At 52.4% G+C, this 55404-nt stretch carries 62 protein-coding genes (2 of these 62 only partly in view); 34 read left to right on the top strand and 28 right to left on the bottom strand.

Annotated features, from left to right (window positions below; all coding sequences use genetic code 11):
• On the top strand, positions 1-120 hold the end of the coding sequence (gene gorA / locus J1836_RS08705) for a glutathione-disulfide reductase (RefSeq protein WP_207250739.1). The gene continues 1245 nt to the left of window position 1, outside the view; only the last 120 of its 1365 coding nucleotides appear in the window; its start codon lies beyond the left edge, outside the window; it ends in the stop codon at positions 118-120.
• Between the two features lie 46 nt (positions 121-166).
• Here gorA and J1836_RS08710 read toward each other — a convergent pair whose 3' ends face one another.
• Positions 167-2038 carry a M48 family metallopeptidase gene (locus tag J1836_RS08710; RefSeq protein WP_207250740.1) on the bottom strand — a complete coding sequence of 624 codons (1872 nt, stop codon included), beginning with the start codon at positions 2036-2038 and terminating at the stop codon, positions 167-169.
• Between the two features lie 126 nt (positions 2039-2164).
• On the opposite strand from J1836_RS08710, the gene J1836_RS08715 reads away from it, so the two are divergent.
• Positions 2165-2974, top strand: coding sequence for a transglycosylase SLT domain-containing protein (locus tag J1836_RS08715; RefSeq protein ID WP_207250741.1), 810 nt, complete (start codon positions 2165-2167; stop codon positions 2972-2974).
• A 1-nt stretch (position 2975) separates the two neighbouring features.
• Complete coding sequence (locus tag J1836_RS08720; RefSeq protein ID WP_207250742.1) at positions 2976-4262, top strand: MgtC/SapB family protein; 1287 nt, start codon at positions 2976-2978, stop codon at positions 4260-4262.
• Positions 4263-4264: 2 nt separating this feature from the next.
• On the opposite strand, the gene J1836_RS08725 is transcribed toward J1836_RS08720, so the two are convergent.
• Positions 4265-5467 (bottom strand): exo-beta-N-acetylmuramidase NamZ family protein, encoded by a 1203-nt coding sequence (locus J1836_RS08725; protein WP_207250743.1) that lies wholly within the window; start codon positions 5465-5467, stop codon positions 4265-4267.
• A complete protein-coding gene (locus J1836_RS08730) occupies positions 5451-5984 on the bottom strand; it encodes a DOMON-like domain-containing protein (protein WP_207250744.1) in 534 nt (177 codons plus the stop codon). The genes J1836_RS08725 and J1836_RS08730 overlap by 17 nt, the downstream gene beginning before the upstream one ends.
• Before the next feature lie 82 nt (positions 5985-6066).
• On the opposite strand from J1836_RS08730, the gene J1836_RS08735 reads away from it, so the two are divergent.
• On the top strand, positions 6067-6432 hold the full coding sequence (locus J1836_RS08735) for a hypothetical protein (protein WP_207250745.1): 366 nt from the start codon (positions 6067-6069) through the stop codon (positions 6430-6432).
• A gap of 109 nt (positions 6433-6541) precedes the next feature.
• Positions 6542-6694, top strand: coding sequence for a hypothetical protein (locus tag J1836_RS08740; protein ID WP_207250746.1), 153 nt, complete (start codon positions 6542-6544; stop codon positions 6692-6694).
• On the opposite strand, the gene J1836_RS08745 is transcribed toward J1836_RS08740, so the two are convergent.
• The gene (locus tag J1836_RS08745) at positions 6691-6861 is read right to left on the bottom strand and encodes a hypothetical protein (protein ID WP_207250747.1); all 171 of its coding nucleotides are present in this window, start codon (positions 6859-6861) and stop codon (positions 6691-6693) included. The genes J1836_RS08740 and J1836_RS08745 overlap by 4 nt on opposite strands.
• 440 nt (positions 6862-7301) lie before the next feature.
• Positions 7302-7685, bottom strand: coding sequence for a hypothetical protein (locus tag J1836_RS08750; RefSeq protein ID WP_207250748.1), 384 nt, complete (start codon positions 7683-7685; stop codon positions 7302-7304).
• A gap of 86 nt (positions 7686-7771) precedes the next feature.
• Between J1836_RS08750 and J1836_RS08755 the strand changes: the two genes are divergently transcribed.
• The 12 genes from J1836_RS08755 to J1836_RS08810 all read left to right on the top strand — a co-directional run bounded on the left by J1836_RS08755 (position 7772) and on the right by J1836_RS08810 (position 16889).
• Positions 7772-8050 (top strand): hypothetical protein, encoded by a 279-nt coding sequence (locus tag J1836_RS08755; protein WP_207250749.1) that lies wholly within the window; start codon positions 7772-7774, stop codon positions 8048-8050.
• Between the two features lies 1 nt (position 8051).
• Positions 8052-8366: a hypothetical protein gene (locus J1836_RS08760; protein ID WP_207250750.1), complete on the top strand. Its 315-nt coding sequence runs from the start codon at positions 8052-8054 to the stop codon at positions 8364-8366.
• Positions 8366-9112: a L,D-transpeptidase family protein gene (locus tag J1836_RS08765; protein WP_207250751.1), complete on the top strand. Its 747-nt coding sequence runs from the start codon at positions 8366-8368 to the stop codon at positions 9110-9112. The genes J1836_RS08760 and J1836_RS08765 overlap by 1 nt, the downstream gene beginning before the upstream one ends.
• A 14-nt stretch (positions 9113-9126) precedes the next feature.
• On the top strand, positions 9127-10002 hold the full coding sequence (locus J1836_RS08770) for a DMT family transporter (protein ID WP_207250752.1): 876 nt from the start codon (positions 9127-9129) through the stop codon (positions 10000-10002).
• Between the two features lie 167 nt (positions 10003-10169).
• Complete coding sequence (locus tag J1836_RS08775) at positions 10170-11510, top strand: Na(+)-translocating NADH-quinone reductase subunit A (RefSeq protein ID WP_207250753.1); 1341 nt, start codon at positions 10170-10172, stop codon at positions 11508-11510.
• Positions 11511-11512: 2 nt separating this feature from the next.
• Positions 11513-12727, top strand: coding sequence for an NADH:ubiquinone reductase (Na(+)-transporting) subunit B (locus tag J1836_RS08780; protein ID WP_207250754.1), 1215 nt, complete (start codon positions 11513-11515; stop codon positions 12725-12727).
• Entirely contained in the window at positions 12724-13536 is an 813-nt protein-coding gene (locus J1836_RS08785) for a Na(+)-translocating NADH-quinone reductase subunit C (RefSeq protein ID WP_207250755.1), read from the top strand. Before J1836_RS08780 ends, J1836_RS08785 begins: the two co-directional genes overlap by 4 nt.
• On the top strand, positions 13533-14201 hold the full coding sequence (locus J1836_RS08790) for an NADH:ubiquinone reductase (Na(+)-transporting) subunit D (RefSeq protein ID WP_207250756.1): 669 nt from the start codon (positions 13533-13535) through the stop codon (positions 14199-14201). The genes J1836_RS08785 and J1836_RS08790 overlap by 4 nt, the downstream gene beginning before the upstream one ends.
• Before the next feature lies 1 nt (position 14202).
• Positions 14203-14799 carry an NADH:ubiquinone reductase (Na(+)-transporting) subunit E gene (gene nqrE / locus J1836_RS08795; protein WP_207250757.1) on the top strand — a complete coding sequence of 199 codons (597 nt, stop codon included), beginning with the start codon at positions 14203-14205 and terminating at the stop codon, positions 14797-14799.
• Positions 14800-14809: 10 nt separating this feature from the next.
• Positions 14810-16030 (top strand): NADH:ubiquinone reductase (Na(+)-transporting) subunit F, encoded by a 1221-nt coding sequence (gene nqrF / locus J1836_RS08800; RefSeq protein WP_207250758.1) that lies wholly within the window; start codon positions 14810-14812, stop codon positions 16028-16030.
• A 185-nt stretch (positions 16031-16215) separates the two neighbouring features.
• Positions 16216-16452: a (Na+)-NQR maturation NqrM gene (gene nqrM / locus J1836_RS08805; protein ID WP_242632781.1), complete on the top strand. Its 237-nt coding sequence runs from the start codon at positions 16216-16218 to the stop codon at positions 16450-16452.
• Between the two features lie 20 nt (positions 16453-16472).
• Positions 16473-16889, top strand: a complete 417-nt coding sequence (locus tag J1836_RS08810; protein WP_207250759.1) for a CBS domain-containing protein — start codon at positions 16473-16475, stop codon at positions 16887-16889.
• Positions 16890-16893: 4 nt separating this feature from the next.
• Here J1836_RS08810 and J1836_RS08815 read toward each other — a convergent pair whose 3' ends face one another.
• Entirely contained in the window at positions 16894-17457 is a 564-nt protein-coding gene (locus J1836_RS08815; RefSeq protein ID WP_207250760.1) for a rhomboid family intramembrane serine protease, read from the bottom strand.
• On the bottom strand, positions 17454-18026 hold the full coding sequence (locus J1836_RS08820) for a DUF1415 domain-containing protein (protein WP_207250761.1): 573 nt from the start codon (positions 18024-18026) through the stop codon (positions 17454-17456). The genes J1836_RS08815 and J1836_RS08820 overlap by 4 nt, the downstream gene beginning before the upstream one ends.
• Positions 18027-18166: 140 nt before the next feature.
• Here J1836_RS08820 and J1836_RS08825 point away from each other — a divergent pair, with 140 nt between their 5' ends.
• Positions 18167-19318 (top strand): RNA-guided endonuclease InsQ/TnpB family protein, encoded by a 1152-nt coding sequence (locus tag J1836_RS08825; protein ID WP_207250762.1) that lies wholly within the window; start codon positions 18167-18169, stop codon positions 19316-19318.
• Positions 19319-19406: 88 nt separating this feature from the next.
• Here the strand turns inward: J1836_RS08825 and J1836_RS08830 are convergent, their stop codons facing one another.
• The 3 genes from J1836_RS08830 to J1836_RS08840 all read right to left on the bottom strand — a co-directional run bounded on the left by J1836_RS08830 (position 19407) and on the right by J1836_RS08840 (position 21121).
• Entirely contained in the window at positions 19407-20240 is an 834-nt protein-coding gene (locus J1836_RS08830) for a metallophosphoesterase family protein (protein WP_242632782.1), read from the bottom strand.
• A gap of 67 nt (positions 20241-20307) precedes the next feature.
• The gene (locus J1836_RS08835) at positions 20308-20739 is read right to left on the bottom strand and encodes an FKBP-type peptidyl-prolyl cis-trans isomerase (protein WP_207250763.1); all 432 of its coding nucleotides are present in this window, start codon (positions 20737-20739) and stop codon (positions 20308-20310) included.
• Between the two features lie 46 nt (positions 20740-20785).
• Positions 20786-21121, bottom strand: coding sequence for a hypothetical protein (locus J1836_RS08840; protein ID WP_207250764.1), 336 nt, complete (start codon positions 21119-21121; stop codon positions 20786-20788).
• A 118-nt stretch (positions 21122-21239) separates the two neighbouring features.
• Between J1836_RS08840 and purD the strand changes: the two genes are divergently transcribed.
• The 4 genes from purD to folE all read left to right on the top strand — a co-directional run bounded on the left by purD (position 21240) and on the right by folE (position 24940).
• Positions 21240-22526 carry a phosphoribosylamine--glycine ligase gene (purD, locus tag J1836_RS08845; protein WP_207250765.1) on the top strand — a complete coding sequence of 429 codons (1287 nt, stop codon included), beginning with the start codon at positions 21240-21242 and terminating at the stop codon, positions 22524-22526.
• 135 nt (positions 22527-22661) lie between these two features.
• Positions 22662-23111 carry a hypothetical protein gene (locus J1836_RS08850; RefSeq protein ID WP_207250766.1) on the top strand — a complete coding sequence of 150 codons (450 nt, stop codon included), beginning with the start codon at positions 22662-22664 and terminating at the stop codon, positions 23109-23111.
• Between the two features lie 16 nt (positions 23112-23127).
• On the top strand, positions 23128-24300 hold the full coding sequence (locus J1836_RS08855) for an OmpA family protein (protein ID WP_207250767.1): 1173 nt from the start codon (positions 23128-23130) through the stop codon (positions 24298-24300).
• A gap of 91 nt (positions 24301-24391) precedes the next feature.
• Positions 24392-24940 (top strand): GTP cyclohydrolase I FolE, encoded by a 549-nt coding sequence (folE, locus tag J1836_RS08860; RefSeq protein WP_207250768.1) that lies wholly within the window; start codon positions 24392-24394, stop codon positions 24938-24940.
• A 4-nt stretch (positions 24941-24944) separates the two neighbouring features.
• Here folE and J1836_RS08865 read toward each other — a convergent pair whose 3' ends face one another.
• Both J1836_RS08865 and typA read right to left on the bottom strand, forming a co-directional pair.
• A complete protein-coding gene (locus J1836_RS08865; RefSeq protein WP_207250769.1) occupies positions 24945-25109 on the bottom strand; it encodes a hypothetical protein in 165 nt (54 codons plus the stop codon).
• A 64-nt stretch (positions 25110-25173) separates the two neighbouring features.
• Positions 25174-27024 carry a translational GTPase TypA gene (gene typA, locus J1836_RS08870; protein WP_207251507.1) on the bottom strand — a complete coding sequence of 617 codons (1851 nt, stop codon included), beginning with the start codon at positions 27022-27024 and terminating at the stop codon, positions 25174-25176.
• 180 nt (positions 27025-27204) lie between these two features.
• Between typA and J1836_RS08875 the strand changes: the two genes are divergently transcribed.
• The gene (locus tag J1836_RS08875) at positions 27205-28038 is read left to right on the top strand and encodes a GntR family transcriptional regulator (RefSeq protein ID WP_207250770.1); all 834 of its coding nucleotides are present in this window, start codon (positions 27205-27207) and stop codon (positions 28036-28038) included.
• On the opposite strand, the gene J1836_RS08880 is transcribed toward J1836_RS08875, so the two are convergent.
• The gene (locus J1836_RS08880) at positions 28001-28942 is read right to left on the bottom strand and encodes a ribokinase (RefSeq protein ID WP_207250771.1); all 942 of its coding nucleotides are present in this window, start codon (positions 28940-28942) and stop codon (positions 28001-28003) included. The genes J1836_RS08875 and J1836_RS08880 overlap by 38 nt on opposite strands.
• A gap of 186 nt (positions 28943-29128) precedes the next feature.
• Between J1836_RS08880 and J1836_RS08885 the strand changes: the two genes are divergently transcribed.
• The 7 genes from J1836_RS08885 (at position 29129) to J1836_RS08915 (ending at position 35592) form a co-directional block, all read left to right on the top strand.
• A complete protein-coding gene (locus J1836_RS08885; protein WP_207250772.1) occupies positions 29129-30361 on the top strand; it encodes a hypothetical protein in 1233 nt (410 codons plus the stop codon).
• A 3-nt stretch (positions 30362-30364) separates the two neighbouring features.
• Positions 30365-31774, top strand: a complete 1410-nt coding sequence (locus J1836_RS08890) for an OmpA family protein (protein ID WP_207250773.1) — start codon at positions 30365-30367, stop codon at positions 31772-31774.
• 30 nt (positions 31775-31804) lie between these two features.
• Positions 31805-32386 (top strand): hypothetical protein, encoded by a 582-nt coding sequence (locus J1836_RS08895; RefSeq protein ID WP_207250774.1) that lies wholly within the window; start codon positions 31805-31807, stop codon positions 32384-32386.
• A gap of 15 nt (positions 32387-32401) precedes the next feature.
• On the top strand, positions 32402-32992 hold the full coding sequence (locus J1836_RS08900; RefSeq protein WP_207250775.1) for a LemA family protein: 591 nt from the start codon (positions 32402-32404) through the stop codon (positions 32990-32992).
• A gap of 2 nt (positions 32993-32994) precedes the next feature.
• Positions 32995-34386 (top strand): M48 family metalloprotease, encoded by a 1392-nt coding sequence (locus J1836_RS08905; RefSeq protein ID WP_207250776.1) that lies wholly within the window; start codon positions 32995-32997, stop codon positions 34384-34386.
• 99 nt (positions 34387-34485) lie between these two features.
• Complete coding sequence (locus tag J1836_RS08910) at positions 34486-34878, top strand: group II truncated hemoglobin (RefSeq protein ID WP_207250777.1); 393 nt, start codon at positions 34486-34488, stop codon at positions 34876-34878.
• A gap of 90 nt (positions 34879-34968) precedes the next feature.
• Entirely contained in the window at positions 34969-35592 is a 624-nt protein-coding gene (locus tag J1836_RS08915) for an outer membrane beta-barrel protein (protein ID WP_207250778.1), read from the top strand.
• A 77-nt stretch (positions 35593-35669) separates the two neighbouring features.
• On the opposite strand, the gene J1836_RS08920 is transcribed toward J1836_RS08915, so the two are convergent.
• Entirely contained in the window at positions 35670-37025 is a 1356-nt protein-coding gene (locus tag J1836_RS08920) for a hypothetical protein (protein ID WP_207250779.1), read from the bottom strand.
• A 90-nt stretch (positions 37026-37115) separates the two neighbouring features.
• Complete coding sequence (locus J1836_RS08925) at positions 37116-37859, bottom strand: lysophospholipid acyltransferase family protein (protein WP_207250780.1); 744 nt, start codon at positions 37857-37859, stop codon at positions 37116-37118.
• 164 nt (positions 37860-38023) lie between these two features.
• Here J1836_RS08925 and J1836_RS08930 point away from each other — a divergent pair, with 164 nt between their 5' ends.
• The gene (locus J1836_RS08930) at positions 38024-39175 is read left to right on the top strand and encodes an RNA-guided endonuclease InsQ/TnpB family protein (RefSeq protein WP_207250781.1); all 1152 of its coding nucleotides are present in this window, start codon (positions 38024-38026) and stop codon (positions 39173-39175) included.
• A 43-nt stretch (positions 39176-39218) separates the two neighbouring features.
• On the opposite strand, the gene gmhB is transcribed toward J1836_RS08930, so the two are convergent.
• From gmhB to J1836_RS08970, 8 genes are all read right to left on the bottom strand, one after another.
• Positions 39219-39755 carry a D-glycero-beta-D-manno-heptose 1,7-bisphosphate 7-phosphatase gene (gmhB, locus tag J1836_RS08935; RefSeq protein ID WP_207250782.1) on the bottom strand — a complete coding sequence of 179 codons (537 nt, stop codon included), beginning with the start codon at positions 39753-39755 and terminating at the stop codon, positions 39219-39221.
• Positions 39752-40351, bottom strand: coding sequence for an RdgB/HAM1 family non-canonical purine NTP pyrophosphatase (gene rdgB, locus J1836_RS08940; RefSeq protein WP_207250783.1), 600 nt, complete (start codon positions 40349-40351; stop codon positions 39752-39754). The genes gmhB and rdgB overlap by 4 nt, the downstream gene beginning before the upstream one ends.
• Positions 40348-41064 (bottom strand): ribonuclease PH, encoded by a 717-nt coding sequence (gene rph, locus J1836_RS08945; protein ID WP_207250784.1) that lies wholly within the window; start codon positions 41062-41064, stop codon positions 40348-40350. The genes rdgB and rph overlap by 4 nt, the downstream gene beginning before the upstream one ends.
• A 70-nt stretch (positions 41065-41134) precedes the next feature.
• The gene (locus J1836_RS08950) at positions 41135-43447 is read right to left on the bottom strand and encodes a response regulator (RefSeq protein ID WP_307792581.1); all 2313 of its coding nucleotides are present in this window, start codon (positions 43445-43447) and stop codon (positions 41135-41137) included.
• Between the two features lie 153 nt (positions 43448-43600).
• The gene (locus J1836_RS08955) at positions 43601-43894 is read right to left on the bottom strand and encodes a hypothetical protein (RefSeq protein ID WP_207250786.1); all 294 of its coding nucleotides are present in this window, start codon (positions 43892-43894) and stop codon (positions 43601-43603) included.
• Between the two features lie 99 nt (positions 43895-43993).
• Positions 43994-44335, bottom strand: a complete 342-nt coding sequence (locus tag J1836_RS08960; RefSeq protein ID WP_207250787.1) for a hypothetical protein — start codon at positions 44333-44335, stop codon at positions 43994-43996.
• Positions 44332-45078, bottom strand: a complete 747-nt coding sequence (locus J1836_RS08965; protein WP_207250788.1) for a response regulator transcription factor — start codon at positions 45076-45078, stop codon at positions 44332-44334. Before J1836_RS08965 ends, J1836_RS08960 begins: the two co-directional genes overlap by 4 nt.
• Positions 45079-45125: 47 nt before the next feature.
• Positions 45126-45809 (bottom strand): DUF3108 domain-containing protein, encoded by a 684-nt coding sequence (locus J1836_RS08970; RefSeq protein WP_207250789.1) that lies wholly within the window; start codon positions 45807-45809, stop codon positions 45126-45128.
• A gap of 145 nt (positions 45810-45954) precedes the next feature.
• On the opposite strand from J1836_RS08970, the gene trxA reads away from it, so the two are divergent.
• Together trxA and rho are read left to right on the top strand one after the other, a co-directional pair.
• On the top strand, positions 45955-46281 hold the full coding sequence (gene trxA, locus J1836_RS08975; protein WP_207250790.1) for a thioredoxin TrxA: 327 nt from the start codon (positions 45955-45957) through the stop codon (positions 46279-46281).
• A 291-nt stretch (positions 46282-46572) separates the two neighbouring features.
• On the top strand, positions 46573-47832 hold the full coding sequence (rho, locus tag J1836_RS08980; RefSeq protein WP_207250791.1) for a transcription termination factor Rho: 1260 nt from the start codon (positions 46573-46575) through the stop codon (positions 47830-47832).
• A 36-nt stretch (positions 47833-47868) separates the two neighbouring features.
• On the opposite strand, the gene hflX is transcribed toward rho, so the two are convergent.
• From hflX to J1836_RS09005, 5 genes are all read right to left on the bottom strand, one after another.
• Positions 47869-49149 carry a ribosome rescue GTPase HflX gene (hflX, locus tag J1836_RS08985; protein WP_207250792.1) on the bottom strand — a complete coding sequence of 427 codons (1281 nt, stop codon included), beginning with the start codon at positions 49147-49149 and terminating at the stop codon, positions 47869-47871.
• 32 nt (positions 49150-49181) lie between these two features.
• On the bottom strand, positions 49182-49412 hold the full coding sequence (hfq, locus tag J1836_RS08990) for an RNA chaperone Hfq (protein WP_028490436.1): 231 nt from the start codon (positions 49410-49412) through the stop codon (positions 49182-49184).
• 157 nt (positions 49413-49569) lie between these two features.
• The gene (miaA, locus tag J1836_RS08995) at positions 49570-50499 is read right to left on the bottom strand and encodes a tRNA (adenosine(37)-N6)-dimethylallyltransferase MiaA (protein WP_207250793.1); all 930 of its coding nucleotides are present in this window, start codon (positions 50497-50499) and stop codon (positions 49570-49572) included.
• A complete protein-coding gene (mutL, locus tag J1836_RS09000) occupies positions 50499-52373 on the bottom strand; it encodes a DNA mismatch repair endonuclease MutL (protein WP_207250794.1) in 1875 nt (624 codons plus the stop codon). Before mutL ends, miaA begins: the two co-directional genes overlap by 1 nt.
• Positions 52374-52381: 8 nt before the next feature.
• On the bottom strand, positions 52382-54274 hold the full coding sequence (locus tag J1836_RS09005) for a S1C family serine protease (RefSeq protein ID WP_207250795.1): 1893 nt from the start codon (positions 54272-54274) through the stop codon (positions 52382-52384).
• A gap of 193 nt (positions 54275-54467) precedes the next feature.
• Here J1836_RS09005 and ileS point away from each other — a divergent pair, with 193 nt between their 5' ends.
• A protein-coding gene (gene ileS, locus J1836_RS09010; protein ID WP_207251508.1) for an isoleucine--tRNA ligase crosses the window boundary here: on the top strand, positions 54468-55404 show its beginning. Its footprint extends 1883 nt past the window's final position; 937 of the gene's 2820 nt are visible here — the first part of the coding sequence; the start codon lies at positions 54468-54470; its stop codon lies beyond the right edge, outside the window.

Below are 55404 nucleotides of genomic sequence, written 5' to 3' on the forward strand. Positions count from 1 at the left end.
GTGGATGAGATGATGCAAGGTTTCGCGGTTGCTATCCGCATGGGTGCAACCAAGCAGGACTTTGACGACACCATCGCGATTCACCCTGTCAGCGCCGAAGAAATGGTGACGATGAAGTAATCCCCGCAGGGGCAGACCCCATGTCTGCCCTTTTTTACGCTCTGTGCTAATACAACTGCTTGCCCAGTGCCATGACCTTTTTGACGAGCTTTTTGTGGCTGACGCTGTTGACCACGAAAACCGTGTGTTGTGTTTGCAAGGCATTCAGCAAGTCTTGCTGCAAACGGGTGTCGTTCATGACAAAGCCTTTGATTTTGACTGCGATGACAAACACGGGGTCTTGCGCGAAATTGCGTAGGCGTTTTTGTGCGACCCACACTTCGCTGACCTTGACGTGGTGGTGTAGCCCGCCGAGGAGTTCACGTTCAAACTCGTAGCCTGCTTCTTCCACCGCTGCGGGGGCGATCAGAATATCCACGTCATCCAGCACCGCCCGCTCTTGTTCGGCTTCCTGCATTAAATCGCTGGCGGATTCTAGGCGGATCAGCCAATTCTGCGCTTGCTGAGTTTGCTGTTCGCGGGTGTAATAACGCCACGCCGCATCGGCGGCATACACGCGCAACGCCGGATTTTTCATGGCTTTTTCGAGGTAACGAATCCCCGTCATATTATTTTGTTCCAGCAATAAACGCCCGATGGCGAGGTCGGCGTCGCTGTCATCGGGGTTATTCGCGGCGTACTGCATGTACAACGCCAGCGCATCTTCTTCCGGCAAGTAACGTTCGGTCAAGTTGGCAAGCTGCCATTGTTCGTCAGCACTCAGCGTGTGGTAGTCGCGGTTATTCATGTCAGCAACGCTGTGCTGCGCGGCTTGGGCGCGTTGGTAGAAAGCTTCCCATTGCGCGGCATTTTCATTGATCCATTGCTGGTTGAAATGCTGAATCACGCGTTTGGCTTCGCTGCCTAGCCACAGAATCGCCTTGCTATCGTCGGTTTCTGGCTGCATTCCGGTGGCTTTGAGCGCTTTTAAGCGTTCCATCAAGGACGGATGCGTATCGGCGGGGTCCGTTTTCTGGGTGAGGACGGTGCGCAAATGGTGTTTGAAGGTGTCATCTTGCGCCGGTGGCTGGCGGTAGAATTGCTGCAATTGTGTGTAGGTGGTTTGTTCGGGTTGCGCTTGCGTGTGTGCTTTGCGGAAAAACGGTTTCCAGAAATGGGTGCTGGTGAATTCACCGTACACGTACACAGCAACCAAGGCGGAGGCGGTGGTGTCACGCGAGGTGAGTTTGCTGGCAAGGGCATCGGCTTCGTATTCGTTACTACGCGCTAATACGTAGGAATAGCCTGCAAAATAGGGGTTGTACCAATCCAGAAAGCGTCGGATTAGCCCCGTTCCCCACGCGTTGGATTGGTGAAATGCGGTGCTGATTTGCGCCCAACTGCGCCGGACGCGGTAAATCCAACCTGCAAATTTGCTGTGATTGCCGGATAGGTGTGCGAGTTCGTGCGCCAATACGGCACGCGTTTGCGCGGGGGACAATGCCAGCAACAGTTCTAGCCCAAGGATTAGCGTATTCTGGTACGGGCCAAGAATACCCAGCCGTGGGGTTTGCGCAATCGCGGCATTCAGGGCGGGCGTGAGTAAAAGGGTGTGGATGGGGGGCGTAGCGAGTTGCGTGTGTAAGGCATCGACTTCTGCCCATACCTGTGGAAACTCCTGTCGGGTTAATTCGTAGCCAGTCGGTGCATCAATACGCACTAACAGGGAACGCACTAAGACCCAGATCACGCCGCCGAGTACGATAAACAGCTTGCTTTTGAACAGCAATAACAACACCGCTGAGCTGCTGAACGCTAACCAGAGTGTGCCGCCTGCGAGGGCAATGACTAACGCGAGCAGCCCGAAAATAACACTGTAACCCAACAACGCCAGCCATTGCAGGTGACGTTTGTAGGTGGTGGGGTGTTGTGCCATTTCTTGTTCGGCACGCTGCACCAGTTCTTCAAACTGTTGACGGTATTCGGTCGAGGTTTTCATGCGCTGACGGCTCAATTTTATGGGGGTTATTGGTGAAGAGAGCGTAACAAATTTTACGGGAATGCTGCCGTTTTTCGGATTGTAGGCACTATACTCAGCGCATTATTGACGATAAAACGGATAGTTATGCGGTTAATACGCCTTGCTCTTGTGTGTTTTTGCTGCGGTCTTGGCGGTGTGGTGCAGGCGAATGAGCCTGCGTGGCGCAAGATTGTTTACCAAGTGCCTGCCGAAACGTCTGCTGCCGCGCAGATGGCGAGTAAACAGTACGACTTGTTCGCTTTTTTTGTGAGTAATGCGTTGCAGGGCAAAGGTAAAAAGGATTTTGAGACGGTTGCTAAGCGCGTTAAGAATAAGATTCAGTGGAAGGATAATAATGGCACGAATGCTTACAACGAGGCATTTTTGCGTTCCTTGCCGTTTGTGAAAGCGGTGGATTTGCAGGGGATGCCGGATAGCATTTTGTTGATTCCGTATCTGGAATCGCAGTGGCATCCGAAGCGTGGCGACAAAGCAGGGGATTACGGTTACTGGCAACTCACGCCAGAAGTGTTGAAGGAAATTCAAACACTGGATTACGTGCCGACGGCGCTGAAAACCACGGGGATCAATAAGCTCCGTGCCGATGCGACTCTGAGTACGCAAGCGGCACAGGTGCATTTACACCGGTATCATTTCTATTTTGCCAATGTGGCGGGATTTACGGAAAGCGATGCGTGGTTATTGACGTTTACGGCGTTTAATTGGGGGGCGGGGAATGTGAAACGGATGCTGGCGGCTATGCAGAGCGAGGGCATTGAGGCGAATTTCGCCAATTTCTACCACCGTTTGTACGCTGCACACCAAGCCAAGCCGGATGACATTTCCTTACGGGCAGGGGTCGAATACGTGCCGAGCTTGTGGAATATTGCGCAGTTGCTTAAGGATTCGCACTAGCATGACGGCTGACCCACTCATTTTCTATCACCTTGCGATTGCGTTGGGGATTGGTTTGTTGATCGGGGTGGAGCGTGGTTGGCAACATCGCGCTGCCCCTGATGGTCAGCGGGTCGCTGGGGTGCGTACTTATGGCTTGTTAGGTTTGTTGGGAGGGTGTAGCGCCCTGTTGGCGGAGCAATTGGGCGCGATGGTGGTCGGGTTGATGTTCATCGGGGTGGCGGGGGCGTTGACCGCTATTTACAGTGCCAACCTGCGTGAAAGTCATGGTGAGGATGTGAGTATCACCAGCTTGGTGGCCGGTTTACTGGTATTCGTGTTTGGCCTGATGGCAACCGGCGGTATGCAGGAGGCAGCAGTGGCAGCAGGCGTGGTGACGATGGCATTGCTGACCTACAAACCGCAATTGCATCGCTGGGTTCATGCGTTGGAAGAAAGCGAAGTACGGGCAGGCACGCAGTTGCTGCTGATTTCGGCGGTAATCTTGCCCATTTTGCCGCATCAGGGGTATGGACCTTGGCAGGCGTTGAATCCTTACGAATTGTGGTGGATGGTGGTGCTGATTGCGACCATTTCCTTCGTGGGCTATTTTGCGCTCAAGCTGGGCGGAGCACGCAAAGGTGCATTGTTGACGGGGTTATTGGGCGGGTTGGTGTCTTCGACGGCGTTGACCCTGAACTTTTCACGCCTCGCTCACCAAAAACAGGCATTAGCGCCCTTGCTGGCAACCGGTATTCTGTTGGCATGTGGCACGATGTTGCCCCGAATATTGTTGGTGGCAAGCGTGCTTAACCCGTCAATGTTTGCCTCGTTGTGGTTGCCGCTGACCCTGATGGCAGTGCTGACGTATGTGCCTGCGTTGGTGTACTGGTTTGTTATGCGCCACCAGCAAGGCGCTGATCCGCAGGTTATGCTGCAAAATCCGCTGGAATTACGCACGGCTATCCTGTTCGGGGGCTTATTGGCGGTCATTATGTTGTTGGGCAAAGCGTTTCAGGATTGGGTGGGCGCTGCTGGTGTGCTGTTATTAGCAGCCGCTTCCGGGGTGGCGGATGTGGATGCGATTACCCTGTCGCTGGCACGTATGAGCCTGAACGGTAATGGCTTGGCACTTCCCACTGCTGTGTTTGGCATTGTGCTGGCGACAGCGGTCAATTCACTGGTGAAAGCAGGCATAGTGCTGAGTATCGGTGGCTGGGAAATCGGCTGGCGGGTGGGAATGCCACTGCTGCTGGCGGCAGTGATGGGCATTAGCGTCGCGTGGTATCAGTGGTTAGCGACGGGTTGACGTTAGTACAACAAAAACGGCTGGCGGCTGATTTCCCACGCGTGTTCATCTGGCAAAGCGAGCGCATCCAAATCCGCAGGAGTCGCTTGCGCATTATCCACCCATTCGCGTAATAGCGGTGAACCGTTGATCACGTCAATCGCCAGCTTGCCGAATTCGTATTCGTAGGGAAAATCACGCCACAATGGGTAGTCGGGGTAGAGTTGGCGAATCGCTTTGAACGCCAAGGCTTGCACACGCCACGGGCGGAACGCGGCATGGTGGTAATGCGGTGCTTCGACGTGGATTTGCACACCGGCACACAGCTTGCCCATGTGTTTGTGGAAGGTGGGTTCAAACCAGCATTCGCGTAGAACGCAGCCTTGCAACCAGTGCGGGGCAAGCGTTTGCATGGTGTTGATGACGGCACGTGCATCTATATCCGGTGCGCCGAATAGTTCTAACGGGCGGGTGGTGCCACGGCCTTCGGAGAGGGTTGCGCCTTCCAACATCACCGTTCCGGCGTAGCAGCGTGCCATCGACAGATTAGGGGCGTTGGGGCTGGGGTTGATCCATTCACGTTTACCAAGCGGCCAGCCATAACCGGGGGCGAGATCCGGTTGCCAGCCTTCCATGCCGATGACGCGGTATTCCATGTCGAGTTTGAGGGTGCGGGTGAACCATAAGCCGAGTTCGCCCATCGTTAAGCCGTGGCGCATGGGCATTGCGCCTGCACCGACGAAACTTTCCCAACCTGCGCGTAAGGTTAAGCCTTCGATGGGGCGACCGGCAGGATTAGGGCGATCCAGCACCCAGATGGCTTTGCCGTGTTGCGCGGCGGCTTCTAGCACGTAGCGCAGCGTGGTGATGAAGGTGTAAATGCGGCAACCCAAATCTTGCAAATCCACCAGCAACACGTCGAAGGTATCAAGCATTGCCGCTGTGGGGCGACGTACTTCACCGTACAGGCTGAAAATGGGAATGCCGTGTTGCGGGTCGATGACATCGGGTGATTCCATCATATTGTCTTGTTTGTCGCCTTTGATGCCATGCTGGGGGCCAAACGCGGCGCTTAATGTTATGTCTGGCAAGGCAACGATGGCATCCAGCGCATGGGTGAGATCGGCAGTGACCGAAGCAGGATGCGCCAGTAATGCCACACGCTTGCCGCGCAAGGGGGCGCGAAGGCTGGCATCATGGAGAAAGCGATCAAGACCAAATTGCATGTGTAAATCCGTCACGATGATGAAAATCCGGGCGTTTGGTCGGATGTGCCAATGCCCAATACGTTTTCTCGCCCGCCGCTGTTTCGAGTACCGCCGTTAAGCCCAGTTGCAACGGTTGATGCGCTGGATTCGCCGGAAAATCCGCTACGGCAAGGTGAATATCGACCAATAGTTGCCCAGTCGTACCAGTCGTTACCATACGCGGTGCGTGGCTGGTTTGCCAGTCCACCCGCTGCCGATAGTCGCTAAACGCATACGCCGCCCATTGATGCGATGGCGAAAAATTAAACTCATGATACGCCGCGCTATTTAATACACCAATAAAGGCTTCAAAGCAAGTGTGTTCCCATAAGCCATCGACAGCGGCAGGTATTTGCGGCGCGGGGATACGTAGTTGCTGTAAATCCCCGCGCAAGGTGTAGCAGAGATGCCAGCCAGCGTTTACCCGCGTCATAGCAACATGCAGCGACTCGACCGCAGGGCAGGGTGTGGTGGGGTGGGGGATAAGTGTCAGCATATGGTGTGTCTCAAGGTAAGTTATCGCTATACTATGATTCTATAAGCACAAGCACACACTACAGTTTAACAAGGACAGCAGCATGAATATGACAAAAGTCGCCGATTTTTGGCGTGCGATGTTTTATTTCACCTCCACCGTGACGATGGGAATTATCTTATATCTGCTGGTCGTGGTGTGGCAGCCGTTGTGGACAGGTGGGTTTACGGATTTTGGCAATATCAGCAAAGCCATCAGCCATTTGGATGAAACCGCTAAACCTGCCGCACAAATGGCCCCCCAGATGCTGGAACAGATCACCCAAATGAACCAGTCGGTGCGTAACATGGATCAAAACATCAACCAAATGCGGATGGTAATGGCGTATCAGATGGGCGCGATGAATGCGCAGATGGATCAGATGAATACGCGCATGTCACCGATGGGGATGATGCCGTTTAATTGGTGATGTCGATAAATGGATAAGAAATCCAGACAAGCGGAATATCTGCGGCATCTGGTTTGAAACCGCTACGCCGTCGTTTTTGGTCGATATTTTGCGTAAACGTGCGTTCCATTTGCCTGACCTTGAAGCCGTGCGTATGGATTACAAAGCCTTGGGCGATTTTGATGTGGAACGGCTGCACTTGGAAACACTGTTGTTCCAAACAGGCTACCTAACCATCTTCTCTGGATTCGGCTGGTATTACAGTGTGATGCCGGAAGGTTAGAGCATCATATCGCTGCAATAATCCACGGCTTTGCCCATTTCTGTTTTCAGCCATGTGCCTTGGTTTGCGGTGATTTTTTCATACGATACGGCTAGGGTGCTGTCTGTTTTGTACTCGCAGCCTGCTTGTGCCAGTATTTTGTTTGACTTTTTATCGGTTAATTTCATGGCGGCACTGTAGTTGATGCCATAGCCGTTCGGGTAGACCAGCCAGCGGTTTTTACATCCAGATCAACACCGTTATTCTGAACCTATACAAACCTACTCATGATAGATTTATTGTCAGATTTCTGCTTCATCGAGGCTGCCCAGAGGAACGGCTTGGTTATTGCCATTAAAACTCCCACAGTGGGGGGCTTTACGCTGATGAGGCGACCGCTTGCTCCCCCAGGTCTCACGACCTCTCCACAGACTTTACATCCGGCGTAACTCGCCGTAGGTGATTGTGCTAAAGCAACCGGACTTACCTCTCAAAGCAGGTTCGAGAAAACCGTCAATCTCCCCACTAATGTAGTAGATAGTGCGCTATTTCTCCACATTGATAACGACCAAGTTACCCATTTTGATGATATTTGGATAATTAGGTGCAACTTTTATGCTAACTGTTACTAACCCTCTGTTGGTGCAGCTTGGGTTGTGTATGCCTGTGTTGTTGCTGGTTGGTATTTGGCTAATTCCTTAATAATATTGGCTTCAATGATTTTGGCAGGATCTTCAATGTCTGCGGTGGTGAGGGCGTTTTTGCCACGTCTGATGGAAATACTGGCAGAAACGGCAGCACCGATTGCGCCAAAGGCTACCAACGATGCGACGTTTTGAGTGCTTGTTTCCAGCACGAAATCAGAATTGTCGCTCTGGTTAATGTGCAGCGTTTTGCCTCGTAAGGTTTGTATTTCAGTGTCGCTGACCGCCATTTTTGCGGGAATCGGTGTACAGCCAGTGCCGATGAGTGCCGTTGCGATGACAATGGCAGTAATGTTGGTTTTCATCATGAGTGGTGAACTTATCGGCGATTCCTGCCGTCTTATCTCCCAGAAAATTGCCAATGAAAAACATAATTACGCACCAAGGACAAACAATGAAAAAATTACTACTGACCACGCTTTGCATCGTAGGTTTGCATACAGGCACGGCACAGGCACTATCCATTGCTGGCCTCCCCTTGCCCGACCTACATAATGTTGAAATATCTGGCAACGCCACTTTTGCAGATAAGCCTGTCGCTAATATTCAGGTGGAAGTATTAGCTTATAATTGTTCCGCGCCACTGGAGGTTATCGCCCAAGCAAAAACCGATCAGCACGGGTATTACCGTATATCCTGCCGCAAACCACCCGCTACCGCCAGATTGCCGTGAGTTGGCTAACCCCGACGCTGGCAAGCGGTGTACGGATGACGCGCAGTGCATCAGCAAACATTGCCTCAATGAGCATATTGATGGCACGAGTGATACAAATTTCTGCTCCAGAAATACCGACGACGATATGCACACCTACTTCGACGTAAACGCTACCAATGGCTACTACAACTACGAAAAAAGCTACTACACCATCAGTGCGAGATTGGCTGCCGCTAAGAAGGCTGGCGAGGCTAATCCGCCTATTGAGCGTGAGCAGCCAAGCGGTTGGTGGTTTCAACAAGTCAGCCCAACCCTTGACGGCACGAACAAATAATGAAAAAGTCCCTGATTCTACTCATCTTTCTTGCTGCTACCGGCGGGATATTTCTCACCCTATTTCCCGACAAGGTGGCAACCGTCATGGATTACGTGAAGCTACAAATCACCAGTAAATACAGCGTGGCGCAACGGCTGGAACAATTCGGCACTGCCGCCAGCCAACGCCTTGCCCCGCACTTCCAGCAAGCAGGCGTGGCGTTCCCACCGACCTCCATCACCTTGCTGGCATTCAAGGACAGCAAACGGCTGGAACTCTACGCCCGTGACCCGCAAGGCGCGTGGCAACAGGTACAAACCTACCCGATTCAAGCCGCCAGCGGGGTATTGGGGCCGAAACTACGCGAGGGTGATAAACAAGTGCCGGAGGGTATTTACGCCATCGAATCACTCAACCCCAACAGCCTGTTCCACGTATCGCTGCGCCTCAATTACCCCAACGCTGTTGACCGCGAGCGGGGGCTAGCTGACGGGCGCGACAAGCTGGGGTCGGACATTATGATTCACGGCAAAGCCAAATCCATCGGCTGTCTGGCAATGGGCGATGTGGCGGCAGAAGAATTGTTTGCGCTGGCGGCGTGGGTCGGCAAGGAAAGCGTGCGCGTGGTGATTGCCCCGACCGATTTCCGGCAAACGGCAGCAGCAAGCGTGCCAGCCGCGAATTTGCCCGCGTGGACAGAGGGTCTTTACCAAAACCTGCGTACAGAACTCGCGCAATACCTGTTAGAAAAGCACCTTGAATAATCTTGGATCAACACATGACCTCTCGTCAACGTTTCGACCTAATTCTACTGGCTGCACTGTGGGGCGGCTCGTTTATGTTTATGCGCTACGCCACGCCGGAATTTGGGGCGTTTGCTTTAGTGTGGCTGCGTGTGGCGATTGCGGCGGGGTGTTTGCTGCCGCTGTTGCTGTGGCGCGGGCAGGTGCATATTTTGTGGGAAAATGCGGGGGCGATGCTGTTGCTGGGTGTATTCAGCACGGCGTTGCCGTTTGTGTTGATTGCGTGGGCAATGTTGTCGCTGACATCGGGGCTGGCGTCGATTTTGAATGCTACCACGCCAATTTTTACCGCGATCATGGCGGCGTGGTGGTTGCGTGATCGCTTGGATAGGTCGCGGATGTTGGGGTTGGCGATTGGCTTTGCGGGCGTGTTGCTGTTGGCGGCGGATAAGGCGGAGTTTCACGTCGGCGGGTCAGGTTGGGCGTTGGTGGCGATGTTACTGGCTACGTTATCGTATGGGTTTGGGGCAAATCTGACACGGCGGCATTTGAGCCATGTGCCGCCATTGGCGAATGCGGCGGGTTCGCAGTTGGTGTCAGCGGTGGTGTTATTGCCGTTAGCGGTGTGGTGGTGGCCGGAAACCGTACCGAGTACGGGCGCGTGGTTGGCGGTGCTGGCGTTGGGCATTGGTTGTACGGCGTTGGCGTTTATGCTGTTTTTTCGCTTAATTGCGCAAGTGGGGGCGGCGCGTGCGATCACGGTCACATTTTTGATTCCGGTGTTTGGTATTGTGTGGGGTGGTTTGTTTTTGCACGAAAGCGTTACGCTGTCGATGTTGCTTGGTGGCAGCGTGGTGGTGTTAGGTACGGCATTGGCAACGGGTGTGCTCAAAGTGTTTAAACCGCGTTAGGACGGTGGGGAATTAAGATGCTGACAATGTGGCTTGAAATTTAGCGGATAGTGGCATTATTTAGCCTGTGCACTTGCAACATTGTCGACACTTGTTGATAATTCGCAACCTTCAGCACTGACCAAAGGCGGTTGGTGTACTTCCCCTCAAGAGCGTTGTTGCAAGACATGAAAATCAGTAAAGGTCTGGATTTGCCCATTATTGGCAAGCCGGAACAAGCGGTTTATGCACATCCAGCCCCTCAGACCGTTGCCGTATTGGGGCGTGACTTCCACGACTTGCGCCCCGCATTGCAAGTTCAGGAAGGGGATCGGGTAAAACGTGGACAAGTTCTGTTCACTGACCGCAAGCATCCGGGCGTTAATTTCACCTCACCGGGCGGCGGTGTCGTCAAGTCGATTAATCGGGGGGCGAAGCGCGTCTTAAACGCGGTCATCATCCAGTTAGACGACCGAGAAGAAGACGTTGCGTTCACCGCGTATTCCCCCGCCGACTTGGCGACACTGGATGCCGAGACGATTCGCCAGCAATTGCTGGATTCGGGGCAGTGGATTGCCTTCCGCACCCGCCCCTACAGCAAAGCCCCTTCCGCAGATAGTACGCCAGCCTCTATTTTCGTCACCGCTATTGATACCTATGCGATGTCAGCCGACCCGCTGGTAATCCTCCATGCCGAAAGCGCTGCGTTCCAACAGGGTTTGCAATTGCTGACGAAACTTGCGCCTAAGGTGTTTGTGAATCATGCGGAAGGCGCGGCGATTCCTCGCGTTGAAGCCAGCAATATCACTTACACCGGCTGGTCGGGACCACATCCGGCAGGTTTGCCCGGTACGCACATCCATTTCCTTGACCCGGTAAGCGAACACAAAACCGTGTGGCATATTGGCTATCAAGACGTGATTGCGATTGGCAAGTTGTTTACCACCGGCAAATTGTACGTGGATCGGGTGATTTCCCTCGCAGGCCCGACGGTGTTAAAGCCGCGCCTGATTCGTACCCGTTTGGGCGCAAGTACTGACGATATGCTCGAAGGGCAACTCGATTGCCAGCAATGCCGCGTGATTGCGGGTTCATTGCTGGCGGGTTTCCGTGCCGCTGGTTGGAGTGCGTATCTGGGACGTTACACCGTGCAAGTCGCGGTCGTGCCGGAAGGACAGCCGCGTGTATTTATGCACTGGCTCAACCCGCTGCTCAAACAGTTTTCTACCTTGAACGTCTTCTTCAGCCGTGGGGTGCGTCAGCAGCAATTTGCCATGAGCACGACGCAACACGGTAGCCATCGCGCCATGGTGCCGTTGGGCAATTACGAAGAAGTCATGCCGCTGGATATTTTGCCGACACAATTGCTGCGCTCCTTACTGGTACGCGACACGGTGATGGCGCAACAGCTTGGCGCCTTGGAACTGGATGAAGACGATCTGGCGCTGTGTACCTTTGTGTGCCACAGCAAATACGAATACGGCCCCGCGTTACGCGACTGCCTGCGAATGCTGGAAAAGGGGGAGTAACCATGTCAGACAAACTACGTCGCTTATTGGATAAGGTCGAACCCAAGTTCGCTCGTGGCGGCAAATACCATCGGTACTACGGGCTGTTCGAGATGATCGATACCCTGTTGTATAGCCCACCCAACCGTACCATTGGCGCACCGCATGTGCGTGACGCACTCGATTTGAAGCGGGTGATGGGCTATGTGTGGCTGGCAACCTTTCCGGTTATGTTCATGGCGTGTTTCAACACGGGCTACCAAGCGAACCTTGCGATGCAGTCCATGGGGTTGGAACATGCTATCGGTTGGCGTGGCACGATCATGGATATGGTCGGCTACGACCCCAAGAGCTTTTTCGATAACTTTTTGCACGGCTTGCTGTATTTCTTACCCGTCTATATGACCACGTTCATTGTGGGTGGGATAGCGGAAGTCGCATTTGCGCTGGTGCGTGGGCATGAGGTTAACGAAGGCTTTTTCGTTACTTCCATCCTGTATTCACTGGTATTGCCACCCGATATTCCGTTGTGGATGGTCGGCATGGGAATCTTGTTCGGGGTGATTCTCGGCAAGGAAGTGTTTGGCGGTACGGGTAAAAACTTCATCAATCCGGCGTTGGCTGGACGGGCGTTTCTGTTTTTTGCGTATCCTGCGTTCATGTCTGGCGATGCAGTCTGGGTAGCGGTGGATGGCTATTCCGGTGCAACCACCTTATCCGCCGCCGCCATCGGTGGAATGCAGGCGGTCACGGTGAGCTGGTGGGATGCGTTTATTGGGCTTGAACCCGGTTCATTGGGAGAAACCTCGACGCTGGCAATCCTCATCGGTGGCGCGTTCTTGCTGTTCACCAAGATTGCGAGTTGGCGCATTGTGTCGGGGGTCATGTTCGGCATGATCATGATGACGATTTTGCTGAATACCATCGGCAGCGATACCAACCCGATGTTTGCGATGCCGTGGTGGTGGCACTTGGTCACGGGCGGGTTTGCGTTCGGGATGATGTTCATGGCGACTGATCCGGTGACGGCAGCACACACCAATGCGGGGCGTTGGTGGTACGGCGTATTGATTGGGGTCATGGTGATTCTGATTCGCGTGGTGAATCCGGCGTTCCCTGAAGGCATGATGCTCGCGATTTTGTTTGCGAATATGTTTGCGCCGTTGATGGATTACACCGTGATGAAAGCCAATATCAAACGTCGCCTGAAGCGTCAAACGGTGGGGGTGAAATCATGAGTCTGGTACGTCAATTCTTAGACATGCCTAACGACAGCAAGCAAAAGACGTTTATTGTCGCTTTGCTGCTGTGTTTGGTGTGTTCCGTCGCGGTATCTGCTGCCGCCGTGGCGTTAAAGCCAGTGCAAGATACCAATAAGTTGCTGGATAAAAAGCGCAATATTTTGCAAATCGCAGGCTTGGAGCAACCGGGTAAATCGGTGGAAGAAGCCTTCCAGCAAGTTGAAGCCAAAGTGGTGGATTTGCAAACGGGCGACTACGTGGACGGTGTGAATGCCGATACGTTTGATGCGCGTGCTGCCTCGGTTGACCCCAAGCAAAACGTGGTGCTGACCAAAGAGCAAGACATTGCCTCGATCAAACGCCGTGCTAAATACGCTACGGTGTATCTGGTGAAAGATGCGCAAGGCAAGGTCGAAAAGCTGATTTTGCCGATTCATGGCTACGGCTTGTGGTCAACGTTGTACGGTTTCCTTGCTCTCAAAGGTGATGCGAATACCGTGGTAGGCATGGGTTTCTATGAACACGCGGAAACCCCCGGTTTGGGCGGCGAAGTCGATAACCCTGCATGGAAAGACTTGTGGAAAGACAAGCAAGTATTCAACGCCAATGGCGAAGTTGCCTTGCGCGTCATGAAAGGTGCAGCGCCTGCGGGTGACCCGAAAGCGGTGCATGAAATTGATGCGCTGTCCGGTGCGACCTTGACCAGCCGTGGCGTGGATAATCTGGTGCATTTCTGGATGGGTGAAAATGGTTTTGCCCCTTACCTGCAAAAATTCCGAACTAATCCTCAGGGAGGTGGCGTATGAGTCTTAGCCCCGAAGCCCGCAAAGTGTTAACTGAGCCGCTGATTGGGAATAACCCGATTACGCTGCAAATTCTGGGTATCTGTTCCGCGTTGGCAGTGACCAGTTCCATGAAAACCGCGCTGCTGATGGCAGTCGGTTTGACCACGGTAACGGCGTTTTCCAATGCTTTTATCAGTGCGGTGCGTAATCACACGCCCGGTAGCATTCGTATTATTGTGCAAATGACCATCATCGCTTCTTTGGTTATCGTGGTCGATCAGTTGATGAAAGCCTATGCGTTCAGTACTGCAAAACAGCTCTCGGTGTTTGTCGGCTTGATCATTACCAACTGCATCGTGATGGGGCGAGCAGAAGCCTACGCCATGCAAAATCCGCCGGGGATCAGTTTCCTCGATGGGATAGGCAATGGCTTGGGTTACAGCATTATCTTGGTGGGTGTGGCATTTGTGCGTGAATTGTTTGGCGCAGGTTCGTTGTTCGGTTACGAATTGCTGACGCTGACCAAGCATGGCGGTTGGTACACGCCGAACAGTTTGCTGTTATTGCCGCCGAGTGCGTTCTTCCTGATTGGGCTGCTGATTTGGATTATCCGCACCAAGTACCCCGCGCAGCAGGAAGTCCACGACTTCAAGATTCATGAGAAACACGGCTTGGGGAATCGCTGATATGGAAGCCTTATTAAGTCTTTTCGTTAAGTCTGTTTTCATTGAAAACATGGCGCTGACGTTCTTTTTGGGGATGTGTACGTTTATCGCCATTTCCAAAAAGATCGAAACGGCAGTGGGTTTGGGGATTGCAGTGGTGATCGTGCAAGCGATTACCATGCCTGCCAATAACCTGATTCTGAATGTATTTCTCAAAGAAAACGTGTTGCTGGAAGGCGTGGATTTGCGCTTTCTGGGCTTGATCAGCTATATCGCGATCATTGCAGCGATTGTGCAAGTGCTGGAAATGGCGATGGATAAATTCGTACCATCACTGTATCAGGCGTTGGGGATTTACTTGCCACTGATTACGGTCAACTGCGCGATTTTGGGCGGTACGCTGTTCATGGTCGAGCGGGATTACACCTTCACCGAAAGCGTTGTGTACGGTTTCGGCAGCGGCTTTAGCTGGATGCTGGCGATTGTGGTGCTAGCGGGCGTGCGCGAACGCCTCAAATACAGCGATGTTCCCGCCGGTTTGCAAGGCTTGGGGATTATTTTTATTACCGTCGGGTTGATGTCGTTGGGCTTTATGTCCTTCTCCGGCATCCAGTTGTAGGAGTGAGGCAATGACAACCGTTTTATTGGGGGTAGCCTTTTTTACCCTAATGATCATCGGCTTGGTGTATGGCATTTTGTTTGCACGTTCCAAACTGGTGGCGACTGGTGACATTCGCATTCTGGTGAATGGCGAGAAAGAACTGATTGTGAAACCCGGCACGAAATTGCTGGGCGCATTGGCGGAAAAAGGGCTGTTTGTGTCCTCTGCCTGTGGTGGCGGCGGTACGTGTGCACAATGCCGTGTGAAGGTGCTGGAAGGTGGCGGGACGTTACTGCCGACTGAAGAAGGTCACATTAACCGTCGCCAAGCAGCGGAAGGCGAGCGTTTGGCGTGTCAGGTGGCGGTTAAGCAAGACATGCGCATCGAAGTGCCGGATGAAGTCTTCGGCGTGAAAAAGTGGCAATGTACGGTGCGTTCCAACGACAATAAGGCGACTTTCATCAAAGAATTGGTGGTGGAATTGCCGAAGGGCGAGAAGATCAACTTCCGCGCCGGTGGTTATATTCAGATCGAATGCCCGCCGTATGATTTGAAATATGCCAGCTTTGATATTCCCCCTAAATTCCGTGGCGACTGGGACAAGTACAAGCTGTGGGACATTGAATCGCATGTGGATGAACCGGTATTGCGTGCCTATTCAATGGCAAGTTACCCCGAAGAAGATGACATTGTGATGCTCAATGTGCGTATTGCAACCCCACCACCGGGTAAGAATGACATCCCAGCGGGCAAAATGTCGTCGTACATTTTTAACCTGAAACCGGGCGATAAAGTGGTCGTTTCCGGGCCATTCGGCGAGTTCTTTGCGCGTGATACCGATAACGAGATGGTGTTTATCGGCGGTGGTGCAGGCATGGCACCGATGCGTTCGCATATCTATGACCAGTTACGCCGTTTGAAAAGTAAGCGTAAAATGTCATTCTGGTACGGAGCACGGAGTCTGCGCGAAGCGTTCTATGTCGATGAATTTGATACCTTAGCAGCGGAAAATCCGAATTTTACCTGGCACATGGGTTTATCCGAACCGCAGTCCGAAGATAATTGGACGGGGTATGTCGGGTTTATTCACGATGTCCTGTATAAGCATTATTTGAAGGATCATGTTGCACCGGAAGAGTGTGAATATTATTTGTGTGGTCCACCGATGATGAATGCCGCCGTGGTGCGGACATTGTTGGATATTGGGGTGGAGCGCGAGAATATCTTGCTGGATGATTTTGGCGGTTAAGCACTAAATGAGTGCAAATTATTGATTCTCTTGTAAAGAGCGGGGTGGACATCCACCCCGAACCGCTAGGAGGAAATGGGTCAAAGATTTGACCCAGCGCAATAGTAGCGCAAAATTAATGGGGATGAAACGTTTTTGCAGTGCAGCATGATAACTAAGTCCTTTACTAAGATTAACGGTGAAAAATGATGAAAATATTTCTTTTAACGTTTTTGATTTTTTTGCTAGCGGTGCTGGGCTTGGCTTTGGGTTGGATATTCAATAGCCGGGTCTTAAAAGGCAGTTGTGGTGGTTTATCGGGTATTCCCGGTATAGAAAAAAGTGACTGTTCCTGTTCTAATCCCTGTGAGAAGCGTAAACAGAAAATGGCACAAGAACAACGCGAAGCCGTTTTGAAGCGGCAGGATATTTTGAAATCTTGAATAAGCTGGAGGAGTCCATCATGGCGGAAGTTTCATTGTCGGTGCGTCATTACATGTCAAGCCGCCTCGCCACCCTGTATGAAAATCAGGATATTCGCGAAGCCGTCAAGATTTTTACCGAGCGCAATCTTTTTGGCGGTGCGGTGATGGACAATCGAGGGAGTCTGGTGGGGATTCTATCCGTCACCGACTGCATTGATGCGGCATTGCGTTCGGGTTATCACTCTGGCTGGCGCGGTACGGTGGGGGAAAAGATGTCGCGGGACATTCGCACGGTGGATGCTGAAGATAGCATTCTCGATGTGGCAAAAATGTTCATGGATGACCATTACCGCCGTTATCCAGTGGTTGATGATAACCGCGTCGTGGGTGTTATTACGCGGTTGGATGTGCTGAAAGCCTTACGCACCGTGAGTGCATCAGGATTTGCAGTGTAAGTACTTAGGCGGCTGGTGTCTTGCGCACTAACAGCCAAGCGACCACGCCGCCTGCTATTCCACCGAAAAGATGCCCATCCCATGATACACCTGATTGCCATGGCAAGATGCCAGTGAGTAAGGTTGTGCCGTAAGTAAATGTCACGAAGACGCTGACGAGTAGCGGCACAACGCGCCGTTCCAATGTGCCGGACACGATCAAAAACACCGCTAGCCCAAACACCAAGCCGCTTGCGCCAATGTGCAGCGAATGCCCCCGCCCAAACACCCACAGCAATACCCCGCCGAACACTGCTACCAGCGCCACCGCCGCGCGTGAATCGGTACGCGAACCTGCCAGCAAGGTCAGCAAGATTGCCAACGGCACGCTGTTATTCAGCAAATGCGTGAAGTTGGAATGCAGAAACGGCATGGTTACAATGCCGATCAACCCACCGAAGTCTCGCGGAATCAGCCCCAAGCGTTCCAGCGGCAGGATGCGATCCAATAGAAATACGCCCCAAATGGTGGCGAGAAACAGGAGAACCAACGGTAATTCTTCGCGGATACGGTGGATGTGGCTTTTCATTCGGATTCTTTTTTGGTTTGCAAACAGGTTTCCAACACCTGACGATGATGTGCTGTACCGAGTGCGTTCATGGTCTCAATATTGCGCTCAGGAATCGCATCGACATCAGGATAACTGTCAATGGCTTGCGCTAAGCTGTCTTCGCGGATGAGGTGTAGCATTGGCCATGGCGAACGGTTAGTGAAGTTTTCCGCGTCATTCGGGCGTGTGCCCTCGAATTGGTAGTCGGGGTGGAAGCTCGCGACTTGGAATTCACCGTCAAAGCCGCCGTCTTCCAGCAGCGCATCGACCATATCGAGGAAGTCGTTGTATTCCATGAAATCCTCCAGCGTGCCGGGGTGAATTAGCAGGGTGGTTTCGACTTCGCTCACAGGGGTGGCGCGGAGTTGTTCGAGTTCATGCTGCAAATCTTCCAGCAAGAATTCGGGGCGTGCGGAATCGGTGACGACGAAATGAATTTGCCCGCCTTTGAACGGTTTGTGTGCAAATGGGCACAGGTTGTGCTTGAGGACGACGTTTTCTAACCAGCAGCGGGTCTGGGCGATGTAGGTAGCGTTGGTGTGTTTCATCCATCTTGCGCGAGATACCCCGTCCTTTAGGTCGGGGAGGGATAGCGCGTCGGCGGTAGCCGACCCTCTTCTCGCTCCTCTTTAGTTAAGCTATCTTGGTTAAACACGCATAACTCACAGCATCAACTATACTGAGAGCCATGCAAACGAAACGCGCCTACAAGTTCAGGTTTTACCCCGACCAGCAACAAGAAAAATTGCTGGCACAAACCTTTGGTTGTGTGCGCTACGCGTACAACAGCATTTTGCGTTACCGCACGGATGCTTATGATCAGACTCAAGAAAAAATTGGTTACATGGGCGCAAACGCTCGATTGACTGCCATCAAAAAACTGCCTGAGTCCCTGTTTCTAAACGATGTTTCTAGTGTCCCACTGCAACAATGCTTGCGAAACCAGCAAACGGCGTTCAAGAATTTCTTTGAAGGTCGGGCGAAATACCCTGTTTTCAAATCCAAAAAACACCGCCAGTCGGCTGAATTCACTTACCGCGCGTTCACTTTTAAAAACGGTGAACTGAAACTGGCAAAGTGTGACCAGCCATTGGCGATTAAATGGAGTCAGACGCTTCCGTCCGATCCCACCACCATTACCGTTTCCAAAGATCAGGCAGGGCGCTATTTTGTGTCTTGCTTGTGTGAATTCGACTCCACGTTGTTGCCCGTTACCGATAACAAGGTGGGCATAGACGTAGGTATTAAGGATTTGTTCGTCACCAGCGACGGTTTTAAATCCGGCAATCCCCGCCACACCGCAGAATACGCGACCAAACTTACGAAGTATCAACGCCGTCTTGCCAAGAAGAAACTCGGCAGCAAGAACCGGCTGAAAGCCAAACGCAAGGTTGCCCGTATTCACGCGAAAATCGCCGATTGCCGTTCGGACAACTTGCACAAGCTGTCCCGCAAACTGATTAACGAGAACCAAGTGGTTTGCGCCGAAAACCTCGCCGTGAAGAACATGATTAAGAATCCAACATTAGCCAAGCACATTGCCGATGCAAGCTGGGGTGAGTTTACCCGCCAGCTTGCGTACAAAGCCAACTGGGCGGGCAGAACGTATGTCGAAATCGGCAGATTTTTCCCCTCCAGTAAACGCTGTTCCTGTTGTGGGTTCGTCAAAGACCAACTACCGCTGGACGTGCGGTCGTGGGAATGCCCTGAATGCAAGGTAATCCATGATCGCGATGTGAATGCAGCGCGTAACATTTTAGCCGCAGGACTGGCGGTGTTAGCCTTTGGAGAGAATGTTAGTGGCAATGGCATTTCGGTGTCGTTGTCCTGTTCTCGATGAATTAGGAATTCCCTTCCTTTAGGGAGAGGAGGAAGTCAAGTGTTCTGACTGACAGTAAATCAAGCGGACATCATAACACGCTCGTGTGTCAATGCTGCTGATGCCACCCCGCATCCTCGCGTCGAAACACTTGCTGGCGTGCAAAGCGAAAGCGCTGGCTGCCCCATTCCATCAATTCCACGCTGAGGCGTTGCCGATCTCCGCGAATCACGTTAAAACTATTGGTGTGATGCAGCAGCAGGCGGTTGGAGAGCGTTGTGCCTGCGTGCGAGACAATCACGCCTTGTGTCACTTGCGCGTAGGCGAGGTGCACATGCCCGCTCAAAATAATGTCCACTTCGGATTGGAACGCCTGCAACGCGCTTGCCCCGCGTTTCACCAATTCGCGGTGTGCAAACATCGGTGGTAGCCAAAACGGGTGGTGGGCGGTTAATAGGCGTAAGTGCGTGGTAGGCGTGGTTTGCAATTGCCGCCGGATGCGTGCGACCTGCATTCGGCTGATGCTACCGCGTGACCAGTCGGGGTTGAGGCTGACGCGACGGGCGGTATTGACGCCAATGGCAACGTAAGCCTCTTCGTGTATGACGGGTTCGAGTTCACGGGAAATATACTGCCGCCATTTCTGCCACGGAAACAGCAAGCGTTCCGGCAAATTGTTTTCGACCAAATCGTGATTGCCGGGGACAATCAAATAGGGGTAGGGCAGTGTTGCCAGAAAAGCGTGGGCAGCTTGAAACTCGCGGCGTTTGGCTTGCTGGGTCAGGTCGCCGCTGATCACGACCAGTTCGGGGTTGATGTGTTCCAGACTTGCCAGCAAGCCTTCGCGCACCATCGGCGCTTCGCAGCCGAAATGCAGGTCAGAAATATGCGCAATTGTTGTCATATTACGGATTTGGTTGTTGATTTTGACGGCTTCTATCATTAACCAAATCCGCACGTGCAGGAAATTCCCTGTATTGATGCCTTGAAAATTCCTTGAATGGATGTGTTTACAAAATATCCAAAATTTCCAACTCAAAGCTAAGATGATGACCTGCAAGGGGATGATTAAAATCGACTTGCACGGTATCGGCGTGGATCGCGAGTATTTTTCCGGGGATTTCTTGACCGGAGGGGAGGGTGAAACCGATGATTTGTCCGACAACTAGCGTCATGCTGGCGGGGAAATCGGTGCGTGGCACGGTTTGAATTGCATCGGGGTCAGGGTAGCCGAAGGCTTGGTCGGCCATAATGATCAGGCGTGTTTTTTCACCTTGCGGCAAGCCGATGAGGGCGGCTTCTAGGTTGGGGTGAATGTCGCTTTGCCCCAGTTGCAGCATGTCGCCGTCGGGGTCTTCGCTGGCTTCGACCAGATGACCATCGGCAAGGTAAAGGCGGTAATGCCAGAGGATGCGGCTAGTGGCTTGGACGGTGTTGCTCATGGTGGCGGCTTACTTGCGTGGGAAAAGTTGCAGGATACCAAAATGCTCAGGAAACGGGCATTAAGTGCTGAATATTCAAGTAACAGGCGGGGCGATGCCCGCTACGTGGGTAAATATGCAGCCAATAGTCGCCATTGTGTTGCACCATGCCGTCTTGTATAGAAACTAGATCGACTAATTGTTGGTGGTGCAGTTGTGTCACGAGCGGTGCATCAGCGGCGGGGTCGCGGTAGCACGGTATGTCACCCGCTGGCGAGTTGATGGCGTATACCGTGGCTACCCGACGACCGGACGGTAATTCCATAAAAGATTGGGGAGCTTTTTGCCCACAACCCCCTAATAAGGCGGTCATCAGCAACAAGCTGCGGTAAGCGTTCTTCATTTCGTCGATTTTCCTATGTTCTCGCCCTCAACTCATCTGAATTAAACGCATGAACGCTTGAAACGGCTACTCAATCCCGCTTTAATGGTACGTTTTTCAAGAATTAACGGGAGCAGGCATGAAAGTTTTGGTGGTAGGCGGCGGCGGGCGTGAACACGCACTGGCATGGAAGATTGCACAATCGAAGCGTGTGAGTGAGGTGTTGGTTGCACCCGGCAATGCAGGCACGGCGTTAGAGCCAGCCATGCGCAATGTGCCGATTGCGGCGGAAGATGTCGATGCGTTAGTGGCTTATGCTAAGGAACACGCGATTGCATTGACTGTGGTTGGCCCCGAAGCGCCGCTATCTAAAGGCATTGTGGATAAATTCCGTGCGGCTGGCTTGCGTTGCTTTGGCCCTACCCAGCAAGCGGCGCAATTGGAATCGTCGAAAGCGTTTGCGAAAGATTTTCTGGCACGGCATCAAATTGCCACGGCGGCATACGCGAATTTCACCGAGATTGCGCCTGCGATTGCTTATATCCGCCAAATGGGAGCGCCAATTGTGGTGAAAGCTGACGGGTTGGCGGCGGGTAAAGGCGTAATTTTAGCGCAAACCGAAGCCGAGGCGATTGCCGCCGTGCAGGATATGCTGGCAGGCAATGCTTTCGGTGCAGCGGGTAGCCGCGTGGTGATCGAAGAGTTTTTGCTGGGCGAAGAAGCCAGTTTCATCGTAATGGTGGATGGCGAGCACGTTTTGGCAATGGCGAGTTCGCAAGACCACAAAGCCCGCGATGACGGCGATAAAGGCCCGAATACCGGCGGCATGGGCGCGTATTCACCTGCACCCGTGGTCACGCCTGCGATGCACGAACGCATTATGCAGGAAGTGATTTACCCGACAGTACGCGGTATGGCGGCGGATGGCATTCCGTATACCGGCTTTTTGTACGCAGGTGTGATGATCAATGCGCAAGGCGTGCCGAAAGTGCTGGAGTTCAATTGCCGCTTTGGCGACCCTGAAACCCAGCCGATCATGGTGCGTTTACAATCCGATTTCGTCGAGTTGCTGGAAGCAGCCTTGGATGAACGCTTGGATAAAGTGACTGCGCAATGGGATAGCCGTGCGTCCTTGGGCGTGGTGCTGGCTGCGGGTGGCTATCCCGATGTTTACCGCAAAGGCGATGTGATCCTCGGTTTGGAAGTGGCGGCGATTTTGGATGGCAAAGTATTCCACGCCGGTACAGCAATACACGATGACAAAATTGTCACCAACGGCGGACGCGTGCTGTGTGCGGTCGGTTTGGGTGCTTCGGTGACCAAAGCGCAAACAGCAGCGTATCGTTTGGTGGAAGCGCTGGATTGGAAGGGCGTGTATTACCGCCATGACATTGGGCATCGGGCGATTGCACGCGAAAAGGCTTAATCCGACAGACGGTATATCTGGAAAATACGCTGCGTTATCCTCGTGCTAGTCGTTGATTTCCGGTGCTTTGTTATAGTGGGACTTCCATTTCGGTGTGGAATGGAGGTTTCGCTAGGTTAAAGCAAAGGAAATGTTATGCCTAAGTTGCTCATTAAACGGGAAGTTGTTGCTAACAAAATCTTCCACCTTGCGTGGCAATCGCCGTTTATCTTATTGCTAGCATTTACCTGCGCGTGTGCGGCAGTATTTACGTTGCTGGCTGTCCACGCCTTGCGAGTTAATAATCGCCCGCTTGTAACAGCAACTACCCCTACTTTGCCATTGATGGCTACACCATCCCCGCGTGTGATTGCACCATTTACCGTTGAGCCTCCCGTAGACAGCTCAAGTGATCGTGCAAGTGAACCCGTAAATGCTGCCGATTATCCGGGTGTCGCTCGCAAAGCCTTGCCACCTTCCTATAAAAAGCCCGTATCGACATTACCCCAATCGGCTGCTTCACCGCCTGTGCGTGTCAAAAAAACGCCGCGAACACCGCAGCGTGACTTCAAGGTGATCGAGCGCTCATTGGGTATCCCGCTGTAATTGCTAAGGATAGGGTATGACATTACGTTTTTTGCTGTGCTTGGGTTTGGGCGCTTGGTTGAGTGGGTGTAGCCACCCTGTGCGTGACGTGCATCAAACCCACTTACAACCTGTCTCGCTACAACAAGCTACCCAGACGGTGGCAAGTGATTTATTTGCACGAATTCGTGAAGACAAAGGCATGTTGGGGCGTTTTACCGAACAAAGCGTGGCGATTGACCCCATTACGGATCGTTATTCTCAAGAACAAGTGGCGGTCAGCGAGGAAATGACAGCGTACATCAAAGCCGTCGGCACCGCGTTACGCATGGCAAAACTGTCGGTTTTGTCCGCTCAAACCTTACGTTCGAGCCAATACGTGATTCAAGGCACGTTGGGGTTGGAAAAACATCCCAAGCAACCCAACAAACTGTATCACTTACAAGCCGTGGCATTGAATGTGCGCAACGGCGAGTTGGTAGCCAGTGCTGATGCGTGGATTGATGATAAGCACTTGCGTTATCAAGCCTTGCCGGAATTTAACGATAGCCCGATGTACCTTGTGAATAAGCAAGCGGCGCGTCCCTTGGCAGAGAGCTATTCAGCCGCTCGTTTTCTGATGGATGTACAAGCCACCGCGCTGTTGAATGATGCGGGGCAGGCGTATCGCCGTAAGCGGTATGCTGCTGCGCGGGATTTATACCGTCAGGCAGGTACACACGCGACTGCTGAACAGATGTTGCGGGTTTACGCGGGGCTTTACATGAGTCAGTTACGCTTGGGGCAGGCGGCTGCCGCAGAGCAGGCCTTTGAGCAATTGCTGGCACTCAGTTTTGCGCAGCGGGATGTGTTAACCCTGAAAATCTTATTCAAGGTGGATTCCGAGGTGTTCTACGGCGATGCATTGGCACAACAGCAATACCAACAGTGGTTGCGTAAAATGACGGAGTATATGACGAAAAATCAACGTTGTTTGCATATTACGGGGCACAGCAGTCGTACTGGTTCGGCTGAATACAATGATGCTTTGTCATTAGCACGAGCGAACCGTATTAAAAGCGTTTTAGACGCGGGGCTGGGTGGTGATACCGCACAAGTGACGGCAGAAGGGCGTGGTTTCCGTGAGAATTTGATCGGTAGTGGTACGGATGATGATCGTGATAGCTTGGATCGGCGTGTAGAATTTAGCGTGCCCGCTTGTGTGCGTTGAATAAGACCGTGTGAATGCCTTGCAAATTGTTATTTTCCCCCAATGTGTGAAAAAATCCCTTGGAACTCACTACTCACTCAGGACAATAACAATGACAGATGCCAGCCAACTCTATGCCGCGCTGATTACCAGCATCGGCGAAGACATTACCCGTGACGGGCTACAAAAAACCCCGGAACGCGCCGCCAAAGCCTTTGGTTTTCTGACCCAAGGCTACCAGCAATCACTGGAAACGCTGGTGAATGGCGCGGTATTTGCTTCAGACAATGACGAAATGGTGGTGGTGAAGGACATCGAATTCTATTCCTTGTGCGAACACCATTTGCTGCCCTTTGTGGGCAAAGCGCACATTGCATACTTGCCCAAGGGCAAAGTGTTGGGGTTGTCGAAGCTTGCTCGCATTACCGATATGTATGCTCGCCGCTTGCAGATTCAAGAAAACATGACCAAGCAGATTGCTGATGCGATTCAGCAAGTCACGGGTGCAGCGGGGGTAGGGGTGGTGTTGGAAGCGCAGCATTTCTGCATGATGATGCGTGGGGTGCAAAAGCAGCAATCTTCCACCGTCACGTCAATGATGTTGGGGGAATTTCGTGATAACAGCCGCACGCGGCAGGAATTCCTGCATTTGATCAAGTGAGGTTTTAGTCGCCGCTGACGACATCAACGACAGCGCCACCGACTTGGAAGGGCACTTTCGCCACGCCAATCGCCGTACCAGCCACTACGCCCACGGCAGTGCTTGCCATTTGTACGGCACAGCCTTGCAGTAATCCGCTCAGTGTTAAAACCAGTAAGAGTTTTTTCATGACAAATCTCTGGGTTGTGTTAAATAAAAAAAGGGGCTGAAACAGCCCCTTTTCGTGGCGTGATTTACGATGCCAGATCTTTCTTCGCAGCACCCGCACGCTTGCGGTCATTTTCCATCAGGAAACGCTTGCGAATACGGATGTTCTTTGGCGTGATTTCAACCAGTTCGTCGTCGTCGATGAATTCCATCGCCTGTTCCAACGTCATGCGGATCGCGGGGACAAGGATCAGGTTTTCGTCAGTACCAGAAGCACGAATGTTGGTTAACTGCTTGGCTTTCAGCGGGTTAACTACCAGATCGTTGTCGCGGGTATGAATACCGATAACTTGACCTTCGTACACTTCTTCGGTGTGACCGACGAACAACTTGCCCCGATCTTGCAGGCTGAACAGGGCGTAAGCCAACGCTTTGCCTGTGCCGTTGGAAATCAATACACCGTTGTGACGGTTGCCAATCGCGCCTGCTTTGAACGGTGCATAGCTGTCAAATACGTGGTAAATCAAGCCAGTACCAGATGTCATGGTCATGAAGTCGGTTTGGAAGCCGATCAAACCGCGTGCTGGCATCAGGTATTCCAAACGCACGCGACCTTTGCCATCCGGTGCCATGTCTTTCAGTTCGGCGCGGCGTTCGCCCAGCGCTTCCATGACTTTGCCTTGGCTGGACTCTTCGATGTCAACGGTCACGTTTTCAAACGGTTCCATTTTCACGCCGTCGATTTCACGGACGATAACTTCCGGGCGGGAAACCGCGAGTTCATAGCCTTCACGGCGCATGTTTTCGATCAGGATGCCCAAGTGCAATTCGCCACGACCGGAGACTTTGAATTTCTCAGGGTCATCGGTTTCTTCAACGCGCAAGGCGACGTTGTGCAGCAGTTCTTGGTGCAGACGCTCATTCAAGCGACGTGAAGACGTGCCGGTTTTCACTTCTTTGCCCGCAAACGGTGAAGTGTTGACTTGGAACGTCATGGTGACGGTCGGTTCGTCAATCGTCAATGCTGGCAGCGCTACGACATTTTCCGGGTCACACACGGTGTCGGAAATGTGCAGTTCGTCCATACCGGAGAACGCGATAATGTCGCCTGCTTGCGCTTCGTTGACTTCGACGCGATCCAAGCCGTTGAAGCCGAGAATTTTCAGCACGCGACCGTTACGGACTTTGCCTTCAGTGTCGATGACTTTAACTTGGGTATTGGTTTTGACGCGACCTTGCTTGATACGCCCAATCCCGATAATGCCGAGGTAAGAGTTGTAGTCCAATTGGCTGATTTGCAATTGGAATGGCGCATCCGGGTCAACGTCTGGCGCGGCAACGCTATTGATAATGGTCTGGAACAACGGGGTCATGTCGCCGCTGTTGACGGTTTCTTCCAAGCCTGCGTAGCCGTTGATGGCAGACGCGTAGACGACGGGGAAGTCGAGTTGTTCGTCAGTTGCACCGAGGTTGTCGAACAGTTCAAATACCTGATCCATGACGCGGTGCGGGTTTGCGCCGGGGCGGTCAATCTTGTTGACGACCAGAATCGGTTTCAAACCGTGGGAAAACGCTTTCTGGGTAACGAAACGGGTTTGTGGCATTGGGCCATCTACCGCGTCAACCAGCAGTAATACGGAGTCAACCATTGACAGTACACGTTCAACTTCGCCACCGAAGTCCGCATGTCCTGGGGTGTCGACGATGTTGATGCGGTATTCGATACCATCGGCTGGGTTAGTCCAGCGCAGGGCGGTGTTTTTCGCCAAGATGGTAATGCCGCGCTCTTTCTCCAGCGCGTTAGAGTCCATCATCCGTTCGGACACTTCGGCGCGTTCGCCTAAAGTGCCGGATTGTTGTAGCAGTTTGTCAACTAAGGTGGTTTTCCCGTGGTCAACGTGGGCGATGATGGCGATATTTCGCAGGTTCTGGATCACAGCTAAGGTACTCAAATGAATTCATGAAAGGCGCGATTATACTTGGAATATATTAATTTTCTAATGAATTTCATGTTTTAGTGCTTGATTTGGTTTTTTAAATGCAGTGGGGAGTGATTTGGTAGTGGTTTTTTATGGTACTATATCGGCACTTTGATATTTTTTGGTAAATGTTAGCTCATGAATGCTGTTTCCTTGGCAATGCCTGCTTTTCACTTGGATGTTGGTTTAAATGCAGTGAACGACAGTACTGCGTTCATTCAGCGACTGAAACCGGATACGGGTATTGCCGAGCCAGTTTACCGGCAGTTACAACGGCAGATCGTCCAGATGATCCAGTCGGGGGAATTGGGAGAGGGTTATAGCTTACCATCCGAGCGTACCTTGGCAGATGCACTGCGCTTGAGTCGCACGACTATCCGGCGTTGTTACGATGAATTACGTGAGCAGAATTATATCAGTACCCACGGTCGGGCGGGGGTGATGGTCAAAGCGCCGCCGCGTATTAACCCGGAGCTGGGTAAGCTTAAGGGATTTACTGAGGAAATGCACGACATTGGCGTAGAGCCATCGACCCAACTACTGGAACGTAAGGTCGTGTCTGACCGTGCGATTGCTTCGCTATTCAATCGCCCTTCATCTGCCCGTTTTCTGAAATTGGTACGTTTACGCTTGGGGGATGGTATGCCCATGACCCGTGAAGTGGCGTGGTACGACTTGACCGCTGCCCCAGCATTGGTAGATTGGGATGTCACTGGTTCTGCTTACCAGTTTTTACAACAACACTGCGGCATTGCCCTGACCGACGGTGAGCAGACCATTGAAGCGGCAATGAGCAATGCGGATGAAATGGCAGCCTTTGGGTTTGAAGAACCCGGCCCGTGTTTGCTGCTCAAGCGCAAAACCTATGCTACCAGCGGACAGATGGTGGAATACGTGGAGGGGACATTTCGGGGTGATGCTTACACCTACCGGATTACCTTGAAGATGAATCCAGCATCTGTTCAGCCATAAAGGTGGCGACCTGAGTGTGCGTGGGCAAAGCAGGCAGCACTGCTTGCTGGGCAGCCACCATCGCGCCACATGCATTGGCAAACTGCAAAGCATCGACCAAGCTCAACCCTGACATCCATGCTAGTGCCAACCCTGCGGTAAAGGCATCGCCTGCGCCGGTCGGGTCGGTGGGTGTAATGACCCAAGCGGGTTGGTGGACGGCTGTTTGCCCTGATTGCAAGGCAACACACCCGCGTTCCGCCAGCGTTACCACCAGCAACTGTCCTTGCCAGTCCAGCGTTGGCAAGATTGTTAGCCATTGTTCTACGGCAAGCATTTCGCTGCTTTCCAGACAGAACAATGCGGCAGCTTCCGTTTCATTGAGCACCAAAATATCGGTCAAGCCCAACAAGCTGGGGCTGGGGACGCGCCACGGTGAGGGGTTCAGCAAGGTGTTGATACCACACACGCGGGCGTGCTGGAACGCTGCCAGTATCGGTTCATCTGGGATTTCAAACTGGGCACAGACGAGGTTGGCGCTTTCCAGTGCGCTAATGGCAGTCTGGACATGGGTTTTATCCAGCAAGGCGTTTGCTCCCGGATAAACCACGATGACATTGCTGCCATCTACGGCAATGAGACCAACCCCCAGCCCGGAACGTTCCCCGGCTTTGACGACCCAGCGGGTATCCAAGCCTTCAGTGTGCAAGAAGTTTAGCAAGGCATCCCCCGCCGCATCATTGCCCACCGCCAACAATACCTCGACACCAAGCCCCAAGCGATGCAAGCCCACGGCAAGGTTCAAGCCTTTGCCGCCGTGTTCCACCCACAAGGCTTGCGCCCCAAGCGATTCCCCCGCCAAGGGTAAGCGTTCAACGCATAGGCAATTCGCGCTGACATAACTGCCAAGAACCAATACTTTCATCCATTACCTCGCACTCAAAGCAGGGTGAATTGTAGACGTTCGGCTTAAGTGCTTGGAATGTTTATGTAAATTACTTTTTGGTATGTCTGTGGGCGAATATTTTTGATTTCCAGCAAAATTTTGTTGTAAACATGCTTTTTTGGCATTAGATTGGTTATTCAAAATAAAATTGCGAGGAGTAGCCACATGAATGAAAACACCGTGTTTCCTCATCTATCGGTGGTCGTGATGGCAATCAGCTTGTTGGTGTTTGCTCCGGTAGCTTTATCGACAGATATTGGTTCCAGTCCGGCAGCGCCCAGCAGCATTCCTGCCCCACCTAATCCTGAAAAAGAGGATGTTCTCAAATCTGTACCCAGTGCTCCCGATGAACTCAAAGTCAAAGAGGTTACGGATAACGCCCCCGCCCCGATTGACCCGATCATTAGCCCCGGTCAGCAAGGAGCGCTTAAAACTTCCCCCATCACGAACTCCCTTGCACCGCCAGTTCCCCCAGATAAAGAGGCGGCACTGGCATCCGTTACTGAGCCAAATGCGGTGCATCCCAACGTTGCGCAATTGGAGAAACGCATTGCCGTATTGGAAGATGAAGTTCAGGCACTACTTGCCAAACAAGGCAAACCCAGTCAGGTTAAAGCCCCTTTTGAGGTGGTGGATGATAAGGGCATCGCGCTGATGAGTGTTGCTGTTACTAACGGCATTACTCAACTGACATTGGGTGATTTGGGTACAATGGCTCGCTTTAAGATTCAAGGCATTTCAGCCAGCATGATTGTGACGGCGAATGAGCAAAACTATGTAACGCTTGATTCCAGCAAGGACGGCAGTCGTGCTATGACAAGAGGCGCTGGGATAACCACGAGTATTGGAAGATTTGCTGATGGTGTAAATGGTATTGTCATTACCGATACAGGTGGGGTAACGGCTAATGGTTCAAATCAGGCAGAGAAATCTTTGGCTGAAATAGCTACTCTTCCCGGTAAAAAAGTTGCCTTACGGCTGTATGACGAAACTGGCAACGCGGTGGTAATGGCTGGCACTAATCCAGCCGCAGCAGGCGCAGGTACAGTTAAGGTAGCGAACACCAAAGGCGAACCCGTCGCCTTCCTTGGCACATCAGAAAATGGGGTTGATGGTGCGTTAGGTGTCGCCAAGGCGGGGAAAAATGTTGCTGCCATGTTAGCTGAACCCGCGACAGTGGCATTGTATAATCAAGCAGGCTTGCCGATTGCAACCTTTAGTAAAAATGAGGGGACGGAGGGTGGAAACGTCACCACACGTGACCCCAGCGGTGATGGTGTTTTTTCAGCGGGTTATTCCGAAGGGGAAAACGGTGGTCAAGCATGTGTCTACCGCGCCAAAAAGCAGAATGTGTTTTGTTTGGGGATTGGTGTTCCCGGTATGGGTACAGGGCGTTAACGCATGAATACCCCCGCTATTCTGCTCACGGTTTCAACCTTGTTACTGGCTAGTGGTATTTGCACCGCAGAAGCTGTTGCCCCTGTCATCCCGCTTTGCCCCGGCATGAAAATCATCACCGCGATCAACCAACCCAGCGGTGACTACGAATCTATCAAACGCCTCACCCGTGTTAGCCCCGAAGGTATCACGCTCCATTATTCCAGCGAACATGAAGTCAGTGACCCTTTCAGTGATAAGCCGCCGGAACTGGTGGCAACTAACGTGACTCGCACCATACTCAGCGCCGACCAAAGCAAAGCCGCCTATTACATGGCAGCTTTCAGTGAAATTTTGCCTGAAACCCTGCCCAACAGCACGGCTATCACCGTTTCAACCAACCTTTACACCCAGCTCAAACAAACGGGTAAGGCTGAAATGTCGATCATTACCCTCATTAACGGCAGTGCTACCCCAGAAAACGTGATTGACCCGAATTCACCCTTCCGCTGGTGGTTTGCGCCTGCGGTGTACGCATTGGAATTGGCGGATAAAGCGCCTGTGAAAGTACCTGTGTTGGTGAATGGTATCCGCACCGATTTGCCTGCCCTCCACGCCAATGGTCAGTTTGGGACAGAAAAAGCCGAGTTTTTCATTCTGGATGACCCCCACAATCCGCTGATGCTGACATTTCGCTTGGGCTTTGGCACGGATGAAGCCTTGAAGGAGAAGTTTGCTTCAGACCCGGTGATGACCAAGATGCTAGAGGAATTGGCGGTTGCTTTGCCAGCACCAGCGGAACAAGAGCGGTTACAGGTGACGCAAATTACCTTCGATTGCCATGCGGGTGGCGATTTGCCTATACCGACCAATACGGGCAAACCGCTGGAAATATCCGGTGAATTCGCTACGGATGCTGAACCCTTTCCGGCAGGTAGTGGTGGTGCAGCCAGTGCAAATGGTACAAGCGCGGATATCGGTAACGGTGGCAGCGGCACGGGTACAGGCGCAATGGGCAGTGGAGCAGGCAATCTGGCGCTTGGTGCAGGCGGTGGCAACAGAGCGGCTGAATTGGAAAAAGCCCTGCAAGAAGGTGAGAAAGTCGACATCTATGACATCTTTTTCAGCTTCAACAGTGCCACGCTGCGCCCAGAATCGGACGAAACCTTGACGCTAATCGCTGACTTGCTCAACAAACATCCCGACTGGAAGCTGGCCATTGGCGGGCATACCGACAGCATTGCCAGCGACAGCTTCAATCTTGACCTCTCCAAGCGCCGTGCCGCTGCGGTCAAAACTGCCTTGGTGGAACGTTTCAAGATTACGGATAACCGTTTGAGTACCCAAGGCTATGGCGAAGCCAGTCCGCGTGATACTAATGACACCCTCGAAGGTCGCGCCCGTAATCGGCGGGTAGAACTGATGCGCCAATGACAATCACTTTGAACGCCACAGGAGTTTTTTATGAAAATACATGCCCTTATACCGGTCGTTATGGCACTGACGTTGGTTGCCTGCGGTGACAAGCAGGCGGATACCGCCGCAACGCCAGCCCCTTCCACGCCACCTGTTACACAAGCCCCTTCCGCAACAGTGCTACCTTCTGCCTGCCAGTTGGTGACAGCCGCTGATGTTCAAGCTGCGTTTGGGCAAACGGTAGCAGTTATGGCCGATGAGCCTGAAACCTGTGTCTACAATGGTGTTGGTGATACGGCAGCCTTCAGCCTCCTCACCACCACGCTGACGCCCAGCACAAACGCCGCAGAAGCAACCGACACGTTCCGCATGATGCTCAAGATGCAAGGCGGTATGAACGAGATACTCACTGAAACCCTCGGCGCTGCCAATAACCCCGCATCTGGTCAAGCGTTGGCAGGCGTGGGCGATGAATCGTGGTTTAAAGTCGGCGATACCAATCCGCTAGCCATGACGCAAGCGATGGTACGCAAGGGGACGGTTGTGCTGGGAATCACCGCCACGGGTATGGACGGGAAAGATGCGCCCAAGTTTGAAAAACTGGTGCGCACGATCACCGATAAATTATAAAAGAAGGGAATAGACATGTCTGGATTCTGGATCACCCTTGCCGTGTTAGCACTCGTCATCCTGTTCTTCATTAGCCTTTACAACCGCTTGGTTGCGCTGAAAAACAAGGTGGCGAATGCCTTTGGGCAAATGGATGTGCAACTCAAGCGGCGGCATGACCTGATCCCGAATCTGGTCGAAACGGCACGCGCCTACATGACGCACGAACGCAGTACTTTGGAAGCGGTCGTCAATGCCCGCAATACTGCGCAAGCCGTCGGGCAATTGGCTGCCCAACAGCCGGGAGATGCCCAAGCATTAGCCGCGATGGCGCAAGCTGAAGGTGCATTATCCAGCACCTTGGGACGGTTTTTTGCTTTGGCAGAAGCCTATCCCGATTTAAAGGCGAACCAGACCATGATGCAGCTTTCGGAAGAGTTGACCACCACCGAAAATAAAGTCGCGTTTGCTCGCCAAGCCTTTAACGATGCAGTGATGGAGCTGAATACCGCGATTCAGTCTTTCCCAGCGGTTGTGTTTGCTGGAGCCTTAGGATTTACCACCGCTGCCTTGTTACAGCCCTTGGAATCAGAAGCGGAACGCAAAGCTCCCGTGGTTAGGTTTTGAGTATGCAGTGGCAGCCCTGGCAAGGGACGGAACGTGAAGACTTTTTCAATGCGGTTGCCCGCCATCGCCGCACGGCTTGGCGTATCACGCTAGCCTGTGGGGTTGCCTATGCGGTGTTGGCGCTGGTCATGTCGTTGCTGCTCGCGCCCTTGCTGTATGGGGTGGCGGGCTTGGTGTTGGACATCCTGAACCTGCTGTTTCCCACCCCCGACCTGCTGGCTTATGCGGGTACGTTGGTATCGCCGATTGTTGATGATCCGATGGCTGTGCCTACGGTTGACTTACTTAAGTTTATCCTGCTGGCAAGTGCGCCGGGATTAGTGCTGATGGTAGTCGTGGCATGGGTCGTATCGCGTGCCATCCGCCAATCTGCCCTGTTTGATACCACCCAACAGGTCGGTCGTCCACCTGATTCCGGTAGTCTGGTCGAACTGCAATTTGCCAATACGCTGGAGGAAATGGCGGTTGCCGCCCTGATTCCCGCGCCGAAGGTGGTGGTGATTGACGGCGGGGCAAATGCGGCTGCTTCCGGTATGGATGCGCAACAGGCTACCGTCATGGTCGGGCAATCGCTGTTGGTGCTGCTGAACCGCGCCCAGATGCAGGGTATTGCCGCCCACCTGATTGCTGCCATTGCCGACAACGACATGAAAATCGGAATGCGTACCGCCAGTGTGTTGGGGGTATTTGCCTTGCTGACCCGCTTGTCGGTCAATCTGTTGGATAAGGATTCCTTTGCTGCCAGCCGTCATTTGCTGCGTGCGTTGTGTGTGCCGACGGCTGCTAGTCAAGCGTTTGTGTTGGCACAATTGAGTGATCCGTTTGCTGATACAGCGCCGCAAACGGCACAGCAACACACCGACAAACTGGGCTGGCGGGAATGGCTGTTGATGCCGCTGATGGGGCCGGTGTGGTTCAGTGGGTTTCTCGGTGGATTCGTCAGCACCCTGATCCTATCACCCGGTATTGCATGGGCATGGCAACAACGCAAATACATGGCGGATGCCACCGCAGTACGCTTGACCCGTGAACCGGATGGGTTGTCCGCTGCGCTGTCGGCACTGAGCCACGCGAATACGTCATTACTGAGCAGTGTGTGGGCAAGCCATTTGTGCGTAGTTGCGCCACAACAGGCCGCAGGAATGATTGTTTCCGTCTTTCCCTCCGTGGAACGGCGGCTTGCCGCACTGGTTCGCATGGGGGCAAGTAACCAGCCGCTGGTAGTATCTCCGCCAGTTGCCCCTGTGTGGGCTACGTTATTGGTTGGCAGTTTGCTGGTGGTAATGGCTGGGCTGGTTGCTGTGTTGCTGCCGCTGCTGGTGATGGCTTCTACCATGTTGACGATGTTGTTCACTATCATGCCCATTGCTATCCTGCACGCTGTGTTACGCTAAGGTTAAATCCTTTCAACTTGCGAAATTTCATGGGGCAAACCCCTCAAACGCCGTAGACTGCCTTTTTTTCTGATTTAAACATAAACACTGGAGTTATCAATGGAACTACCCATTCATAGCCACTATTCCATGCTGGGCGGGGAAGATGGTGTGCGCAATTTGGTGAACCGCTTTTACGACATTATGGATGAGTTGCCCGAAGCGTGGGAGTTACGCAAAATTCACGCCGACGATTTGCAGTCAGCACGGGATAAATTGTTTAAGTTTTTATCGGGTTGGTTGGGTGGACCCGGCTTGTACGAAGCGGAATACGGACACCCGCGTTTGCGGATGCGGCACGCACCGTTTCCGGTGGATACGCAAATGCGCGATCAGTGGTTGCTGTGCATGGATATGGCTTTAGATGAGCAAATTTCTGACGAATTATTGAAAACACAATTGAAATCATCGTTTGCCAAGGTTGCTGATCACATGCGTAACCGTTCAGGCTGAAAAATATGTGCGTTCATAAAAACAATAAATAACAATTTTCGCCATTTCTGCTAAATTCATTGGAGCATAAACATAAATGAGGAAAATTGGATGAATAAATATTTGCCTTCGGTAAGCGTTGTTATCTTACTGTGCAGTGGCGTAGCGTTTGCAGGTTCACCAAAAGGGCCTTACATGGGCGCAGGTGTGGGTTTTAACACCTCTGTTGATGACAATGATTTAAGCTCTACCTGTGGTGTGGGGGGTGTTGCTTGCACGGAAGTGTGTGATACCGATAAGGCAGTAAACGCTTATGCCGGTTATCAAGTCAGCCCTGTATGGGGTTTGGAAGCAGGTTACACGGATATGGACTACACTGCGCGTATTGAGCAAGCCGGTGGCACAGTGACGGGTGATCAACAATCCAAAGCCTTAGGATTGAGCGCGATTGCACGTAAATTGGTTGCTCGCAACGTTGACATCTATGGCAAAGCTGGTGCGGCACTGTGGAAAAGCAAAGTCACCACGAGTGCTGGCAATGCGGATGATTCAGGGGTGACGCCAACCGTCGGGGTAGGCGCTGAGTACAATTTCAGCGAACATTTAGGGGTTCGTGCTGGTGTAGACCATTTCTTCAGCATGGGTGAGCAGTCTAAACTGATTGAAGCGGGTAATGTCGGCACAGCAGATACAGGCATCAGTACGGCTACTGTTGGTTTGCATTATAATTTCTAAGGTTCTCTGTTTGATTTGGTTTTGAGATTTGTTTAAGCTGGATAGCGCAAGCCATCCGGCTTTTTTTTTGGTGGTGTTTAACCGCGTTGGCGGCGCGTCACCGTGACTTCTGAATAAGTGTCACCCATTGCCACGCACCGCCCTTGTTCTGCCCAGAAGGAAGAGGCGGAACGGTTAATGCGCTGGTAATAGTCCATATTCAGTTCAGGGCGTTGGATAATGTCACCTTCGTACAGCAAATTCATTAGCGATGCGGCTACACCCATCACCAGATAATCCACCGGCTGTTGGCTGTAGCCAAACCAGCGTAAATACCCCAATGATTCGTAAGGTCGCCACACGCGCAGCACCAGTTTTTCTTGTGGAATCAATTCCATAATGCGCCAGATACCCCAACCCAGTGCGTTGATGACCGCCACAATGCCATGCAACCAATCTTCGCGGGTTTCGATCATGGGCATGACCAAGCCTTCCCACGCCTCTGAACTCATAATGCCGCCCATTGTATTGAAGCCGCAAATATGCCCCGCCTCGGTTAGCAGGGTGCGCGATAGGTTCATGCCTTCCAAGTTGATATATTGCTTGTAATAAAACAGCGCGGGGTAATCGTAAATCAGTAAATCGTTGAGGCTAGGGCGCTTGGTCAGGGCAGCGGTGAGTTGCTGCTCGAAACGGTAGGCAATCAAGTTGTAGTAATCCGCGTAATGGCGGGTGAGTTCCACCCCAAACGCGGGGATTAAGCCGTATGAATTGCCATACAAAGGTGCTTGGCTGACTCCGGCAATCACCGCTCGTTCGTCGATATTGCTGGCAACGCTGCGTTCGGGAATCGCGGAAGATAAACCTGCCGCTTCACGGTAAGCCGGTGTGCCACATTTTAAGCCAAACAAATACTCAAATTCATCGCCGCCCACGTAAATGTGGAAAGTGCTTTGTCTGCCTTTCAGCGAAATGGCTTCTTTAGTCAATTCACCGCTGAAGGCTTCACCGAACGCGGCTGACAATGCGCCGATGGTAAAACCAAGGTCAAAGTATTCCCCCGCGCCGCGCCGCTTTTCAAAGTTGAGGGCTAAGGCTCGCCCGTAGTGTGACGATGGCGTGCTGAGGTTGAATTCGCTTTGCCCTACTGCCTGCTTGACGCTAGCAAGCAACGGCAATAAACCGAAGCCGCAAAAACGGTACAGGTTTTCGGCATAACGCAGGCGTTCTTCTAGCGGCATGTCTGGGTATGCGCGGAAATGCGTTTGCAAACCCAAAAAGGTCACTTCGGCTGCGGCGTGAATCAGAATTTTTTGGTTGTCGATATGACGACAGTTTTCGATGGTGTTTTGTAAGGTGCGGTTGTAATGATTGCAGTGAAACACCATCGGTTGCCCGTCAATGTCGCAAATGCCTACAGCCGCGTCTGCCACGGTAATGACTTCGGTACTCATGTTTCTCCCTCCACTGAGGCGTTATTATGCGCACAGTTGACGCATTACGCCTAAAAGAGGGGATGAACTGTAGGTTTTTGAAAAAACTGCTTATTTTTTAATAGGAGGCAGGCGTGCTTTTTCGGCTTCAATCCAGTCTTGGACGTGTTGGTTGATCGCTCCCGCTTTTACGCCTTGGGTCGGAATCGCCGCGCCGATGCTGACCGTAATCGTGCCGGGTTGCTTGATCCACGCGTGGCGTTGCCAGCTTACTCCGGCATTGTGGGCAACGGGGACGACCGGAAAGCCAGACTGCGAGGCAAGAATTGCGCCGCCAATTTTGTAGTCGGCTTTGACACCGGGGGCGACGCGTGTGCCTTCGGGGAAGATCACGATGCTGATACCTTCATGCAGCAGTGCCGTGCCTTGCTGGGAAATCTGTTTGACGGCGGCACGTCCCGCGCCCCGATCAATGCCAATCGGGCGAATTAGGCGCAAGCCCCACCCGAAAAACGGAATTTTCAACAACTCTTGTTTCATCACCCAACTCAGTTGTTGCGGAAAAATGCAGGGGATAGCGAAGGTTTCCCACGTCGATTGGTGGTTAGACATAATGATAAATGCCCCGTCGGTGGGGATGTTTTCACGCCCAATGACTTGGTATTTCACCCCGCAAGTGACTTCCAACCACCAGCGATTGAAGCAATTCCACAATGTGGCGGTGCGGTAGCGGTATTGCGCGGGTAATAGCCATGCCAGCGGTGCTAGTAAACCCGCCAGCAAGGTGCTGGGGAGTGAGCCAGCCCAAAACAGGGTGGCGCGAGTGCCGAGCCAAAGTGTATTCAATGCGTTCATCCATCTTGCGCGAGATGCCCCGTCCTTGCTTCGGCTGCGCTCAGCACGAGTTAGGTCGGGGAGGGATAGCGCGTCGGCGGTAGCCGACCCTCTTCTCGCTCCTCTTTCGTTAAGCTATCTTGGTTAAACACGCATAACTCACCGCATCAACTATACTGAGAGCCATGCAAACTAAATGCGCCTACAAATTCAGGTTTTACCCCGACCCGCAACAAGAAAAATTGCTGGCGCAAACCTTTGGTTGTGTGCGTTACGTTTACAACAGCATCTTGCGTTACCGCACGGATGTCTATGATCAGACGCAAGAAAAAATCGGTTATACGGGCGCGAATGCCCGATTGACCGCCATCAAAAAATTGCCTGAGTCGCTGTTCCTGAACGAAGTCTCCAGTGTCCCACTGCAACAATGCTTGCGAAACCAGCAAACGGCGTTCAAGAATTTCTTTGAAGGTCGGGCGAAATATCCCGTCTTTAAATCCAAAAAACACCGCCAGTCGGCTGAATTCACTTACCGCGCGTTCACTTTTAAAAACGGTGAACTGAAACTGGCGAAGTGTGAGCAGCCATTGGTGATTAAATGGAGTCAGACGCTTCCGTCCGACCCGACCACCATTACCGTTTCCAAAGATCAGGCAGGGCGCTATTTTGTGTCTTGCCTGTGTGAATTTGATGCCACGTTGCTGCCTGTCACCGATAACAAGGTGGGCATTGACGTGGGCATCAAGGATTTGTTCGTCACCAGCGACGGTTTCAAGTCCGGCAATCCCCGCCACACCGCAGAATACGCGGCTAAACTGGCGAAATACCAACGTCGTCTTGCCAAGAAGAAACTTGGTAGCAAGAATCGGCTGAAAGCTAAACGCAAAGTTGCCCGTATTCACGCGAAAATCGCCGATTGCCGTTCGGACAACTTGCACAAGCTGTCCCGTAAACTGATTAACGAGAACCAAGTGGTTTGCGCTGAAAACCTCGCTGTGAAGAACATGATTAAAAACCCCACATTAGCCAAACACATTGCGGATGCAAGTTGGGGAGAATTCACCCGCCAACTCGCGTACAAAGCCAATTGGGCGGGAAGAACGTATGTCGAAATCGGCAGATTTTTCCCCTCCAGTAAACGCTGTTCCTGTTGTGGGTTCGTCAAAGACCAACTACCGCTGGACGTGCGGTCGTGGGAATGCCCTGAATGCAAGGTAATCCATGATCGCGACGTGAATGCAGCGCGTAACATTTTAGCCGCAGGACTGGCGGTGTTAGCCTTTGGAGAGACTGTTAGTGGCAATGGCATTTCGGTGTCGTTGTCCTGTTCTCGATGAATTAGGAATCCCCTTCCTTTAGGGAGGTGAGGAAGTCAAGCGGTTAGACCCCTAACAGTGAGTCGGCGTAGTCTGCCAGATTATCGAAGACAGGTATATTGGCGGGTAACACGCCTTTTGCCAAGGTACGTTCGCCTTTGCCGCTGCGCACTTGCACGTAGGCAATGCCTGCGGCACGCGCGGCTTGCCAGTCGGTCAGCGAGTCGCCCACCATGACCGTGGCGGTAGGCAGTGCGCCGCACTGGGTAATGATTTCTTGCAACATGCCCGGTTGGGGTTTGCGGCATTCACACGCATCCGCCGCCAGATGTGGGCAGTAAACAATGTAGCTGACTGTGCCGCCATGTGCGGCTAATAGGCGTTGCAACTTGGCGTGCATGGCATCTAGCGTGGCTTCGCTGTAATAGCCGCGACTGATGCCGGATTGGTTGGTGGCAATCGCCAGCGTGTAACCCGCTTGCTGCAAACGTGCCATCGCTTCGAGGCTGCCTGCAATGGGTATCCACTCCTCCGCTGACTTGATGTAGTCGTCGGAGTCGTGGTTAATCACGCCATCACGGTCGAGGATGATGAGTTTCACCCAGCATTCTCCAGCAAGGCATGGAGCTTACGCAAGGCTTGCCCGCGATGGCTGATACGGTTCTTTTCGTCCGGTGGCAAGTCGGCGGAAGAGCAGCCGTGCGTTGGCACATAAAACAGCGGGTCGTAGCCAAAGCCATTTGTGCCGCTGGCTTGGTGCAAGATCACGCCTTCCCAACTGGCCTCGCTAATGATCGGTAATTGGTCGTCGGCATGGCGCAGGTACACGATGCAGCAATAAAACCGTGCGGTGCGTTGTGCATCCGGCACATCTTGCAGCGCATCCAATAGCTTGGTGTTATTGGCGGCATCGTCGCCGTGATCCCCCGCGTAACGGGCGGAATACAGCCCTGGCGCACCGCCGAGTGCATCCACCACAATGCCGGAATCGTCTGCCATGGCGGGCATTCCGGTCAGTTTGGCGGCATGGCGGGCTTTGATCAGGGCATTTTCGACGAAGGTTAAGCCATTTTCTACCGCATCGCTCACCCCGAACTCGCTTTGGCGCACAAATTCGATGCCAAGATCTGCCATCATCGCGTTGAATTCGCGTAACTTTCCGGCGTTACCGCTGGCTAATACCATGCGTTTGCTCATATGCCTAAGACCTCCCGTTGTGCCTGCATGATGTCACGAATGCCTTTTTCGGCGAGTGCCAGCATCGCGTCCAGTTCGTCGCGGCGGAAGGCGTGACCTTCGGCAGTGCCTTGCAATTCGATGAATTGTCCGGCTTCGTTCATGACCACGTTCATGTCGGTTTCGGCTTTGGAATCTTCGGCATAATCCAAGTCGAGCACGGGTACGCCATCGAAAATACCGACGGAAATGGAGGCGATTTGCCCGTGTAGCGGATTTTTCTTGAGGCGGCGGTTCTTTTGCAACCACGTCACCGCATCGCACAAGGCGACGTATGCACCGCTAATAGAGGCGGTACGCGTGCCGCCATCGGCTTGCAGGACATCGCAGTCGATGGTGATTTGGAATTCGCCGAGGGCTTCAAGGTCAACCACGGCGCGTAAGGCACGTCCGATCAGGCGTTGGATTTCCATCGTGCGCCCGCCTTGCTTGCCTTTGGCGGCTTCGCGAGCAGTACGTGAGCCAGTGGCACGCGGCAACATGCCGTATTCTGCCGTGACCCAGCCTTGCCCTTTACCTTTGAGCCAGCCGGGAAGGCGGTCTTCAACGGTAGCGGTACACAGCACCTTGGTATTGCCGAATTCGACCAAGACTGAGCCTTCGGCGTGCATGGTGTATTGGCGCGTGAATTTGACGGTTCGCATTTGGTCGGGGGTGCGTGCGCTGGGCCTCATGGGGGTTTCCTTTTAGTCTATCTGGCTAGGTGAGCGGGCATTATACGCATCCTGCGTGTTGGTTTCACGGTTATCGCGGTGTATGGGGGAGCCATTGTTGGAGCATGGTGCGGATTTGGTCGAGTTCAAACGGTTTGGTGAGGTAATCATTCATACCGCTGGCGAGGCAGCGTTCGCGTTCTCCGGCAATAGCGTGGGCGGTTAAGGCGATAATTGGCAAGTGGCTAAAGCGTGCATCTTTGCGAATGTGTTGTGTGGTTTCATAGCCGTTCATGTCCGGCATACTGACATCCATGAATACGAGGTCGAAGGTGTGTTGCTGCACTTGCTGGATGGCGGCTGCACCACTGGCGGCAATGCTGACTTTGACCTCTAAGGTTTTTAGTAGTGCTTGTCCGAAGAATTGGTTGATGGGGTCGTCATCGACCAGCAATATGTGGGTGTTTTCTCTAATAATGTGGGCTTGTTGTATTTGTTGTGTGCCTGTTGCGGGGTCGGTATGGGTGTGCAGCGCAAAAGTAGTGCTAAAAAAGAAGCGGCTACCTTTGCCCACATTGCTTTGCATGCGGAGTGTGCCGCCCATTGCGGCGACCAGTTTGCTGCTGATGGATAGCCCTAACCCTGTGCCACGATAGCGTGTATCACGGCTGTGATGAATGGGGGAAAAAGGTTCAAATAGGCGTTGTCGCTGTTGTTCACTCAGACCGCAGCCGGTATCGGTGACGCTAAAGTGGAGTTCGACGTGCGGCGGCGTGCGTTCAGTGAGCGGGGTGGCGCTGATGCGTAAGGCAACTTGCCCCTGTTCGGTGAATTTGAGGGCATTGTTTAACAAATTCAGCAAGATTTGCGACAGGCGCATTGGGTCACCGCGCAGGGTAATGTCGCGTGGATACTGGCTGTAAAATTGGAGACTCAGGTTTTTCTGGGTGGCTTGTTCGGCGAGGAGTTGTTCGATGCTGGTAAGTATTTCACCGAGGGTGAAGGGGATTTGCTCCAAGTTCGGTTGAGTGCTTTCTAGGCGTGATAGATCAAGAATATCGTTGATGAGGTGCATCATGTGCTTGGCAGCGGTATTGAGCTTGTCGATGTAACTGCGCTGCTGGGCGGTGAGTGAGGTTTGCTGCAAGAGTGTGCCGGTATTGATGACGGCATTCATTGGGGTGCGGATTTCATGGCTCATCGAGGCGAGAAATTCACCTTTGGCAAGACTGGCGGCTTCGGCACGTTGGCTTTGTTCGCGTAGATCGCGGGTGCGTTCTGCTTGAGTGAGGGACAGCAATACCATGAAAGCCATGATGCCGAGTTGGGTGAGATCCATTGCAGGTGGCCAGTTGTCGATTACGCCGATGCCGATCAAGAGGAGCGGGGTGGTGCTGAGGGTGATGACAATGAATGCCCATGCGGTATTTTGTGCTTCACGGCGCTTGCGCAGACTGAGGATGAAGATGACGGGGCTGCTAAGGATGAGCAGAGAGAGCGCGAGTATTCCCGCCATCATGAAATCATACGGCACAAACGGGGCGAGGAGTAGTGTTATGAAGCAAGCGATGATCAGGGCTTGAAAGGGGAATTTGAAGGTGGGTAGTTGCCGTGGAACATCCAGTAAATGGTAGATAAAACTAGCCCCACTGGTGACTGCTAGTTGGGTGAAAATCGCGGGGACGCTGTCATACCAAGCACCTAACAGGGTGATGTGGTTGAGCAGCCCATTCAGGTAGCTCAGTTCTAGCCCAGTGGTGAGGATGAGCAGGCTGAGGCTTAAAAAGCTGGCTTCGCGCAGTTTCAGGAAGGTTAGGAAGTTGTAGGCGGCGAGTGCCAACATGCCGCCGAGAATTGCACCGTAAAATAGGTAATCCATAATGGCGGATTGCAAGAGGTTATCTGCCGTTCTGAGTTCCAATTCAAACGATAGCGGGATATTGGGATTGGTGACTTGTACGTAAACGGTGTAGGGCGTTCCCGGTGTTAAGGTGAGTGTGTAAGCGGGCATCCTAAAAGCGGGGATATTCGGTAGTGGTGTCGGTTTGCTGGTGGGGATGGTGTGCGTAGGCTGGCTATACGCCCAGACCATACTGGTGTCTTGCCCGCGAAATAACACATACCAGTTGAGCCGTTGCGTGGCGTGACTAATCACTTCAAAACGCGCCCAGTAGGTGGATTGGGTATAACCGATTTGCGGGTGGTAATTCCAGCCGCCTTGATAGTTCGTGAGTGAGCCATCGGTGCGCTCTACGGCGACTTCGACATAGGGATAAAGCCAAGCGTGCGTGGTGGTGTCATCCAGTACTAACGGCTGCGCGGTCAGGGTGGTCCGAGGCAGTAATAGGCAGCAGCATAAGAGAAGGATTCGGAGTAACAGCGCGAGTTTCCTTGGAGAATCAATGGCTCAGGGTTGCGGAATCATGCCGAGGCGCGTTTGGAACTGAATAAGCGTTTCTGAGCCTGAAAAAAACTGACCCCGTCTACAGGGGAGCAGGTGGGGTCAGAAAGCGACTCAACGCTATTTGGCGCAGTGCGGTGAGTCGAGTTAAAGGGTTTAATGTGTTTTTATGATGTTCTTGTTTCGATAGTCTTCAATCAGCCCTTGTAGAGTGATGAATTGATCGGATTGCAGTAAGTACAAGTACAAATGTGGGCCAATCAGCCCCGGTAAAAAGCTACGCGGAGCAGCAGATAACGTTTCCGGCATACCCACGCTCTCTGCAATGGTGGTGGTGTCCTCTCGCTGTTGTCCTTTTTGTACGCTAGTCACAGATGCTGCGGTTGCTGCTGATGTGAGTAACAATCCTGCTAATAAGCTTATCGTTACTAAGAAGCTTCGCTCCCTCATGTTGTTAAACGTCCTGTTTAGCTTAATGATGGAGAGGACTGTAGTGAATAGGGTTGCTTTTGTAACGAGAAAAATTGTAAAAAAATGTAACACATGAATTTAATGGTTGGCATGATTCGCCATGAACTGCTGAATAGCACGTTCAATGTATTGGAATTCTGCGACTAAATCTTGAGAGAATGCGGGGTGTTGTAAGGTCTGTATCGGCTTTTGAATGATGGTGTCTAGCTGTTCTATTAACCTAGCAGAGCTATACAAATGAGCAGTAGCTTTAAAGCGGTGGGCGGTAGCCGCAGCGCTATCCCAATCGTGTTGTTGCAGGTGGGTGAGCAAATCTTGCTTGCATTGGTGAATTTGCGGTTGGGCAAACGCGAGAAAACGCTGTGCGCTCTCTTGTCCCAGCATGGCGACTAAGGTGTTGAATACAGTGGCTGTGGTCATGAGTCGAGGGTTAAACGATACCCTTTGCGCCAGACGGTGCACAGGTAGCGGGGTGTAGTGGCATTGTCATCAAGCTTTTTGCGTAAGCGATTGATGGTCATGTCGATGCTGCGGTTCATCGGTTGGTAGTCATTACCATACAGGGCGAGTGAAATAGCATCGCGTGTCAAAATTTGTCCGGGATTCTGACAAAAAAATTGCAGTAGACCGCTTTCTTGTGTGGTGAGTTTGATCGTGGTGTTATCGCGTTCAAGGTGTTCATGCACGGGGTCAAAGAAGCTGCTGCCAATTTTGTGGATGACACGACCATTAGCAAGGGGTCTGTCACGCATAATATTGCGGATACGGATCAGCAGCTCTTTGGGATGAAAGGGCTTGGTGAGGTAATCATCAGCGCCAAATTCTAGACCTTGTAGGCGTTCTTGTGCGGATTTTTTTGCAGATAATAGCATCACGGGAATGTGTTCGTGATATTTTTTCAACCATCTCAACCAATGTAACCCATCCTTACCCGGCATCATTATGTCGAGTAGAATAAAATCAGGTTGTTGATGCTGGAGAAATTCGCTTATTTCTTCTCCACATTGGAGCGCATCGATGTGGTAATCATGTTGACACAGGTACTCTTCCAGCAACTTGTGCAGGAGAATATCGTCGTCAACCAGTAAGATCTGACGCGCCGGTGCATCGCTCGCATTTGATGAAATGAGGTTCATTTTCTCGAAAATTAATATCTTGGACACGGATGTGTAGGCATTTTAGTAGTATAAACTCCAAAAGTCTAAAAATATCATTGATATTGTTTGAGGCGAGTTTCGATGGTGTCGCCATCTTCTTTGTGGCGCACTTGGACAATGGCGTAATTTAGTTTGGGGGCTAGCCATAAGATCGTTTGACGCTCACCGTCGGTATGCACGACCTCCACTTTTTCGCAGTCGTATTCTCCAGCGGGGACACTGATGGTTTCCTTGCCCACGTTACGAAGGCGATAGTCTTGCAGCTTGCCCCGACTCACAATGTGGTAATTGAGGGGCTTGCCTGCGGCGAGTGCATCCATTAGGTACAGTTCCAGCGTTGCCATATCCAGCGTACCGTCGGGCACGGTGAGTTGATAGGCAGTGCCGTTAAATGTACCGCTGGTTTGCGTGGGTGTGACGAAGCTAAATTCGTCTTTTTTATCTTTTTTCTTGTTTTTGTGATGATGCATGTATTGTGCAGGAATGAGTTCCTCGCCGTTTTTCTTGCCTGTACTGCGTTCGGTGAGGGTATCACCGCTGAGTAGTGCGGCTAAACCGTTAGCCTCGGTACGCTTTTGATAGGTATAAGTATTGCCGTTATAGCGCAGGCTAGTGGTCATTACCCCCATCTCAAGTCCTTTGGCGGTGACGGTATAACTCGCTTGAAAAGCATCGGGTGCTGCGACTGCCAGTGAAGTGAACAAAGTTAAGCCTGCGGCTATGATGAAACGTTGCATTAGTATCAATCCTTCTGGTTAAACGCTATTGACCCAATTAGACTACAGTAAGCCATGTTGGTTCTGAAACGCTATACTACAAAGATGGCGCGAAATATTAGAGAATAGCGACTGTGAAACCTCGAAAATCAGGGAGACCCCTTCTGTGAGTGATAACATTATTAAACTTTCCGATGCTACCTTTGAGCAGGAAGTGCTGAAATCCACTGTACCCGTGCTGGTTGACTATTGGGCAGAGTGGTGTGGACCGTGCAAAATGATTGCACCATTGCTGGAAGAAATTGCCGGTGAGTTTGCTGGCAAACTGAAAGTGGCCAAGCTGAACATTGACGACAACAAAGAAGTACCACCACGTTATGGCATTCGGGGGATTCCTACTCTGATGTTGTTCAAAAATGGTGCTGTGGAAGCGACCAAAGTGGGCGCTTTATCCAAGTCGCAATTGACAGCGTTCTTGAACCAGAACCTCTAAAACAGTGGGGGCAGCCCCCTGTGGTTGCCCTTTTTCAGAGGCGATGGGTTATTTTGCTGGACTCTATCAAACTAGCGTGCTAGTTTTAATGTACTTGAATCTGCATCCAGATTCATTCCTGAAAATCCTGTCTCGTTTTCTTAATCACACGATTCTCACACGAGCTGTAATAGGCGATAATATTATTGCGTCCTAGCTGTAGGGCAATCAGCTTCCTTTCCGATTGAGAACGATGCGACGAGCCGGTGCTTCCTGATTATTGACACCTAATTTCCCATCAATTCATCATCTATGAACCTGTCTGAACTCAAAAAGAAATCTGCCGCCGAAGTCTTCGAAATGGCGCAAGCCATGGGTATCGAGAGCATCTCGCGTACTCGCAAACAAGACATCATCTTCGCCTTGCTGAAAGCCAATGCTGCCAATAACGTCGACATCCACGGGGATGGCGTGTTGGAAATCCTGCAAGACGGCTTCGGCTTTTTGCGTTCCGATGATTCCAGCTACTTAGCGGGCGCAGATGACATCTATGTGTCACCCAGCCAAATCCGCCGCTTTGGGCTGCGTACTGGCGATACCGTTTCCGGTAAAATTCGTCCACCCAAGGATAGCGAACGTTATTTCGCGCTGCTGAAAGTTGATACCATCAACTTCGAGCCACCCGAAAGTGCGCGTAACAAGATTGCCTTTGAAAATCTCACCCCGCTGCACGCCGATGAGCGGATGCGTATGGAACGGGGCAACGGTAGCCGTGAAGACATTACTGCCCGCGTTATTGACATCGTAGCGCCGTTTGGTAAAGGGCAACGTGGTTTGATTATCGCGCCGCCGAAGGCCGGTAAAACCATCATGCTGCAAAACATTGCGCAGAGCATTGCGTCCAATTACCCCGACAGCTACCTGATCGTCTTACTGATTGACGAACGTCCAGAAGAAGTCACAGAAATGTCGCGAATGGTGCAAGGTGAAGTGGTTTCCTCTACCTTCGACGAACCGGCGGCTCGCCATGTGCAAGTGGCTGAAATGGTCATCGAAAAAGCCAAGCGTTTGGTGGAGCACAAGCGTGACGTGGTGATTCTACTGGATTCCATTACGCGTCTGGCGCGTGCCTACAATACCGTTGTGCCGTCGTCTGGCAAGGTATTGACGGGTGGTGTGGATGCTAACGCCTTGCATCGCCCCAAACGTTTCTTTGGTGCGGCGCGTAATATCGAAGAAGGTGGTAGCTTAACCATCATCGCGACCGCGTTGATTGATACCGGTTCTAAAATGGACGAGGTTATCTACGAAGAATTCAAGGGAACGGGTAATATGGAAATCCATTTGGATCGCCGTATTTCCGAGAAGCGCGTTTTCCCAGCCATCAATATCAACCGTTCCGGCACACGTCGCGAAGAGTTGTTGACCACGCAAGACGAACTGCAAACCTTGTGGGTATTGCGTAAATTCTTGCATGGTATGGATGATCTGGAAGCAATGGAATTACTGTTCGACAAGCTGTCGAAGACCAAGACGAATAGTGAGTTCTTTGACGTGATGCGTCGCGGGTAAAATAGTAGTGTGGGTGGCGTGTACGCGCCACCCACACTACAAATCGTCTAACGACAGATTTTCTTCCCGCAGATATTGTTCGAGCCGCCGTTGGTCGATGATCACATTCAGGCTGAAATTCCCCTCATCCGTAATGCTTTCTTGCTGAATCGCTTTGTCGGCATACAGTTTGGCACGGAAACGGGCATGTTGGGGTTTGAGCGTCAATGTGCCTCGGAACATGTGTCCGGCAAAGTAATCCCCCAAATATTCCAGCAATGCATCCAGCCCTAGATTGTTTTGGGCGGAAACGTAAATGCGTGTGGGGGTTGTGCCGGTGCCTTCCTCAATGTGCGGGGTTAATCCGCCGAGGTCGATTTTGTTCATGACTTCGATTTGCGGTACTTTTTCTGCGCCGATTTCGGCAATAACGTTATTGACCTGTTCACGGAACAAGGTGAGTTGTTCGTCGTGACTGTCGATGACGTGCAGCAACAGGTCAGCGTCAATGGTTTCTTGCAAGGTGGAGCGGAACGCTGCGACCAAATCGTGCGGCAGATGGCGGATGAAGCCGACCGTATCCGCCAGAATGATTTCTTGTTGGTTGGGCAGTTGGACTTGTCGCAAAGTGGGGTCGAGCGTTGCGAACAACTGATCGGCAACGTAGACACCTGCTTGCGTCAGGGCATTGAATAGGGTGGACTTGCCAGCATTGGTATAGCCAACCAAGGAAACGGTGGGGATTTCAGCCTTTTTACGCGACTGTCGCCCTTGTTCACGCTGGTTTTGGACTTTTTCCAAACGCTTGTCGATCTGCTTGATGCGTTCGGCAATCAAACGGCGGTCGGTTTCTAATTGGGTTTCACCGGGGCCGCGCATCCCGATACCGCCTTTTTGGCGTTCGAGGTGCGTCCAGCCGCGCACGAGGCGGGTGGAAAGGTGCTTTAACTGGGCGAGTTCAACCTGAAGTTTGCCTTCATGGCTGCGGGCGCGTTGCGCAAAAATATCCAGAATCAAACCGGTGCGGTCGATAACACGGCATTGCAGCAGTTTTTCGAGATTACGTTCTTGCGCGGGGGACAGCGAGTGATCGAAAATGACGAGATTGGCATCTCGTAATTCGCGCAACTGGCGGATTTCTTCGGCTTTACCCGTACCCACAAAGTAGCGGGGGTCGGGGCGTTGACGCGAACCACTGATAAAGCCGACCACTCGTGCGCCAGCCGAATCAGCAAGTTCGATGAATTCCTTTTCGTCCTTAACAGACTTTGCCGTATTGAAACTAATTTGAACAAGGACAGCATTTTCACCGCCACCGGGGCGTTCAAACAGTTCCAATCGGCAATCTTCCTATGTTGGGGAGGCGTGGCTTATTCTTCGGGAGCCAGTGCCAATTTAATCGGGCGAGCTGGCACGATCGTGGAAATAGCGTGCTTGTAAACCAGTTGGCTGACGGTATTACCCAGCAGTACAACGAATTGGTCAAATGACTCGACATGCCCCTGTAATTTGATGCCGTTGACCAAATAGATGGAGACTGGAATCCGTTCCTTTCTCAGAGCATTAAGGAAGGGTTCTTGTAATGTGTGCCCTTTCGACATGAGCTTCTCCTAAAAATATTTTTGGGTTTGTGGTTGTTATGGTCTCACACCTAAAGCTAGGGGGGTGGTCGTGAGCCAGTCGCTTGTTTCCTTCGACGCGTAAAAGCTTATCAGTTCTATCGTCTCGCAAGAATGCCTGTTTGTCGGACGTATCCGTTCATCCGCCAATAAACGTTGAAACGTTGCTGATCACCGATGAAAGGTTGAGTGCTTGGGGGTTATACAAGGACACATCCTTTTCGGAACGCAACCACGTCATTTGACGTTTAGCAAGCTGTCGTGTCGCGACAATAGCACGATCGCGCATTTGATTGTAGTCTATTTCATTAATTAAATAATCCCAAATTTGTCGATAACCCACTGCACGTATTGCGGGGAGGTGAGTATCCAAGTCACCGCGCACTAACAGTTTCTGCACTTCGTCGACAACGCCTTGTTGTAACATTTGCTCAAAGCGTTGTGCAAGACGCTCGTGTAACCACGCCCGGTTTTCGGGTATCAAGGCAATTTTAAATAGCTGATACGGGCAGGCATCATGCCATGCCGCTTGTTGCAGTGTGGTGAGGGGCGTGCCAGTTAGCTCAAAAACTTCGAGAGCACGTTGCAGGCGTTGTGGGTCGTTGGGGTGGATGCGTTGCGCAGCAACAGGGTCAATCGCGGCTAAACGGTCGTGCAAAGCTTGCCAGCCGTGGGTGGCGGCTTCGGCTTCTAAGCGTGCACGAATCGCAGGGTTGGCTTCGGGCAGGTCGGATAAGCCGTATTCGAGCGCGCGGAAATACAACATTGTACCGCCCACCAATAGCGGGATTTTGCCTTGCGCAGTGATGTCTTGCATTTCACGCAGGGCATCGCTACGAAATTCAGCAGCAGAGTAGGGCTGCGCGGGGTCAAGAAAGTCGATCAAGCGGTGTGGAGCTTGCGCTAAGGTGGCAGCATCGGGTTTGGCACTGCCGATGTCCATACCCTTGTAGACCAGCGCAGAATCGACGCTGATGATTTCCACCGGAAAGTGTTTGTGCAATTCGATGGCTAGATCAGTCTTGCCTGTGCCAGTCGGCCCCATGATGCAAATGGCTTTAGGTAACATCAGCGACCTCGCAGGAACAGTTTGTCGATGTGCTCCAACGACATTTGCGTCCACGTCGGGCGACCGTGGTTGCATTGCCCGCTGCGCTCGGTGCGTTCCATGTCACGAAGGAGGGCATTCATTTCGGTGATGCTAAGTTTGCGATTGGCGCGTACCGAGCCGTGGCACGCCATTGTTGCCAGAATGTCGTTCATGGCGTTCTGGATGCGGCTGCTTTCACCGTGAGTGATCAAATCGGCGAGGACATCGCGTACCAGTGCTTCGGTGTCGCCGTCTTTGAGAAGACTTGGCACAGCGCGGATGGTGAGCTTTTCCAACCCCAACCGATCCAGCTCAAAGCCGAGGGCGTGGAAGGTGTCAGCGTGTTGTTCGGCGTGATCCGCTTCTTTTTTGCTAACGTTGACACTGGTGGGGACGAGCAACGGCTGTGAACGCAGTGCGTCTTGCGCCATGCTTTGCTTGAGGTATTCGTAGGTAATGCGTTCGTGGGCGGCGTGCATATCGACCACCACCAAGCCGCTGGCGTTTTGCGCGAGGATGTAAATGCCGTGCAGTTGTGCGATGGCGAAGCCGAGCGGCGGCATGTCATCAGTATCTGGCGGTAGCGGTAGGTCGGGCTTCAGCCCGACAATATCATGTTTATCCACGTTTTCTAATGGCACAACCGGCTGGTACAACTGCTGATAAGCCGCCATCTGTTCGCGCACGGGCATCTGCAAACGCTGCTGATACTGCGGTTGATAAACCGGACGATAAGGTTGCGCTACTGGTTCTGACTTTTCTTGCTCCTCTCGCCCCTTGAGGGCGAGGGATTGGGGGTGAGGGGTAACGTTGCTAGGCGGCAACTGCGTAGGCGCACCTGCCTCATCCCCCGGTCGAATATCCGCCAATGCCTGATGCAAGGTGCGAAACAAAAAATCATGTACCAGCCGTCCTTCCCGAAAGCGCACTTCTTGCTTGGTCGGGTGCGCATTCACATCCACCAATTGCGGGTTCAGTTCCAGAAACAGCACAAACGCTGGATGCCGCCCGTGGTACATCACATCCTGATACGCTTGCTTGACCGCATGGCTAATCAGCTTATCGCGGATATTGCGGCTGTTGACATAAAAATATTGCAAATCCGCTTGCGAGCGTGAAAACGTTGGCAAGCCTACCCAACCCCACAGGCGCAAACCTGCTGCTTCGTAATCCAGATACAAACTTTGTTCGACAAAAGCACTGCCACAGATTTCAGCCACACGCCGTTCGGCACTGGCACGGTCATCCGTAGAGCGCAAGCGCAAGGTATTTTTTTGGTTATGATTCAGCTCAAAACCCACATCGAAACGGCTGAGCGCGAGCCGCCGTACAATATCTTCGATATGTCCGAATTCAGTTTTTTCGGTTTTAAGGAATTTGCGGCGGGCGGGGGTATTAAAAAATAGGTCGACGACATCCACCGTCGTGCCGGTTGCGTGGGCAACGGGAGTGGGTGCGTCGAAGACTTCTTGTCCATCGCCAAACAGTGTCCAGCCTTGGCTGGCATCGGTATGGCGGGAGCTGAGAATGAGGCGCGACACCGAGGCGATACTGGGCAAGGCTTCACCGCGAAAACCGAGGCTACGCACTTGTTCCAGATCGTCTAAGCTGGCAATTTTACTGGTGGCGTGACGACTGAGCGCAAGCGCCAATTCGTCTTGCGGAATGCCGCTGCCATTGTCGCGGATGCGGATGCGTTTACCGCCACCTTGTTCGATATCGATGTCGATGCGCGTTGAACCCGCATCGAGTGCATTTTCCAGCAACTCCTTCACCACGGACGCGGGGCGTTCCACCACCTCGCCAGCGGCGATTTGGTTGATGAGGTGGTTAGGAAGCTGGCGAATGGGCATCGAGCGCGTTAGCCTCCTACGCTTGGTGCAGGTGCAACGGGCGCTGCTGGCACGGGCGGTGCCACGACGGCTGGTGCAACAGGTGCGGGAACAACGACAACGGGCGCAGGTGTTGCAACGGGCGCTGCTGGCGCGGGTGGTACAACGACGGCTGGTGCAGCAGGTGCAGGAACAACGGGTGCTGGGACAGCAGGTACAACTGGCGCTGCGACAGGTGCAGGTGTTGCAACGGCGGCGGGAGCGGCGATTGCTGCTGGTTGTGCGACTGTTTGATCTAAGGCTTGCAAGTCTTTAGAGCGATCCGCATTGACACCGTATTGCGTTAGAATTTCAGGTTGGCGTTCGATGGCTTCTTTGCGGTCAATCACCAGTTGGTAATCGTCAGCCGCTTGCAAAGTCACGAAGTCACTCACGGATGCTTGTACTTTGTTGTAGAAGTCGCGGAAGTCACGCACAGTTTCGCCGTTCACCTTTTCGATCAGCAAATCGTTGTCATGATGGTAATCCTTGTTGATGTCCGCAGGCAGTACCTTGGTCATAATTACTGCTTCGCTGCGTTTTTCATCGGGTGACTCGTAAGTCAGAGCGCCAATGCGGGCTGGCGTGCCTTCCATGCTGTCAATCACGTCTTGATTCAAGGGCATGAACACTAAACCACCAAAAATGAAGTAGGTAGGTTGCTTGTCGTATTGGTTGGGTTTAACCAGCAAGTATTCTTTGCCCGGTTTATCCAAGCGCAATGCCACTTCTTGCGCTTGACCGCTACGGATGATCTTGAATTTGATGTCTTGGCCAATCTGGTGCATGTCAATGTAATGGGTGTGGTCGATGAATTCGCCGGGGCGGAATTCGACCGTGCCATTGTTTTCGATTTTATGACCGTCAATTTGTGTCACAATGTCACCGATTTGAATTTTATTGTCCGCCGGTGAATTCTTATAAATTTTGTGTACCAATATGCCGGTATGATCTTCGCCCAAGCCGTATTTGCGGCGCATCGCAGGGTTTTCCATGGATTGTGTCAGGAAACCGTGGAAGCCGTAGCCATCCACTTTGTGGTCTTTTATATCATCCAGAACGTGGCGAATAATGGGGGTAGGGATCATGTAACCGATGTTTTCGGTCAAGAAACCGGATTGCATAGCAACGCCGACCACTTTGCCATCGGAAATGACAGGGCCGCCGCTGTTGCCGAAGTTAATGGCAGCATCCACTTGCGCTGCCATCAGGTTTTCGCCAGTGTGTACGTAATTTTGCTTTTCGATGCGTGAGACTACGCCGCGTGTGACGCTTAAGGTATTGCCGCCAATCGGGAAGCCGTACACCTCAACCGATTGCTGCATTTTAGGCAGATCACCCAGTTCCAGTGGCGTTACGTCTTTATAAGCATTGGCATCTTTGGTGCGCAGCAAGGCAAGGTCAGATTCGTGGGAGATGTAAACCACTTCCGCTTCATAACGCTTGGTTTCGCTGTGACGCTGAATTTCGAGGAAGGTGGCATCTGACGCAACGTGGGCATTGGTCAAAATCAGGTTGCCCGCAATGATCAGGCCGGACCCTGAACCTTTTTGGGAATCAGAGTTCCAAGGTGACAGGGTTTCGTAAGTGTGCTGCACGATGTGGACTTTAACGACCGCATCTTTGATTTTTTCACGGGGGTCAGAGCCATCAGCGGCGGTTATTTCCGGTAAGATGTCGGTCGCTAAGCTGGTGGCAACAGGTGGTGCGGTGGGTTCAGTGGTCGCTTCATTCGGCGCGGTTGCATTCGGTGCAGTCGACGGATTGGCAGGTTGTACCTGTGGGGTTACGGGTGGGTTGATGCTGATTTCAGCCAATAAGTTAGGCGAGCTGGCAAGGCCAAGGCACAAGAGTGTGCTGGTAATAATCGTTGTTTGGCGCATTTTTAAGTCCCGTTATATAGAATAATCACAGCCCTGAGGGGTCGGTATAAATAATTAAAGGACTATAGCGTATCCGTTGGTTGAGTGAAAACACTTTAATCTGACGGTAATCTATCGGTTTTTAAGGTAAAACTTGGTATTCTTCGGCACTTATGGCATGGCATACGCCTCAAGAAGACAATAGGATCGAATGATGACGGACTACAAGCACACCCTCAACCTGCCGAACACGCTGTTTCCGATGCGCGGCGACTTGGCAAAACGTGAGCCGGGGATGCTGGCAGACTGGGAAAATTGCCAGCTTTACCAGCAATTGCGTGCTAAAGCGCAAGGTCGCCCCAAATTCATTCTGCACGATGGCCCGCCGTATGCGAACGGCACGATTCATATCGGTCATGCCGTTAATAAAATCCTCAAAGACATTATTGTGAAGAGCAAAACCCTTGACGGGTTTGATGCACCTTATGTACCGGGTTGGGACTGCCACGGCTTGCCGATTGAGTTAAAAGTCGAAGAAAAACTTGGTAAGGCGGGCGATAAAGTCGATGCGTTTGTGTTCCGTAAGGCGTGCCGCGAATACGCGGCGGAACAAATCGATTTACAGCGCAAAGATTTCAAACGTCTGGGCGTACTGGGTGATTGGGAAAACCCGTATTTGACGATGGATTTCCAAACCGAAGCCGACATTGTGCGTGCTTTGGGACGCATTGCTGCCAACGGACATTTGCACAAAGGTGCAAAGCCGGTGCATTGGTGTACCGATTGCGGCTCGGCGTTGGCGGAAGCGGAAGTGGAATACGCCGACAAAACGTCGTTCTCGATTGATGTGCGCTTTACCGTGGTGGATGAGGCAGACGTGCTGAAGCGTGTGCCAGACGCGGCGGGGCAGGGCGATTTGTCGGTGGTGATTTGGACGACCACGCCGTGGACATTGCCTGCTAACCAAGCGGTGGCGTTGAACCCTGAATTGGAATACGTGGTGCTGCAAACCGTTACCGAGCGTTTGATTGTTGCGGAAGCCTTGTTGGAAGCCGTACTGCAACGTGCAGAGATCAGCGAACACACGATTCTGGCGCGTTGCACAGGCGACACGTTGGAAGGCTTGTTGCTGCAACACCCGTTTTACGCAC

The organism is Thiothrix fructosivorans, from assembly GCF_017349355.1.
Taxonomy (GTDB): Bacteria; Pseudomonadota; Gammaproteobacteria; order Thiotrichales; family Thiotrichaceae; genus Thiothrix; species Thiothrix fructosivorans.

What these genes read in the sequence shown, in the direction of transcription:
- J1836_RS08710 (WP_207250740.1), bottom strand. Translation starts at nt 2,038, where the DNA reads ATGAAAACCTCGACCGAATACCGTCAACAGTTTGAAGAACTGGTGCAG.
- J1836_RS08715 (WP_207250741.1), top strand. Translation starts at nt 2,165, where the DNA reads ATGCGGTTAATACGCCTTGCTCTTGTGTGTTTTTGCTGCGGTCTTGGC.
- J1836_RS08720 (WP_207250742.1), top strand. Translation starts at nt 2,976, where the DNA reads ATGACGGCTGACCCACTCATTTTCTATCACCTTGCGATTGCGTTGGGG.
- J1836_RS08725 (WP_207250743.1), bottom strand. Translation starts at nt 5,467, where the DNA reads ATGCAATTTGGTCTTGATCGCTTTCTCCATGATGCCAGCCTTCGCGCC.
- J1836_RS08730 (WP_207250744.1), bottom strand. Translation starts at nt 5,984, where the DNA reads ATGCTGACACTTATCCCCCACCCCACCACACCCTGCCCTGCGGTCGAG.
- J1836_RS08735 (WP_207250745.1), top strand. Translation starts at nt 6,067, where the DNA reads ATGAATATGACAAAAGTCGCCGATTTTTGGCGTGCGATGTTTTATTTC.
- J1836_RS08745 (WP_207250747.1), bottom strand. Translation starts at nt 6,861, where the DNA reads ATGAAATTAACCGATAAAAAGTCAAACAAAATACTGGCACAAGCAGGC.
- J1836_RS08750 (WP_207250748.1), bottom strand. Translation starts at nt 7,685, where the DNA reads ATGATGAAAACCAACATTACTGCCATTGTCATCGCAACGGCACTCATC.
- J1836_RS08755 (WP_207250749.1), top strand. Translation starts at nt 7,772, where the DNA reads ATGAAAAAATTACTACTGACCACGCTTTGCATCGTAGGTTTGCATACA.
- J1836_RS08765 (WP_207250751.1), top strand. Translation starts at nt 8,366, where the DNA reads ATGAAAAAGTCCCTGATTCTACTCATCTTTCTTGCTGCTACCGGCGGG.
- J1836_RS08770 (WP_207250752.1), top strand. Translation starts at nt 9,127, where the DNA reads ATGACCTCTCGTCAACGTTTCGACCTAATTCTACTGGCTGCACTGTGG.
- J1836_RS08775 (WP_207250753.1), top strand. Translation starts at nt 10,170, where the DNA reads ATGAAAATCAGTAAAGGTCTGGATTTGCCCATTATTGGCAAGCCGGAA.
- J1836_RS08780 (WP_207250754.1), top strand. Translation starts at nt 11,513, where the DNA reads ATGTCAGACAAACTACGTCGCTTATTGGATAAGGTCGAACCCAAGTTC.
- J1836_RS08785 (WP_207250755.1), top strand. Translation starts at nt 12,724, where the DNA reads ATGAGTCTGGTACGTCAATTCTTAGACATGCCTAACGACAGCAAGCAA.
- J1836_RS08790 (WP_207250756.1), top strand. Translation starts at nt 13,533, where the DNA reads ATGAGTCTTAGCCCCGAAGCCCGCAAAGTGTTAACTGAGCCGCTGATT.
- nqrE (WP_207250757.1), top strand. Translation starts at nt 14,203, where the DNA reads ATGGAAGCCTTATTAAGTCTTTTCGTTAAGTCTGTTTTCATTGAAAAC.
- nqrF (WP_207250758.1), top strand. Translation starts at nt 14,810, where the DNA reads ATGACAACCGTTTTATTGGGGGTAGCCTTTTTTACCCTAATGATCATC.
- nqrM (WP_242632781.1), top strand. Translation starts at nt 16,216, where the DNA reads ATGATGAAAATATTTCTTTTAACGTTTTTGATTTTTTTGCTAGCGGTG.
- J1836_RS08810 (WP_207250759.1), top strand. Translation starts at nt 16,473, where the DNA reads ATGGCGGAAGTTTCATTGTCGGTGCGTCATTACATGTCAAGCCGCCTC.
- J1836_RS08815 (WP_207250760.1), bottom strand. Translation starts at nt 17,457, where the DNA reads ATGAAAAGCCACATCCACCGTATCCGCGAAGAATTACCGTTGGTTCTC.
- J1836_RS08820 (WP_207250761.1), bottom strand. Translation starts at nt 18,026, where the DNA reads ATGAAACACACCAACGCTACCTACATCGCCCAGACCCGCTGCTGGTTA.
- J1836_RS08825 (WP_207250762.1), top strand. Translation starts at nt 18,167, where the DNA reads ATGCAAACGAAACGCGCCTACAAGTTCAGGTTTTACCCCGACCAGCAA.
- J1836_RS08830 (WP_242632782.1), bottom strand. Translation starts at nt 20,240, where the DNA reads ATGATAGAAGCCGTCAAAATCAACAACCAAATCCGTAATATGACAACA.
- J1836_RS08835 (WP_207250763.1), bottom strand. Translation starts at nt 20,739, where the DNA reads ATGAGCAACACCGTCCAAGCCACTAGCCGCATCCTCTGGCATTACCGC.
- J1836_RS08840 (WP_207250764.1), bottom strand. Translation starts at nt 21,121, where the DNA reads ATGAAGAACGCTTACCGCAGCTTGTTGCTGATGACCGCCTTATTAGGG.
- purD (WP_207250765.1), top strand. Translation starts at nt 21,240, where the DNA reads ATGAAAGTTTTGGTGGTAGGCGGCGGCGGGCGTGAACACGCACTGGCA.
- J1836_RS08850 (WP_207250766.1), top strand. Translation starts at nt 22,662, where the DNA reads ATGCCTAAGTTGCTCATTAAACGGGAAGTTGTTGCTAACAAAATCTTC.
- J1836_RS08855 (WP_207250767.1), top strand. Translation starts at nt 23,128, where the DNA reads ATGACATTACGTTTTTTGCTGTGCTTGGGTTTGGGCGCTTGGTTGAGT.
- folE (WP_207250768.1), top strand. Translation starts at nt 24,392, where the DNA reads ATGACAGATGCCAGCCAACTCTATGCCGCGCTGATTACCAGCATCGGC.
- J1836_RS08865 (WP_207250769.1), bottom strand. Translation starts at nt 25,109, where the DNA reads ATGAAAAAACTCTTACTGGTTTTAACACTGAGCGGATTACTGCAAGGC.
- J1836_RS08875 (WP_207250770.1), top strand. Translation starts at nt 27,205, where the DNA reads ATGAATGCTGTTTCCTTGGCAATGCCTGCTTTTCACTTGGATGTTGGT.
- J1836_RS08880 (WP_207250771.1), bottom strand. Translation starts at nt 28,942, where the DNA reads ATGAAAGTATTGGTTCTTGGCAGTTATGTCAGCGCGAATTGCCTATGC.
- J1836_RS08885 (WP_207250772.1), top strand. Translation starts at nt 29,129, where the DNA reads ATGAATGAAAACACCGTGTTTCCTCATCTATCGGTGGTCGTGATGGCA.
- J1836_RS08890 (WP_207250773.1), top strand. Translation starts at nt 30,365, where the DNA reads ATGAATACCCCCGCTATTCTGCTCACGGTTTCAACCTTGTTACTGGCT.
- J1836_RS08895 (WP_207250774.1), top strand. Translation starts at nt 31,805, where the DNA reads ATGAAAATACATGCCCTTATACCGGTCGTTATGGCACTGACGTTGGTT.
- J1836_RS08900 (WP_207250775.1), top strand. Translation starts at nt 32,402, where the DNA reads ATGTCTGGATTCTGGATCACCCTTGCCGTGTTAGCACTCGTCATCCTG.
- J1836_RS08905 (WP_207250776.1), top strand. Translation starts at nt 32,995, where the DNA reads ATGCAGTGGCAGCCCTGGCAAGGGACGGAACGTGAAGACTTTTTCAAT.
- J1836_RS08910 (WP_207250777.1), top strand. Translation starts at nt 34,486, where the DNA reads ATGGAACTACCCATTCATAGCCACTATTCCATGCTGGGCGGGGAAGAT.
- J1836_RS08915 (WP_207250778.1), top strand. Translation starts at nt 34,969, where the DNA reads ATGAATAAATATTTGCCTTCGGTAAGCGTTGTTATCTTACTGTGCAGT.
- J1836_RS08920 (WP_207250779.1), bottom strand. Translation starts at nt 37,025, where the DNA reads ATGAGTACCGAAGTCATTACCGTGGCAGACGCGGCTGTAGGCATTTGC.
- J1836_RS08925 (WP_207250780.1), bottom strand. Translation starts at nt 37,859, where the DNA reads ATGAACGCATTGAATACACTTTGGCTCGGCACTCGCGCCACCCTGTTT.
- J1836_RS08930 (WP_207250781.1), top strand. Translation starts at nt 38,024, where the DNA reads ATGCAAACTAAATGCGCCTACAAATTCAGGTTTTACCCCGACCCGCAA.
- rdgB (WP_207250783.1), bottom strand. Translation starts at nt 40,351, where the DNA reads ATGAGCAAACGCATGGTATTAGCCAGCGGTAACGCCGGAAAGTTACGC.
- rph (WP_207250784.1), bottom strand. Translation starts at nt 41,064, where the DNA reads ATGAGGCCCAGCGCACGCACCCCCGACCAAATGCGAACCGTCAAATTC.
- J1836_RS08955 (WP_207250786.1), bottom strand. Translation starts at nt 43,894, where the DNA reads ATGAGGGAGCGAAGCTTCTTAGTAACGATAAGCTTATTAGCAGGATTG.
- J1836_RS08960 (WP_207250787.1), bottom strand. Translation starts at nt 44,335, where the DNA reads ATGACCACAGCCACTGTATTCAACACCTTAGTCGCCATGCTGGGACAA.
- J1836_RS08970 (WP_207250789.1), bottom strand. Translation starts at nt 45,809, where the DNA reads ATGCAACGTTTCATCATAGCCGCAGGCTTAACTTTGTTCACTTCACTG.
- rho (WP_207250791.1), top strand. Translation starts at nt 46,573, where the DNA reads ATGAACCTGTCTGAACTCAAAAAGAAATCTGCCGCCGAAGTCTTCGAA.
- hfq (WP_028490436.1), bottom strand. Translation starts at nt 49,412, where the DNA reads ATGTCGAAAGGGCACACATTACAAGAACCCTTCCTTAATGCTCTGAGA.
- miaA (WP_207250793.1), bottom strand. Translation starts at nt 50,499, where the DNA reads ATGTTACCTAAAGCCATTTGCATCATGGGGCCGACTGGCACAGGCAAG.
- mutL (WP_207250794.1), bottom strand. Translation starts at nt 52,373, where the DNA reads ATGCCCATTCGCCAGCTTCCTAACCACCTCATCAACCAAATCGCCGCT.
- J1836_RS09005 (WP_207250795.1), bottom strand. Translation starts at nt 54,274, where the DNA reads ATGCGCCAAACAACGATTATTACCAGCACACTCTTGTGCCTTGGCCTT.